The 56,878-nt window shown below is 50.5% G+C and carries 53 protein-coding genes (2 of these 53 cut by a window edge); 29 read left to right on the top strand and 24 right to left on the bottom strand.

The annotated features are described in order from the left end of the window. Positions 1-1,260: the 5' portion of a sugar MFS transporter gene (locus AGRI_RS10860; protein ID WP_008984987.1), read on the bottom strand. It extends 12 nt beyond the left edge of the window; 1,260 of the gene's 1,272 nt are visible here — the first part of the coding sequence; it begins with the start codon at positions 1,258-1,260; its stop codon lies off the left edge, out of view. A 160-nt stretch (positions 1,261-1,420) separates the two neighbouring features. Between AGRI_RS10860 and AGRI_RS10855 the strand changes: the two genes are divergently transcribed. From AGRI_RS10855 to AGRI_RS10845, 3 genes are read left to right on the top strand one after another with little or no spacing between them, the layout of a single operon-like run. Continuing rightward, positions 1,421-2,755, top strand: coding sequence for a GH1 family beta-glucosidase (locus tag AGRI_RS10855; protein WP_008984986.1), 1,335 nt, complete (start codon positions 1,421-1,423; stop codon positions 2,753-2,755). 32 nt (positions 2,756-2,787) lie between these two features. Further along, a complete protein-coding gene (locus AGRI_RS10850) occupies positions 2,788-4,110 on the top strand; it encodes a glycoside-pentoside-hexuronide (GPH):cation symporter (protein ID WP_008984985.1) in 1,323 nt (440 codons plus the stop codon). A 42-nt stretch (positions 4,111-4,152) separates the two neighbouring features. Further along, a complete protein-coding gene (locus AGRI_RS10845; RefSeq protein ID WP_008984984.1) occupies positions 4,153-5,151 on the top strand; it encodes a LacI family DNA-binding transcriptional regulator in 999 nt (332 codons plus the stop codon). 8 nt (positions 5,152-5,159) lie between these two features. On the opposite strand, the gene AGRI_RS10840 is transcribed toward AGRI_RS10845, so the two are convergent. After that, on the bottom strand, positions 5,160-5,690 hold the full coding sequence (locus AGRI_RS10840) for a DUF3617 family protein (protein WP_008984983.1): 531 nt from the start codon (positions 5,688-5,690) through the stop codon (positions 5,160-5,162). 158 nt (positions 5,691-5,848) lie between these two features. After that, positions 5,849-6,952, bottom strand: a complete 1,104-nt coding sequence (locus tag AGRI_RS10835) for an NADH:flavin oxidoreductase/NADH oxidase (RefSeq protein WP_008984982.1) — start codon at positions 6,950-6,952, stop codon at positions 5,849-5,851. 125 nt (positions 6,953-7,077) lie between these two features. On the opposite strand from AGRI_RS10835, the gene AGRI_RS10830 reads away from it, so the two are divergent. Next, a complete protein-coding gene (locus AGRI_RS10830) occupies positions 7,078-7,971 on the top strand; it encodes a LysR family transcriptional regulator (protein WP_008984981.1) in 894 nt (297 codons plus the stop codon). On the opposite strand, the gene hxpB is transcribed toward AGRI_RS10830, so the two are convergent. From hxpB to AGRI_RS10815, 3 genes are all read right to left on the bottom strand, one after another. Continuing rightward, on the bottom strand, positions 7,940-8,587 hold the full coding sequence (hxpB, locus tag AGRI_RS10825; protein ID WP_008984980.1) for a hexitol phosphatase HxpB: 648 nt from the start codon (positions 8,585-8,587) through the stop codon (positions 7,940-7,942). The genes AGRI_RS10830 and hxpB overlap by 32 nt on opposite strands. Positions 8,588-8,678: 91 nt before the next feature. Continuing rightward, positions 8,679-9,275, bottom strand: a complete 597-nt coding sequence (locus AGRI_RS10820) for a response regulator transcription factor (protein WP_008984979.1) — start codon at positions 9,273-9,275, stop codon at positions 8,679-8,681. Beyond that, positions 9,272-10,357 carry a sensor histidine kinase gene (locus AGRI_RS10815; protein ID WP_008984978.1) on the bottom strand — a complete coding sequence of 362 codons (1,086 nt, stop codon included), beginning with the start codon at positions 10,355-10,357 and terminating at the stop codon, positions 9,272-9,274. The genes AGRI_RS10820 and AGRI_RS10815 overlap by 4 nt, the downstream gene beginning before the upstream one ends. A 194-nt stretch (positions 10,358-10,551) precedes the next feature. Between AGRI_RS10815 and AGRI_RS10810 the strand changes: the two genes are divergently transcribed. Genes AGRI_RS10810 through AGRI_RS10800 form a run of 3 tightly spaced genes read left to right on the top strand, consistent with a single transcriptional unit; the run spans position 10,552 to position 13,150 of the window. Further along, positions 10,552-11,490: an alpha/beta fold hydrolase gene (locus tag AGRI_RS10810; protein ID WP_008984977.1), complete on the top strand. Its 939-nt coding sequence runs from the start codon at positions 10,552-10,554 to the stop codon at positions 11,488-11,490. Next, on the top strand, positions 11,490-12,410 hold the full coding sequence (locus AGRI_RS10805; RefSeq protein WP_237713069.1) for an ABC transporter ATP-binding protein: 921 nt from the start codon (positions 11,490-11,492) through the stop codon (positions 12,408-12,410). The genes AGRI_RS10810 and AGRI_RS10805 overlap by 1 nt, the downstream gene beginning before the upstream one ends. Continuing rightward, the gene (locus AGRI_RS10800) at positions 12,407-13,150 is read left to right on the top strand and encodes an ABC transporter permease (RefSeq protein ID WP_008984975.1); all 744 of its coding nucleotides are present in this window, start codon (positions 12,407-12,409) and stop codon (positions 13,148-13,150) included. The genes AGRI_RS10805 and AGRI_RS10800 overlap by 4 nt, the downstream gene beginning before the upstream one ends. A gap of 146 nt (positions 13,151-13,296) precedes the next feature. Here AGRI_RS10800 and AGRI_RS10795 read toward each other — a convergent pair whose 3' ends face one another. Genes AGRI_RS10795 through AGRI_RS10780 form a run of 4 tightly spaced genes read right to left on the bottom strand, consistent with a single transcriptional unit; the run spans position 13,297 to position 17,597 of the window. Next, the gene (locus AGRI_RS10795) at positions 13,297-13,860 is read right to left on the bottom strand and encodes a LemA family protein (RefSeq protein ID WP_008984974.1); all 564 of its coding nucleotides are present in this window, start codon (positions 13,858-13,860) and stop codon (positions 13,297-13,299) included. Positions 13,861-13,870: 10 nt separating this feature from the next. Then, positions 13,871-14,887 carry a DUF3137 domain-containing protein gene (locus AGRI_RS10790; RefSeq protein WP_040291817.1) on the bottom strand — a complete coding sequence of 339 codons (1,017 nt, stop codon included), beginning with the start codon at positions 14,885-14,887 and terminating at the stop codon, positions 13,871-13,873. A 48-nt stretch (positions 14,888-14,935) separates the two neighbouring features. Then, entirely contained in the window at positions 14,936-16,270 is a 1,335-nt protein-coding gene (locus AGRI_RS10785; RefSeq protein ID WP_008984973.1) for a sigma-54-dependent transcriptional regulator, read from the bottom strand. Next, positions 16,263-17,597, bottom strand: a complete 1,335-nt coding sequence (locus tag AGRI_RS10780; protein WP_008984972.1) for a sensor histidine kinase — start codon at positions 17,595-17,597, stop codon at positions 16,263-16,265. Before AGRI_RS10780 ends, AGRI_RS10785 begins: the two co-directional genes overlap by 8 nt. 263 nt (positions 17,598-17,860) lie before the next feature. Here AGRI_RS10780 and AGRI_RS10775 point away from each other — a divergent pair, with 263 nt between their 5' ends. After that, positions 17,861-18,343, top strand: coding sequence for a hypothetical protein (locus tag AGRI_RS10775; RefSeq protein ID WP_008984971.1), 483 nt, complete (start codon positions 17,861-17,863; stop codon positions 18,341-18,343). Positions 18,344-18,390: 47 nt separating this feature from the next. On the opposite strand, the gene AGRI_RS10770 is transcribed toward AGRI_RS10775, so the two are convergent. The 3 genes from AGRI_RS10770 to AGRI_RS10760 all read right to left on the bottom strand — a co-directional run bounded on the left by AGRI_RS10770 (position 18,391) and on the right by AGRI_RS10760 (position 22,253). Next, positions 18,391-18,861 (bottom strand): hypothetical protein, encoded by a 471-nt coding sequence (locus AGRI_RS10770; protein ID WP_008984970.1) that lies wholly within the window; start codon positions 18,859-18,861, stop codon positions 18,391-18,393. Continuing rightward, positions 18,848-19,999: a PepSY-associated TM helix domain-containing protein gene (locus tag AGRI_RS10765; RefSeq protein WP_008984969.1), complete on the bottom strand. Its 1,152-nt coding sequence runs from the start codon at positions 19,997-19,999 to the stop codon at positions 18,848-18,850. Before AGRI_RS10765 ends, AGRI_RS10770 begins: the two co-directional genes overlap by 14 nt. A gap of 106 nt (positions 20,000-20,105) precedes the next feature. Next, entirely contained in the window at positions 20,106-22,253 is a 2,148-nt protein-coding gene (locus tag AGRI_RS10760; RefSeq protein WP_008984968.1) for a TonB-dependent siderophore receptor, read from the bottom strand. Between the two features lie 211 nt (positions 22,254-22,464). Here AGRI_RS10760 and AGRI_RS10755 point away from each other — a divergent pair, with 211 nt between their 5' ends. From AGRI_RS10755 to AGRI_RS16390, 4 genes are all read left to right on the top strand, one after another. Beyond that, a complete protein-coding gene (locus AGRI_RS10755; protein ID WP_008984967.1) occupies positions 22,465-24,024 on the top strand; it encodes an FGGY-family carbohydrate kinase in 1,560 nt (519 codons plus the stop codon). A 29-nt stretch (positions 24,025-24,053) separates the two neighbouring features. After that, positions 24,054-25,541 (top strand): DNA-3-methyladenine glycosylase 2 family protein, encoded by a 1,488-nt coding sequence (locus tag AGRI_RS10750; RefSeq protein ID WP_008984966.1) that lies wholly within the window; start codon positions 24,054-24,056, stop codon positions 25,539-25,541. Between the two features lie 10 nt (positions 25,542-25,551). Beyond that, positions 25,552-26,016: a methylated-DNA--[protein]-cysteine S-methyltransferase gene (locus AGRI_RS10745; RefSeq protein WP_008984965.1), complete on the top strand. Its 465-nt coding sequence runs from the start codon at positions 25,552-25,554 to the stop codon at positions 26,014-26,016. Positions 26,017-26,127: 111 nt separating this feature from the next. Continuing rightward, positions 26,128-26,301 carry a DUF3012 domain-containing protein gene (locus tag AGRI_RS16390; protein WP_008984964.1) on the top strand — a complete coding sequence of 58 codons (174 nt, stop codon included), beginning with the start codon at positions 26,128-26,130 and terminating at the stop codon, positions 26,299-26,301. A 54-nt stretch (positions 26,302-26,355) separates the two neighbouring features. Here AGRI_RS16390 and msrA read toward each other — a convergent pair whose 3' ends face one another. Then, positions 26,356-27,636, bottom strand: a complete 1,281-nt coding sequence (msrA, locus tag AGRI_RS10740; RefSeq protein ID WP_008984963.1) for a peptide-methionine (S)-S-oxide reductase MsrA — start codon at positions 27,634-27,636, stop codon at positions 26,356-26,358. Positions 27,637-27,811: 175 nt separating this feature from the next. Here msrA and AGRI_RS10735 point away from each other — a divergent pair, with 175 nt between their 5' ends. Genes AGRI_RS10735 through AGRI_RS10725 form a run of 3 tightly spaced genes read left to right on the top strand, consistent with a single transcriptional unit; the run spans position 27,812 to position 30,442 of the window. Next, on the top strand, positions 27,812-28,558 hold the full coding sequence (locus tag AGRI_RS10735; RefSeq protein WP_008984962.1) for a hypothetical protein: 747 nt from the start codon (positions 27,812-27,814) through the stop codon (positions 28,556-28,558). Positions 28,559-28,617: 59 nt separating this feature from the next. Further along, on the top strand, positions 28,618-29,667 hold the full coding sequence (locus AGRI_RS16200; RefSeq protein WP_008984961.1) for a sensor histidine kinase: 1,050 nt from the start codon (positions 28,618-28,620) through the stop codon (positions 29,665-29,667). Then, complete coding sequence (locus AGRI_RS10725) at positions 29,654-30,442, top strand: LytR/AlgR family response regulator transcription factor (RefSeq protein ID WP_050979296.1); 789 nt, start codon at positions 29,654-29,656, stop codon at positions 30,440-30,442. The genes AGRI_RS16200 and AGRI_RS10725 overlap by 14 nt, the downstream gene beginning before the upstream one ends. A 4-nt stretch (positions 30,443-30,446) precedes the next feature. Here AGRI_RS10725 and AGRI_RS10720 read toward each other — a convergent pair whose 3' ends face one another. Then, the gene (locus tag AGRI_RS10720; RefSeq protein ID WP_008984959.1) at positions 30,447-31,754 is read right to left on the bottom strand and encodes a short-chain fatty acid transporter; all 1,308 of its coding nucleotides are present in this window, start codon (positions 31,752-31,754) and stop codon (positions 30,447-30,449) included. A 178-nt stretch (positions 31,755-31,932) separates the two neighbouring features. On the opposite strand from AGRI_RS10720, the gene AGRI_RS10715 reads away from it, so the two are divergent. From AGRI_RS10715 to AGRI_RS10700, 4 genes are all read left to right on the top strand, one after another. Then, on the top strand, positions 31,933-32,727 hold the full coding sequence (locus AGRI_RS10715) for a peptidylprolyl isomerase (protein WP_008984958.1): 795 nt from the start codon (positions 31,933-31,935) through the stop codon (positions 32,725-32,727). A 42-nt stretch (positions 32,728-32,769) separates the two neighbouring features. Then, positions 32,770-33,606 (top strand): kinase, encoded by an 837-nt coding sequence (locus tag AGRI_RS10710; protein WP_008984957.1) that lies wholly within the window; start codon positions 32,770-32,772, stop codon positions 33,604-33,606. A gap of 24 nt (positions 33,607-33,630) precedes the next feature. Next, a complete protein-coding gene (locus AGRI_RS10705; RefSeq protein ID WP_008984956.1) occupies positions 33,631-34,734 on the top strand; it encodes an SLC13 family permease in 1,104 nt (367 codons plus the stop codon). A 129-nt stretch (positions 34,735-34,863) separates the two neighbouring features. Next, positions 34,864-35,757, top strand: a complete 894-nt coding sequence (locus AGRI_RS10700; RefSeq protein WP_008984955.1) for a type 2 periplasmic-binding domain-containing protein — start codon at positions 34,864-34,866, stop codon at positions 35,755-35,757. Positions 35,758-35,769: 12 nt separating this feature from the next. Here the strand turns inward: AGRI_RS10700 and AGRI_RS10695 are convergent, their stop codons facing one another. Further along, complete coding sequence (locus AGRI_RS10695; RefSeq protein ID WP_008984954.1) at positions 35,770-37,515, bottom strand: coiled-coil domain-containing protein; 1,746 nt, start codon at positions 37,513-37,515, stop codon at positions 35,770-35,772. A 340-nt stretch (positions 37,516-37,855) separates the two neighbouring features. On the opposite strand from AGRI_RS10695, the gene AGRI_RS10690 reads away from it, so the two are divergent. The 3 genes from AGRI_RS10690 to AGRI_RS10680 all read left to right on the top strand — a co-directional run bounded on the left by AGRI_RS10690 (position 37,856) and on the right by AGRI_RS10680 (position 41,003). Further along, entirely contained in the window at positions 37,856-39,835 is a 1,980-nt protein-coding gene (locus AGRI_RS10690; RefSeq protein WP_008984953.1) for a DNA topoisomerase III, read from the top strand. Positions 39,836-40,000: 165 nt separating this feature from the next. Further along, on the top strand, positions 40,001-40,699 hold the full coding sequence (locus tag AGRI_RS10685; RefSeq protein WP_008984952.1) for a nucleotide-binding protein: 699 nt from the start codon (positions 40,001-40,003) through the stop codon (positions 40,697-40,699). Continuing rightward, on the top strand, positions 40,686-41,003 hold the full coding sequence (locus tag AGRI_RS10680; RefSeq protein ID WP_008984951.1) for a hypothetical protein: 318 nt from the start codon (positions 40,686-40,688) through the stop codon (positions 41,001-41,003). Before AGRI_RS10685 ends, AGRI_RS10680 begins: the two co-directional genes overlap by 14 nt. 12 nt (positions 41,004-41,015) lie before the next feature. On the opposite strand, the gene AGRI_RS10675 is transcribed toward AGRI_RS10680, so the two are convergent. Together AGRI_RS10675 and AGRI_RS10670 are read right to left on the bottom strand one after the other, a co-directional pair. Continuing rightward, positions 41,016-41,438 carry a DUF3010 family protein gene (locus tag AGRI_RS10675; RefSeq protein ID WP_008984950.1) on the bottom strand — a complete coding sequence of 141 codons (423 nt, stop codon included), beginning with the start codon at positions 41,436-41,438 and terminating at the stop codon, positions 41,016-41,018. 12 nt (positions 41,439-41,450) lie between these two features. Next, positions 41,451-41,813, bottom strand: a complete 363-nt coding sequence (locus AGRI_RS10670) for a hypothetical protein (RefSeq protein WP_008984949.1) — start codon at positions 41,811-41,813, stop codon at positions 41,451-41,453. Positions 41,814-41,982: 169 nt separating this feature from the next. On the opposite strand from AGRI_RS10670, the gene ccoG reads away from it, so the two are divergent. Genes ccoG through AGRI_RS10655 form a run of 3 tightly spaced genes read left to right on the top strand, consistent with a single transcriptional unit; the run spans position 41,983 to position 45,098 of the window. Continuing rightward, positions 41,983-43,416 carry a cytochrome c oxidase accessory protein CcoG gene (gene ccoG, locus AGRI_RS10665; protein ID WP_040291813.1) on the top strand — a complete coding sequence of 478 codons (1,434 nt, stop codon included), beginning with the start codon at positions 41,983-41,985 and terminating at the stop codon, positions 43,414-43,416. After that, positions 43,403-44,416: a serine/threonine protein kinase gene (locus AGRI_RS10660; RefSeq protein WP_008984947.1), complete on the top strand. Its 1,014-nt coding sequence runs from the start codon at positions 43,403-43,405 to the stop codon at positions 44,414-44,416. The genes ccoG and AGRI_RS10660 overlap by 14 nt, the downstream gene beginning before the upstream one ends. A gap of 46 nt (positions 44,417-44,462) precedes the next feature. Further along, positions 44,463-45,098, top strand: a complete 636-nt coding sequence (locus AGRI_RS10655) for a thiol:disulfide interchange protein DsbA/DsbL (RefSeq protein ID WP_008984946.1) — start codon at positions 44,463-44,465, stop codon at positions 45,096-45,098. A 41-nt stretch (positions 45,099-45,139) separates the two neighbouring features. On the opposite strand, the gene AGRI_RS10650 is transcribed toward AGRI_RS10655, so the two are convergent. The 3 genes from AGRI_RS10650 to AGRI_RS10640 all read right to left on the bottom strand — a co-directional run bounded on the left by AGRI_RS10650 (position 45,140) and on the right by AGRI_RS10640 (position 49,128). After that, on the bottom strand, positions 45,140-46,468 hold the full coding sequence (locus AGRI_RS10650; RefSeq protein WP_008983000.1) for an IS4 family transposase: 1,329 nt from the start codon (positions 46,466-46,468) through the stop codon (positions 45,140-45,142). A 119-nt stretch (positions 46,469-46,587) separates the two neighbouring features. Next, positions 46,588-46,986, bottom strand: coding sequence for a DUF4920 domain-containing protein (locus AGRI_RS10645; RefSeq protein ID WP_008984945.1), 399 nt, complete (start codon positions 46,984-46,986; stop codon positions 46,588-46,590). Between the two features lie 114 nt (positions 46,987-47,100). Then, positions 47,101-49,128, bottom strand: coding sequence for a S9 family peptidase (locus AGRI_RS10640; RefSeq protein WP_008984944.1), 2,028 nt, complete (start codon positions 49,126-49,128; stop codon positions 47,101-47,103). A gap of 250 nt (positions 49,129-49,378) precedes the next feature. On the opposite strand from AGRI_RS10640, the gene AGRI_RS10635 reads away from it, so the two are divergent. The 4 genes from AGRI_RS10635 to AGRI_RS10620 all read left to right on the top strand — a co-directional run bounded on the left by AGRI_RS10635 (position 49,379) and on the right by AGRI_RS10620 (position 52,426). Beyond that, the gene (locus AGRI_RS10635) at positions 49,379-49,936 is read left to right on the top strand and encodes a DUF6942 family protein (protein ID WP_040291835.1); all 558 of its coding nucleotides are present in this window, start codon (positions 49,379-49,381) and stop codon (positions 49,934-49,936) included. Next, positions 49,936-50,376, top strand: a complete 441-nt coding sequence (locus tag AGRI_RS10630; protein WP_008984942.1) for a hypothetical protein — start codon at positions 49,936-49,938, stop codon at positions 50,374-50,376. The genes AGRI_RS10635 and AGRI_RS10630 overlap by 1 nt, the downstream gene beginning before the upstream one ends. A 147-nt stretch (positions 50,377-50,523) precedes the next feature. Then, positions 50,524-50,751, top strand: a complete 228-nt coding sequence (locus AGRI_RS10625) for a hypothetical protein (RefSeq protein WP_008984941.1) — start codon at positions 50,524-50,526, stop codon at positions 50,749-50,751. A gap of 106 nt (positions 50,752-50,857) precedes the next feature. Next, positions 50,858-52,426, top strand: coding sequence for a DNA cytosine methyltransferase (locus AGRI_RS10620; protein ID WP_008984940.1), 1,569 nt, complete (start codon positions 50,858-50,860; stop codon positions 52,424-52,426). Here AGRI_RS10620 and AGRI_RS10615 read toward each other — a convergent pair. The 3 genes in view from AGRI_RS10615 to AGRI_RS10605 are tightly spaced (each overlapping or abutting the next) and all read right to left on the bottom strand, a layout consistent with a single transcriptional unit that may run on beyond the window. Continuing rightward, the gene (locus tag AGRI_RS10615; protein ID WP_008984939.1) at positions 52,423-54,489 is read right to left on the bottom strand and encodes an AIPR family protein; all 2,067 of its coding nucleotides are present in this window, start codon (positions 54,487-54,489) and stop codon (positions 52,423-52,425) included. The genes AGRI_RS10620 and AGRI_RS10615 overlap by 4 nt on opposite strands. After that, a complete protein-coding gene (locus AGRI_RS10610) occupies positions 54,482-55,447 on the bottom strand; it encodes a PD-(D/E)XK motif protein (RefSeq protein ID WP_008984938.1) in 966 nt (321 codons plus the stop codon). The genes AGRI_RS10615 and AGRI_RS10610 overlap by 8 nt, the downstream gene beginning before the upstream one ends. Next, a protein-coding gene (locus tag AGRI_RS10605) for a Z1 domain-containing protein (RefSeq protein WP_008984937.1) crosses the window boundary here: on the bottom strand, positions 55,434-56,878 show its 3' portion. It continues 1,297 nt past the right edge of the window; only the last 1,445 of its 2,742 coding nucleotides appear in the window; its start codon lies off the right edge, out of view — the gene reads right to left on this strand; the stop codon is at positions 55,434-55,436. Before AGRI_RS10605 ends, AGRI_RS10610 begins: the two co-directional genes overlap by 14 nt.

Below are 56,878 nucleotides of genomic sequence, written 5' to 3'. Positions count from 1 at the left end.
TGTAACCGGAGTTTGCGGGATACAGCCTTTCAGACCATAGAAAGCAATATACAGGTAACATACCAGCGGTAATACAAAAGCTAGTTGCACCCCGATCTGGTCAGCCAGCATCCCCTGCAGCACAGGTAAAATGGCGCCGCCAACAATCGCCAGGCACAGAATGCCCGATCCCTGGCTGGTATATTGTTTCAGACCTTGCAGCGCCAGGCTGAAAATGGTTGGAAACATAATTGAATTACACAGGCCGACCAGCAGTAAGGACCACATTGCCAGCTTGCCAGAGGATAAAATTGTTAAGGCCAGCAAGAGCACGGCCATTACTGCATTAAAAGCCAGAACCTTGCCCGGATTCAGCTTTTGCATTACCGCAGCGCCAATAAAACGCCCAACCATAGCACCGCCAAAGTACCAGGAAATATAGTGCGAGGCGGCTGCTGTGGTCATACCGCCGATTTCCGGTTGTGACAGATAAATGGCCAAAAAGCTGCCGATACCGACTTCGGCACCAACATAAACAAAGATACCAATAGCGCCCAGCACTAAATGCCGTTGCTGCCAGGCTTTACCGCCCAGTGGCAGGGCTGCTGCCGGATCTTTTTTACCCATAGCTGGCAGTTTTAACCAGGCGAAAATAATGGCTAGCAGTATCAGGCTGGCGGCCAGGATTAAATAAGGCACTTGCACCGTTGATTCGGTAACGGCACCCGGCACCGGCTCAGGCGCATTCATACCGCCGAAGATTAGCCAGGCACCGAAGAAGGGCGCGACTGTGGTACCCAAAGAGTTAAACGCCTGAGTCATCGTTAAGCGGCTGGAGGCGGTTTCTGGTTTGCCCATTACGCTGACATAAGGATTCGCCGCCACCTGCAAAATAGTAATACCCGAGGCCAGTACAAAGAGTGCAAACAGGAACATGGCATAGACATGCATTTCAGCTGCCGGTAAAAACAACAAACAACCGGCGCCGGCGATTAACAAACCGGTGACGATCCCCGATTTATAGCCAATGCGGCTGACCAACATACCAGCCGGGATCGAGACCACAAAATAAGCGCTAAAAAAGCAAAACTGGATCAGCATCGCCTGGGTGTAGTTCAGATCGAACAGCAGTTTTAAATAGGGGATCAAAATGTCATTTAAGCAGGTAATAAAACCCCACATAAAAAATAATGAGGTTAATGCCGTTAACGCAAAGCGGTAGCTGGTTGGCGCGCCTGGCTGCGCAGCAGCGTCTGGCGTAATAATGGGTGTGGCAGCCATAAGGGTTCCCTTGTCGTTTCTGTTTTAATTGACGTTCGGCAAAGCGGCGTCTAGTATTAATGTAAGCGCTTTCATTTATAGCACACCTGCCGCTGAGCGCAATATTTTTTGGTGCTATTGTGCAAAAAGCATGTGCAAAAACTAGACAGAAGAAGCCTCTATGCAGAAGATTGTATTAGCCGAAAATTCACCGCTGTTACGCTCAGATTTTATCTTTGGTGTCGCCACCGCCGCCTTTCAGATCGAAGGTGCCGCCGAGAGTCGCGAGCCCTGTATCTGGGATACCTTTTGCGCCGAGCCTGGCCGGATTCGTGACGGCTCTGATGGGCTGGTAGCCTGCGATCATCTGAACCGCTGGCGTGATGATATTGAATTGATTAGCGGTTTAGGGGTGGATGCCTATCGCTTTTCTGTGGCTTGGGGCCGGGTGATCCGCGCTGATGGCAGTGTTAACCAGGCCGGCCTGCAGTTTTATCTGGATTTACTTGCTGAGTTGGAAGCACGGCAAATTAAAGCTTTTGTGACCTTATACCATTGGGATTTGCCGCAATATCTGCAAGACAAGGGCGGCTGGCTAAATCGGGACACTGCCTATCGTTTTGCCGAATATGCCGAGGTGGTCAGTCAGGCCTTTGGTGATAAAGTTTACTCTTATGCCACCTTAAATGAGCCATTCTGCAGCGCCTATCTGGGTTATGAGGCCGGTATTCATGCGCCGGGTGAACAAAACCGCCAGCATGGCCGGCAGGCGGCGCATCACCTATTGCTGGCGCACGGTCTGGCGCTGCAGGTGTTGCGCCGTAACTGTCCAAAGGCATTAAATGGCATAGTACTGAATTTCAGCCCTTGCTTTGCTGCGACCGAAGTCAAAGCCGATCAACAGGCCGCCTGGTTGGCCGATCAGTATCATAATCAGTGGTATCTGCAACCTTTACTGGAAGGTAGCTATCCGGATTTGAGTGCCTACCTGGCGCCAGCTGAATTGCCGCAGATCGCTGAGGGCGATCTGCAGATTATTGCCCAGCCGCTGGATTTTCTCGGCATTAATTACTATACCCGTACCGTGTTTACTGCCGGTAAAGATGGCTGGTTTCATGATGTTAAACCGACACAACCGCCACTGACCGACATGGGTTGGGAAATTTACCCGCAAGGGTTAACGGAAATTCTGTTGCAGCTACATCAGCGTTATCCGCTACCGCCGGTCTACATTACCGAGAATGGCGCGGCCATGGTCGATCAATTGGTAGAGGGTGAAGTACAGGATACTGACCGACTGGCGTATTATCAAAGCCACTTAGTGGCAACCGAGCAGGCCATTGCTGCCGGCGTGAACGTGCGCGGCTACTTTGCATGGAGTTTGCTGGATAATTTTGAATGGGCCGAAGGTTATGCCAAGCGTTTTGGTATAGTCTATGTTGATTACGCCAGTCAGCAGCGCATTGTTAAAGCCAGCGGCCGGGCATTGCAGCAACTTTGGCAAAGCAGAAAATAATAATAAGCAGCGCACTGCAACAGGGTAGAATTATGCTGACCAAAAAAGAAAAAATCGCTTATGGCCTTGGCGATACAGCTAGCAACATCATCTTTCAGACGGTGATGTTGTTTTTAACTTTTTTTTATACCGATATTTTCGGCATTTCGCCGGCTGTGGTCGGCACCATGTTTTTAGTGGTGCGGATTATCGATGCCATCACCGATCCGCTGATGGGGGCGCTGGCAGATAAAACCCACAGCCGCTTTGGCCAATACCGGCCTTATCTGTTGTATCTGGCGCTACCCTTTGCTTTTATTAGCGTATTGGCCTTTACTACGCCGGATTTATCGCCCAGCGGCAAAATCTGGTATGCCTTTATTACCTATACCCTACTGATGCTGGCCTATACCGCTATCAATATTCCCTATTCGGCATTGGGCGGCGTACTGACCGTCGATCCGGATGAGCGGGTGTCGGTGCAATCCTACCGCTTTGTGTTTGGTATGCTGGGTGGCTTGCTGGTCACCGCCTGCACTCTGCCCCTGGTGAGTTTTTTTGGGCAGGGCGATCAGGCCAAGGGTTATCAGCTGACGATAGCGGCAATGAGCGTGCTGGGTGTGCTGCTGTTTTTACTCTGTTTTAAGGGTACGCGCGAACGGGTTAAGCCACCTGCCGATCAGCAACTGACGTTAAAAGCCGGGCTGAAGGCATTGTGGCAAAATCAGGCTTGGCGGGTGTTGAGTCTGGCTGCGCTGGTGTTATTAACCGGTATGGTACTGAAAAATACTTTGGTTATTTACTATGTGAAGTACTTTTTACTGCGCGAAGATCTGGTCACCACCTTTATGACACTCGGCATGCTGGGTAATATCGCTGGCTGTGCCTGTGCCCAGTTTGTGGCGGCGCGGGTAGATAAGGTGAAAGCCTATATTGCCCTGCAGCTGCTGGCCGCCTTACTTTGTGCCGCTGGCTTTTGGGTTGGCAGCAGTCAATGGCAGTTAGCGATTGTGCTGCATATTGCCTGGTGTTTCTTCTTACAAATGGCCACCCCGATGCTGTGGGCAAAAATGGCTGATGTGGTAGATTATGGCCAGTGGTTAACCGGTGTGCGCACCACCGGCCTGGTGTACTCCTCTGTGGTATTTTTTATTAAGCTGGGCCTGGCAGTGGGTGGGGCCTTGGCAGGTTGGTTACTGGCGTTTTATCAGTATCAACCGGCGGCAGAGCAAACGGCGGTAACGCAACAGGGTATTTTATTGAGCTTTACGTTGCTACCGGCGCTGGGTTCCGTATTGGTCGCCTGGATTATGCGCTATTATCCGCTGCATCGGCAGCAGGTAGCACAGGTATCGGCCGATCTGGCAGCGCGCTAAGCGGCAGTGAGAGTCTGATTGAGGAAAGGATAAGTTCGCACTATGGCGACGATTTACGAAGTATCCAAGTTGGCTGGAGTGTCACTGGCCACCGTATCAAGGGTGATGAACAATAATACGCCGGTTAAGGAGTCGACCCGGCGTAAGGTGCTGGATGCGATGGCACAGCTGGATTACCGGCCAAATAGTATCGCGCAGTCGCTGGCTTCGAATCGCTCAAACAGTATCGGGGTGCTGGTCTCGGAACTGCACGGTCCTTTCTATGGTGCCATGCTAACCGGTATTGAAGCCGAATTTCGTGCGGCTGGCAAACATGTGATCATTACCGCAGGTCACAGTGATCTGGCCACCGAGCAAGACGGCATTGAGTTTTTGAAAAGCCGTAACTGTGATGCGCTGATCCTGCATGTCGAAGCGGTATCAGACGACTATCTGCTGGCGCTGGCGGCGGAAGAGACGCCCTTTGTATTGCTTAACCGTCATATTCCGGCTATTGCTGACCGTTGTATTAGTCTTAATAACGAGCTGGGTGGTTATCTGGCCACCCGGCACTTGCTGCAGCAAGGGCACCGGAAAATTGCCTATATTGCCGGCCCGATGTGGAAAACCGACGCCCGCGATCGTTATCATGGCCATCAGCGCGCGCTGGCGGAATATCAGCTTACTGCCGATCCGGCATTATTTTTTGAAGGTGATTTCCGCGAAACCGGTGGCAGCAAGGGCTTAGAGAGCCTGCTGAAAACGGGTAAAACCTTTAGTGCGCTGGTCTGTGCCAACGATGAAATGGCATCGGGCGCCATTACTGCCGCGCGTGAGCTGGGGCTTAACATTCCGCAGCAGCTGTCGGTAATGGGCTATGACAATGTCAATTTTGCCTATTACACCTACCCGAAGCTGTCGACTATCGATTATCCAATTAGTGCCATGGGGCAGATGGCTGCCCGCTGGGTACTGCGTGAAGTTTACCAATATGATGGCAACGAGGTACAGCAGGTATTTGAGCCAGCACTGATTAGCCGTGACTCTGTGCTGGCTGTGTAAGCGAATGGCTAGGAGCAGTTGCTACGTAACCAGCGCCCTTGCTGACTCATTTGCATCTGTTCCTGTTGGCCCTCAAAGTCACTGCTAAAGCTGGCTGAACCCTGATAAGTTTTGCGATCGATAATCAGCATTTCACCGCTGCCACTGCTTGGTGGCTCCGAGCTGCACTGGAAGGTAAAGCTAAAGCGGTTTTTATCCTGCTGAGTCAGTTGTTGCTTGCAGCCCTCCTGCTCCGGCAGCTTGCCCTGTTTTAGATCTTCAGCGGTCATACAAACTTCGACACTGCCGCTCATACCATCAAAGCTCATCCCTTGCGCCTTGAGCATGTCCAGCATCATCTGCCGCTGCGCTTCTGGCAACGCCGCCAATTGCTGCTGCACTTCCTGCAACATCTGCTCTAACCGGCCGCTTTGGCTGCTGACTTTAAAGCTGTGTTGCCACAGGCCCGGCTCTAAATCGAGCTCGATGTTTTGCGCTAAAGTTGTTGCTGAGTACCACCCTGTAACCACAAAAAAGGGGATTAAAACTGACTTTTTCATGACGACCTCCATTTAGGTTAGCCTTCAGCCTAGCTCAGTGAGGCAGATCCCTCCACTTTTGGCATAGAATTCGATATTAGCGGTCCGTCATGTAGAGCCTGAATACGCAGCAGGTTTTGCAACAGGCTGCGAGTTCAGGCACTTTGTCGGCTTAACAATTAGTCGCTGTTCGGCCGGTAACGCGCCAGCCAGTGGGCATAAGGTGCCGGTAATACCCAGGCCGGGTTGTCGATTTGTAACTGCTGCGCTGCAACATAGCTCCAGTGCGGATTAGCTAAATGCGCCCGGCCAATCATTACCAAGTCCATTTGACCGCTGGCCACGGCGTTTTCCGCTAATTGCGGTGTGTCGATACCCCAGGATGAGGCTACCGGTAATGCGGCTTGTTGCTTCACTTGCTGGGCGATCGGGCCTAAGAATGCCGGCCCCCAAGGAATATTGGTTTCGGCAATGGTAAAGCCGACGCTAACATTTAGCAGATCCAGCCCCAGAGCTTTCATTTGCCGCGTCAGCTCAATCGATTCTTGCAGCGTTTCTTCGTCGTTGCCGTCAAACTCAATCACACCAAAGCGGGCCGTCAGTGGCAAATGCTCAGGCCAAACCGCCCGCACTGCTGCCACCGTTTCTAATAAAAAGCGACTGCGGCCGGCAAAGTCACCGCCGTACTCGTCAGTACGCTGGTTGCTGTGTTTGGAGAAAAAGCTTTGCGCCAGATAGCCATGGGCAAAGTGCAGCTCTAACCACTCAAAGCCGGCTGCCAGCGCCCGTTTTGCTGCCGCCACATAATCGGCTTGCACCCGCTTGATATCGTCGATAGTCATAGCATGCGGTACTTTGGGTAAATGATGGCCAAAAGCAACGGCCGATGGCGCTATAGTTTGCCAGCCTCGGCTATCGTCAGCGGCAATATGATCATCACCTTCCCAAGGCTTATTGGCACTGGCTTTACGGCCGGCATGCGCCAGCTGAATGCCCGGTACACTGCCTGCCTCTTTAATGGCTTTTGCAATGGCCGCCATGCCCGCTTGCTGCTCATCTCGCCATAACCCGGTACAGCCTGGGGTAATACGTCCTTCCGGTGCAACACCGGTAGCCTCTACAATCACCAGGCCTGCGCCACCGCGGGCCAGTGAGGTGTAATGGGCCAAATGCCAATCGGTAGTAAAGCCATCTACGGCGCTATACTGGCACATCGGCGGAATGGCGATGCGGTTACGTAAGGTGACACTTTTTAAATTAAAGGGGCTAAACAACGCGCTCATACGATTTCCTGTTAAAACGGCAAATAAGGCAGGGTTACCTGCGGCTAAAAAGTATGCGGCGATTTTAGAGTAATGAGAGTATAATAAGAATACATATAAACTTATGTTATGCATAAATTATCATTATGACAAATCTCAACTGGCTGCAAAGTTTACAAGCCATCGCGCGTACCGGCAGCTTTACCCGGGCGGCAGAACAATTAGGCTTAACCCAGGCGGCGGTCAGCCAGCATATCCGGCAGTTAGAAGATCAGTATGGCTGTGTGGTATTACGTAGCCTAAGGCCTTTGGCGTTAACGCCAACCGGCCAGCTATTGCTTAGTTATGCTGATGAGATAACGGTGGCAAATGAATGTTTGCAGCAACGCTTGCAAGCTAACGACAGTTTGCAGGGTGATGTTGGCTTAGTAACACCGGGCAGCAGTGGTTTATTGTTATATGCCGATTTACTGGCGTTACAACTAAGCCAACCCGGATTAATTATCCGGCACCGTTTTGCGCCGGGCGCTGAAGTACAACAGGCGGTACTGGATAATAGCTACCATTTGGGGGTGTTAACCTTTAAACCGGATGATCCCCGGTTATATGCTGAAGAAATTGCCGAAGAGCCGCTGGAGCTGGTATACCCTGCGGGTTACCAAGTGCGGGAATGGCAGGATTTACAGCGCTTAGGCTTTATTAACCACCCCGATGGCAAAGCGATGGCGACCCGTTTGCTTAGCCGGCATTTTCCGGGTAATCCGGGGGTAACAACCCTGCCCTGCAAGGGCTACAGCAATCAGGTAAGCTTGTTACTGCAGCCGGTGGCTCTGGGCTTAGGCTTTACCGTGGTCCCCCGTTATGCACGGCAGGCGTTTGCTGCCCAAGATAAGATTGCTGTATTGCAATGTGGCCAGCCGGTAATCGATACACTATGGGCAATTTATCGCGCCGAGTGGCCGTTAAATGCCCGTTGCCGGCTGGTACTGGAGCGAATCCGCAGTACTCTCAACCAAGCTGCTGCCAGTCAAATTCAGTAAAACAGCGAATTTTATAATCGGCAATGGCAAATTTGCTGTGCTGCCATTCATGTGCAGCGGGTATTGCGACCACTGTCATCCCCGCGGCTTTGGCAGCCGTTACGCCGGCAAAGGAATCTTCAAATACCAGGCACTGTTCTGGTGCGACGCCAAGCTGGCTGGCCGCCAGCAGATAAATATCTGGCGCCGGCTTACCGCGACTGACCAGCTCTAAATGGCAGTGCGCCTGAAAATACTGCCGGATTTGTAGCCGCTGTAAGGTGGTATCCAGCAGCAGCTTCGGCGAGTTGGTAGCAACGGCCATCTTGAGCTGACGCCGTGCATTTTCAGCCAGCAGCGCCAGTAAGCCTGTTTTCGGTTCGCCGCTGCTGGCGATGCCAGAGGCTACAAAGTCGATAATCTGTTGATGTACCTGCTCCGGGCTAAGTAAGAGCCAGGGTTGATGCTGATACCAGTGCGCGATGACCGCAGCCGTGGTAAGGCCGGTACTTTGTAGTAGTGGTGGCCGGCTAAAATCGACACCCAGCCCACCGAGAATTTGCTGTTCGGCCTGATGCCAGAGTGGCTCAGAGTCGATCAGCACACCGTCCATATCAAAGATAACTGCCTGAAACATTATTGCTCCGTTGTGATAATTGACCGGATCAAAAGCAAGCAGGCAGATTACATCGTCACCGCTTGCTATTCCAGAGTTCTATCACGGCGAGTTACAGCCAACCTTTTTGCCGCGCAATGCGCGCGGCATCAATGCGGTTAGCCGCGTTAAGTTTGCTGATGGCTTCCGACAAGTAATTACGGGCGGTGCCTTCGGCAATGTAGAGCGCACTGGCAATTTCGCCGGTGTTTTTGCCCTCAGCCGCTAACCGAAGTGCCTGGCGCTCTTTCTCGGTTAACGGGTCCTGCTCGCCTAGTGAATTTAGTAACAGCTCACTGTCGACGACCTTTTTGCCTGCCATTACCTGTTGCATCGCCTGCACCAGCTGTTCGACCGGCGCATCTTTTAATAAAAAGCCGCCGACACCGGCATCCATCGCCCGTTTTACATAACCAGCGCGACCGAAGGTGGTAATAATCACTACCTTGGTCGCCAGCTTTTGCTGTTGTACATACTGCGCCAGTTCAATACCGCTGGCGCCCGGCATTTCAATATCGGTGAGCAGCATATCAAAGCTGTGTTGCTTTAACTGTTGTAAGGCTGCATGACCATCCACCGCTTCCGTAACCTGTATATTGGCCTCTAAGCGCAGTAAAGTGGCTAAGGCAGTACGTACCATTGCCTGATCTTCAGCCAGTAAAATATTCATAGCGGCTCCTGTAGCGGTAACTCAATGATAGCCCTAAAGCCAGAGCCGTGTTCTAACGTTAACTGTGCGCCAATCGCAGCAAGGCGCTGCCGTAGGCCGGTTAAACCGTTGCCTTCTTTGAATGCCGCAGCTTTGCCGTTGTCGGTTAGTTGCAGCTGTAAGCGATGATTGTTTTGCATAAAACCTAATTGACAGCTATCGCCCTGGCTGTGACGCATAACATTAGTAACGAGCTCGGTCAGCGCCAGAATCACTGTGGTTTCACGGCGGCTATCCAGCTGTGGGATCTCACCGCTCAGTTCGACTTGAAAGCCGGCATCACGTAAGCGCGACAGCAGTTTCGCCACTTCGGCAGTTAACCCCTGATGTTTAAAACCAGAGACACTTTGTCGCACCTGACTTAACGCATCACGGGCGATAGCGCTAAGTTCGGTCAGTTGCTGCTGTGCTGCCTCTGCTTGCTGGCGTGCCAGCAGTTTTTCCGCCAAATCAGCTTTTAAAATAATGCTCGACAGGGTGTGCCCTAAGATATCGTGCAGATCACGGCCAATACGCTCACGCTCCACCATGGCGGCCAGTTGCTTGATTTCATCGGCACTTCGCTGCTCTTGCAAGCGTTTGCGCATCGTTTGTTGCTCAATCCAACCTAAAAAACTGACCCCAAGTACAATCGGCACACCAATATGCAAAAAATGTGGCCAGTGAATGGTTAGGGTTAAATCGAGGATAACCAGCAAGGCGATCAGGGCAGCGATGGCCGCCAGGTAACGATTTGATGGATTGGCATAACCGATAAAAAAGCCAGCATAGGAAAACATCGCGATAGAGCCGGGGTTAATGGGGGTGATAAGGCTGGCTATAGCAATAATACCAAGGGTGGGTTTCAGCATTTCCCGGCGAGTGCAGCTGTACGCCCAAAAGTAGCAATACAGAAAACCCATTAGCGCCACGGCCATCAACAGATACTGCCACCACAGAAAACGGACAGTAAACAGCGGAATAAAGAAAAAGATCAAATTAAACAGATAAACCCAACTGAGCTTTTTTTGCAGCAGTTCCTGGTTCGATATAGTGTTCGCCATGATGCGTCCTGAGCCTGACATATGCCGCTACAGTCTAACGAATATTTTGCTGCGGCAGTAAGTGACAAAGATCATCTTTTCTAATGGCAGTTGTCAGCCGAAAGTGCTGACAAAAGTGAGCGGTGCCAGTCACTGCTGCAGACTAGACTGCACTCATCAGCACTAAGGTGTGCATTAACGATGAGGAAGCGGCCATGAACATAACAAGCAAACTTAAGACATTTTTTTCGGTAACTACAGTAACACTGGCACTGGGGCTAACGACAGTGAGTCCAGTGGCGGCAACTCAAACCGCAGCAGATCATAAGGTCGCAGCTCTGGACACTCAATCAGCCTGTGCCTGTTTTGAGGTAAGGGTGGTGGGTGAAGGTCCGGCAATTCTGCTTATTCCGGGCTTGGCCTCTTCCGCTGATGTTTGGGAAAGTACCATCAGTGCGTTAAAGGACCACTACCAGCTGCATATTTTTACGCTGGCCGGTTTCGCAGGGGTGAAACCCCTCTCCGCTGAGGCGTGGGGACAAAGTTATTTAGTCACGCAACAGCAGGCAATCCTGGATTACATCCAACGCCAACAATTAACCAAACCGGTTGTGGTAGGCCATTCTTTAGGCGGCTATCTGGCGTTAGCCCTGGCTACCAGTGCTCCAGAGCAAATCGGTGGTGCCATTAATGTCGATGGCTTACCCGCTTTAGGCGTGCTGTTTGCGGAAAGTGCCGCGCGTAACACCGACACACCGCAAACGGCACCTGCCAGTTTTGATCCGATGCTGATGGCTAAAGGTATGGCAAACAATGAAAGCTGGCATCAGCGTATCGTCAACGATATGTTCCGCTCTGACGGCATGACCTCTGGCCGGGTAATGGGTGAATTAATGCAGGCAGATTTAAGGCCACAGCTGGCTAATCTCCGCGTACCGGTGTTGACGTTAGGCGCCTTACAACATGGCGCACCTTACAGCACACCGCAAGAAGTGCAGGCTAATTATGAAAAGCAGTTAGCTAGTGCTCCGGCACAGTTCCATCGCTTTGCGTTTGCGGCAGACTCCAAGCACTTTATTATGGCAGACGCCCCAGACTGGCTGAACCAGCAGATCAGCCAGTTCCTGCAAACGCACCTTATCAGCGGGGAGTAATGACGATGTTGCCACTGGATGTTCAACGCTTAACTAAAGCTTATGGCAGTAACACCGTGCTGGCTGGCGTAGATATCTCACTGGCTGCCGGTGAGGTGCTGTGTGTGCTTGGCCCGAATGGTGCCGGTAAAACCACCTTAATCTTAACCCTGCTAGGGTTGGTAAAAGCCGATAGTGGAGAGATCCGGCTTTTTGGCAACCAGCAGCAGGGTATAACGCGCAGCCAGGCGTTACGCCAGCAGCTTGGGGTGATGATGCAAATCGGCAGCTTAAGCGCCAATCTTAGCGTGTATGAACAGTGCGATTTATTTAGCAGTTACTATGCACACGGCTACAGCGCTGCCGAGCTGGTGCAGTTGGCAGGGCTGGAAAGCCATGCCATACAACGATTTGGTAACTTATCTGGCGGACAAAAGCAGCGTTTGTTGTTTGCTTTAGCATTAGCAGGTAAGCCTAAGCTACTGTTTCTCGATGAGCCGACCTTGGGTATGGATGTCGAGGCGCGACAGGCATTATGGCAACAGGTGAAACAGCTCAGGCAGCAAGGCGTCGCTGTAGTGTTAACCACGCACTATCTTGAAGAAGCCGAGCAATTAGCCGATAGCATTGCGGTGTTGCATCAGGGACGGATTGTGGCCAAAGGCAGTCCGGAAGAATTAAAAGCCCTAATGCAATACAAAGTGGTGCGTTGTCGCAGCCGCTTAACGGATGCGGAGCTGGCCTTATTGCCAGCGGTATTGCAAGTTAGCCGTAAACAACAGCAGATCACCTTACATAGTCGCCATGCTGAACAAACGGTGCGTGCTTTATTAGATGCAGATCAGCAGGTTACTGATTTAGAAGTCCGGCCCGTCGCCTTAGAGCAAGCCTTTTTACACCTTACCCAAACCCCTGCAACGCAACAGGAGCAAGCCGCATGAACACCGTAGCTATCTATCGAAAAGAAGCCTGGTACGATCTGCTGAGCATTTTGCGTACCCCGGCTTTTGTCATTCCTTCCTTAGCCTTTCCGGTGGTGTTCTATGTATTTTTTGGTGTGCTGTTTAACAGCGGCGGCGCGAGCGCCTATATGTTGGTGACCTATGGTTGCTTTGGTATTATGGGTCCGGCCATGTTTAACTTTGCCATCAATATTGCCAGCGACCGGGCTCATGGCTGGTTAACCTTAAAGCGCTTGTCACCTATGCCAGTGCCAGCCTATTTGCTGGCAAAATTTGCGACCGCTCTGGTGTTTTCACTGGCGATTATTGTGCTTATGTTTAGCATTGCCGCGCTGTTTGGCGGCGTAAGGTTGGCCGTTGGACAATGGTTATTACTGGCGGTGGTGTTATTACTGGGCACCTTGCCTTTTGCCTTAATTGGCCTGATTTTAGGGTTAACCCTCAGTGATAAAGCTGCCCCTGCGGTGGTTAATCTAGTGTATCTGCCGATGGCTTTGTTATCGGGTCTGTGGTTACCGATTCAGATGTTGCCGATGTTGCTGCAGCAAGCCGGCTGGATTTGGCCAAGTTATCATCTGTCACAAATAGGGTTGAAAGTGATCGGTATGGATCAGGGGCATGCGCTGTCGATTCATCTGTTACTACTTACCAGCAGTAGCATTCTATTGGCGATAGTCGCAGTTTGGTCATTTAAACGCCTTACTGGAGAAAATACGTAATTTTCATCGTACATGGGCACCGAAAGTAATCTGGCGTTTCAGTTAGAAATTCCGAAAAACAAAATTAATAAAACAACAACAGTCATCCAGGGCAAAGGTGACAACCACCAGCTTACACCCTCGATACTGGCTTTTCATGGGTAACATTATTTCAATTTATATTCAAAACCCGCTTCAGCTTCACTATCGTGAAACGGCGTTACCCGGGTTTTTTTGTTGAGCAGGGTATTTACCAGTGAATTGGGGAAGACTTCGATGCCATTATTAAAGTCTTCCACATTCTGGTTAAAAATACGGATCGCGGCACCGATATTTTCTTGCTGTTCGGCGATTTCACGCATCAGGTTGTTAAAGATTTCAGAAGCCTTGAGTTCCGGATAGGCTTCTACCGCTACAGTTAAACCCTGCAATAGTTTTTGGGTGCTACCTTCAACCTGTTGCAAGGTGGCGGTATCGATAGTGCCGGGTTGTAAACGCGCTAAGCCGGAACGTAGTTCGGCAATACTGCTTTGTAACCCCATTTCATGCTGTTTAAATTGTTCAGTCACCTGCTCCAGATGCGGGATCATCTTATTCTTCTGCCGCTCCTGAGTAATCACATTCGCCCAGCCGCGCTCGACGGCATTCATCCGGGTGATAATGCCGTTATAAATGACCACCACCATAATCAAAACGATGCTGACGATGCCGATTAGAATACCCAGTCCCATGGTGCTGCTCCTAAAAGTTACTGTCTGAATGCCGCAGTAGCTGATGCACTGTCGCTAACAGCTGGCTGAGCTTGGGCAGTGCAGTTGGTTGTTCGATACTGTGCCTGAATTGCGCCAGTTGATCCAGACCACAAGGGGCTTTACTCTGCAACATATCGTTGTCAGCAAAGCTGATACAAAGCTGTCCGTCATGACTAAAGGCCAGATTAAGTTGTTTCAACTGCCGGGCTTGTTGCTCCAGCGCCACTATCACCGCTGGTTTTAAAAACCGTGCTGCTTGCATCGGTTCGGCGGCCCGCACCTGAAAGATCTTATTAAAGCGACCAGAGTCGCTGGTATAACGTTCGCCAGTAATGCCGTCAGCGGCAAAGGACGTCACAAAGAGATCGCGGCAATAGGCAAAAGGGATAATTAGGCCATAGCGGTCAAAGTGGTCGTATACGGTACGGGTTTGCACCTGACCTTTACTGTTAGTCGTTACCTGAGTGCGTTTATTTACATAATGAAAATGCCAGTAGTGGTAACTAAATTGATGTTCGGCGCCGCTGAAGTGGCCGCGGATAAGCTGGCGGAATTCCCGCTGATGATTACCTCGCCGGAACTCGGCAAACTGCTGCTGCCAACTGCGGGTGACGTTTGGCCAGTCCGTGTTGGCCAGCTCCGATAAGTTGTTATCCAGTAGCGCATTTTTCCAGTACAAATGCTCAGTAAAGCGTTTTAACTGCTGTAAATGGTAAAGCGCAGCCAGTAGCGGTACGACACTGCACAGTGCCAGGATAGCTGCGGCATAATACAGCACGACACTGCTTTGTAACTGATAGGTCAGTACAGCCAGTAGCAGGCTTAGTAACAGCCCCGCGCTGCAAAGATAAGCGCGCTGCTTAAAAGAATAGCGGATCGGTTGTGGTAGTAGGGCCAGTTGCTCCAGTACTGCCATCAGGGCTGTTTTATCCGCAACCTGATTCAGTTGCTTCTGTAACCTGCTGATGGCCTGTGCCAGCTGACGATTGGGGTTAATGGCTGCCATAAGCCTCCGCGACAAGCAAAGACTTTACCTTAGCAGGACGGTCTGATTTTAGCCAAGCTGATATTTCTCCAGCCGGTACAAAAATGCTTTATAGGGTAGCTGCAGTAGTTTGGCTGCCTGGGCGCGGTTGCCGTTGCTACGCGATAACGCCTGTAGCAGGCAGTCGCGCTCATGTTGTTGCCAGTTCAGGCCCTCCGCCGGTAATACAAAGCCGCTGCTGACGGTAGCTGCAGTGTTAAGATCGGCTAATAGCTCGCGCTCATCTGCCAGTAATACAAAACGCTCAATGCGGTTTGCCAGTTCACGCACATTGCCGGGCCAGGGGTAGTCCATTAGTTGGCGCAGCGCGGCTTTACTCAGCTCTGCTGCCGGCAGCTGATAGCGTTGCTGGCTTTTTTGTAAAAAATGCTGGATCAGTCGCGGGATATCTTCCCGTCGTTCGCGCAATGCTGGCATATGCAGTGGCACCACATTTAAGCGGTAAAACAAATCCTCCCGAAAGCGACCTTCCTGCACCGCCAGGGCCAGATCCTGATGGCTGGCTGCAATAAGCCGCACATCCAGGCTAATTTCCTGATGACTACCCAGCCGCGTGACCTTACCTTCCTGCAACAGTCGCAACAGTTTGGCCTGCAGCGCAGCCGGTAACTCGGCCACTTCATCCAGAAACAGGGTGCCGCCATTAGCGGCTTCAAATTTCCCGGCTTTACTCTGATGAGCACCGGTATAGGCGCCTTTTTCGGCACCGAACAGCTCAGCCTCGGCCAGTTGTTCCGGAATCGCACCGCAGTTAATAGCGATAAAGGGACCCTTGCGCCCGGACAACTGATGCAGCGCACGGGCAGCCAGCTCTTTGCCGGTACCGCTTTCGCCGCTGATCAGCACAGTGGCGTGGCTGGCGCTGATACGATTAATGCGCTGAAACAACTGCTGCATACAGGGCGCATGGCCAATTAGCTCGACAAGTTGCTGCTGCTCGCTTAACTGTTCGGTGAGTTGTTGATTTTGCTGGCGTAACCGCCAGGCACTGAGGCCCTTGCTGATTGCCAGCAACAGCTCCTGCCGTTTAAATGGCTTGGTCAGGTAGTCGTCGGCGCCGGCCTGAATGGCTTCTACCGCATGGCTGACCGAGCCATAGGCCGTAGCAACCACAAAGCCCAGCTGCGGATAATGCTGGCGCAGGTACTGCAGTACCTGCAGGCCACTGCCCTGACCCAGTTTCCAGTCACATAACACCAAATCCAGCGGCTGTTGCTTGAGGGCCAGAATCGCAGTTTCGACACTGTCAGCGCTCTGTACCTGATAGTCCTCAGCACGTAGTAACTCACATAGCAATTGACGCTGCTGCGCATCATCTTCCACTACCAGTAGCCGCTCAGTCATGCTGTTGTGTCCTGTGAAAGGTGAGTGTTGCTACGCAGCCGCCTTGCGGATGATTGTGTAACTGCACTTTGCCCTGATAATAGAGTTTAAGTAAACGGCTGCACAAATACAGCCCCATGCCAGCCCCTTCGGCTTTGCCGGAACAATGTGGCTGAAATAAGCGGCTGGCAATAACCGGATCCAGCCCCGGGCCCTGATCCCGGATCTGAATTTGCAGTGCGGTTGGCTGCTCCCTGACCTCAATCGTAATCTCGCCGCCAGGCGGGCTGGCCTCAACGGCGTTGGCCAGTAACGAATGTAAAATGGTTCTAAGCTCAGTTTCTGCGCCCGGCAACCGCGCCTCCAGATCACCGGCTAAGCGGATCCAGCTCTGGTCTGAGCTAAATTCCAGTAGTAAGTCCTGTAGTACCGGCTTTAGCGCCACCAGCTTACTGCGCTCAATATCGGCACAGCTTAGCGTCAGCATTGCGGTCAGGCTGCGGTTGATATGCTGCATCTTGCGCTCGGCCTGTTCAGTTAAGCGTTGACGTAACGCAGGGTCATCACTGCTGGCAACCTGCTCCAATAACAGGTTCAGGGTGTGCAGCGGGTTGCGTAGCGCATGCACCATGCCGCGGCTGATTTCGCCCAGCTCCGCCAGATGTTGTTGCTGTTGCAGCCGTTGGCTTTGCTCGGCCAGTTCGGCCAGCCGGACACTCATCTGGTTAAACTGGTCGCTAACATAACGGTACTCGCTTAAGCCGCTGACCGGCACCTGCTGTCCAAGCTGGCCTTGCTGTAAAGCCCGAAACCCCTGTACCAGATGCTGTAACGGCTTAATCAGACGATGCCCCAGTAGTAGTGCGATCAGTATCGCCAGCAAGGTGGTACTGACGATCAGCAGCATCGCGTAGCGGCTAAATTCGGCTAACAGCGGTGTACTTCTCGCCTGCTGGCGGCGCAGTTGCAACTGTTCCAGTTGTTGTTTTAATTGTTCAGGTTGAATCTGGGTGCGAATACGCTGCGCTGCCTCGCGGGCCAGCTCGGCCTGGCGCATCTGATCATTGATCAGCCGGACATCCAGCTGTTTACCCTGATGCTCAATTTCAATAATCTCGACCCGCGGTCGGGCCGCAGGAGCCGGTGGTACGGGTGGTAATGGTGCCCATGCCAGTTGTTCCAGATTGGCTGCGGTTTGCGACAATACTACCCGGGTAATTTCGGTACTTTGTTCTGTAACCTGCTGTGCCAACTGATTTTCCAGCCGTTGTAACAGCCAGATTTGGCCAAGCGCCATTAACGCCAGTAAACAAATAATACCCAGGCTCAGCGCCCAGCGGATTGACATAACGAGGTCCTGCGTACTTTGATAATAGTTTTAGCTTACAAAGCTTATACCACTTTGCCCAGTAAGAACTTTATATGTTTAATCAGCTGCTTAGCGAAAGTGTGATTAAGGTGACGCTCTCAGATCTGCCGAAATGGGGAAACTGATGTGCCGATATCAGGATAACAGATAACGGCAATACTGTAACACTATGAATTACAATGATAAAAATTATGGCATTAAACTTTCATTAGCAGTTGGCCCAATCAACAGGAGATTAAGTTATGCGTGTAACCTTATTAGCGACCCTGATCGCCCTATTAACCGGCTGTGCTATGCCAAAAGCCCAGGCAGAGCCGGCACCGGAAGTGAGCAAAGAGCAGGAAACCCGTATTGTGGTGTTGCAGGATGGCGAGAAGCGCGAGCTGCGTTTTAGCGGCAGCAACTGGCGGGAAAGCGCTGAGTGGCAAGCCTTACTGCAAGAGTTAGCACCGGAGCAGGCGGCACGGCTGGAAGCGCTGCTGGCCAAGGCTCCGTTACCACCGCTGCCGCCGTTGCCAAAAAATGTCGAAATCATTGAGGAGAACGGCGTCCGGCGGGTGATGGTGCTGGATGCGGATGGTCAACCGCTGGAGCAAAAAATCATCAAAATTCGCGCTGACGCTGCCGGCCACCGCTTTGAAGCAATCAAACGGCTGTTGGAGAGCGCCGAGCTCACTAAAGAGCAGTTGTTAGAGCTACAAAAAATCCTGGATGCGAAGCACTAAGCTGCGTCAGGCTCAACCTGTCGTCCCAACCCGGCAGGTTGAGCCGCCTAAAGTGTGGTCAGTAGCGCCACCGGTAACTCCCAGCTGGCAATGAGTATCTCGCCTTCCCAAGTTTCAATGGTTAACCACAATTTATCACCCTCATCCAGAGTCGCGGGCGCTATCGCATGAACATGCTGACCATGCCGGCTGCCATGTAATATACCGTCGGCGGCTTGTTGCAGTTGCCCTAGCGGCAGCGCCTCGGGGCCAAGATTGACATAGCCCTGACGGATCTGTGCCACATCGCCCTGCTGGAATGCCAGATAAAAATCTTTCAGATATTGGTCATGATGAATATAAGGTGGCTTAAGATTAAGCGGCATCGGCGCAATGGTAAAGGGCCCCAGTTGCTGGCTTGGCCAGGGTGCCGGAAACTGCGGATGTAACGCCTGATAAAAATACCAAAGGGGAAACAGTAATACGATACCGCTAAGATAGTAGCGATAACGTTGCCAGAACGAATCAGGATGCTTCATAGTCGGCCTCGCTCAAATCAGTGGTGTGACGACTGCGGCGAATTGCGTATTGGGTACGGCCATGCCACAACAAAAAGCCGGTGATCGACATGCCGGTTAACAACAGGCCAAAGATAAACCACAGTGTTTTGGTCCACAGTCCTGCCAGGGTGCCGTAATGAAGCGGATCTGCCAGATGCATAATGGTTTGCCAGGTGTTCATATTGGCCGGGGATTTTTCGCTGGCGATTTCACCGGTCCAGGGGTTAATACTCAGGGTGTAAGCGAGTCTGTCATAAAAAATGTGGTCGCCACCACCCATCAGGGTATACATACCACGCTGGTGTTCCGGTAACAGTAAATAACTGGGCTGGAAGTCCGGGAAACGCTGTTGCGCGATGTCTAAGGCTGCTGCCAAATCCAGCCGGCGGGCATCTGCCGAGTTTGGCAGTGTGGCAGCGGACACCACGGGGGTATGCGGTTCAATATCAATATCGGCGTGCCAGAGCACCGCTTGTGTTAAATACCACAAACCTGTTGCACTCATCAGCAGTAAAAACCAGATAGACCAGACACCCGCCAGTCGGTGTAAATCAGTGAGTAAGGTCTTTTTACCTTGCCGCCAGCGCAGCTGGGGTCTTACAAAACTGCGCCAGAAATTTTTGTAAACTATCAGCCCGGTGATCAGTGCGCCCAGCATCACAATTGCCATGGCCGATACCAGATAGTAGCCAACACTGTAGCCGTTTTGCCAGGGAAAAAGTAACCAGCCATGCAAACTACGCATAAACCCGATAAAGGTTTGTCCCTGATTTACCTGCTGAATTTCTCCGCTGTACGGATTAATGTAAGCCAGCGCGTAAGGTTTATCGTGATCGGTAAAGGCCACCACATGCACTAAATAGGGTTCGAACACCATTACGGTACTGATATCTGCAGTCGGGAATTGTTGCTGCACCCGGGCAACCAGCTCTGGTATCGGCCGGGCGGGTAAGTTATCCGGATTACCGGCCCGTGCTGCCGGGTTGGTCAGCCAGGTTAGTTCATGGCTGAAGACGGCGACGGTGCCGGTCAGGCACACAAAGCAAAAGATCAACCACACGGGTAAGGAAAACCAGCCGTGTAACTGAAACCAGAATCGATTAGTCAGTTTTGCCATAACAGGAACACCTAGGAAATTTACATAATCGTAGCGCTAATGGAAATCATTATCAATTAATGTTTGATGTAAGGTCGCCACTGCTGAGCCAGTGGCGATCCTCTTATCAGAAGTTGTAACGTAAGTTAGCGGTCAGGGTTCGCTGTTGGCCATAGAAGCAGTCGCCACGGGCCAGGCAGGAAGTGATAACGGTTTTATCAGTTAAATTATGTGCTTGCAGGCTGACACTATAACGACCGAAATCGTAACCCAGCATGGCATCAAATAGGGTGTAGGACGCTGTCGTCAGGGGTTGATTTAACACCACGCCATTTTGTTGCACAAAAGCGGTGCCGTCCGACGTTTCACCAACATAACGTACGCCAGCGCCAAATTGCCAACCATCAAGTGCTGCCGGACGCCAGGTTGCCCAAATTGAGGCCAGTTGCTCCGGTTGCGCGGCCAGGGTTGCGCCTTGCTCGCCAATCCGGTTACTGCGACTGACATAGGCGTCAATAAAGGCATAGCTGGCATAAATATCCAGATCACGCCAGGCCAGTTGAGCTTCCAGCTCCACACCCTTTGCTGTTGCCTCGCCGCTTTGTATCTGACCATTTGGATTAATCAGTGCCGGATCATTTAACTGTCCGGCAGCCAGACTGGTAGTGCGGTTTTGTTCAGTGATCTCAAACACAGCTGCCGTAAGCAAATGTTCAGTACCTTTTGGCTGATACTTGATCCCTGCTTCAATTTGTTCCGCGGTTCTGGGCACAAAGGCTTTACCGAAGGCATCCGTTCCCAGTAAAGGTTCGAACGACTCACTGTAACTGATGTAGGGCGAAATACCCTGTTCGAACAAGTACATTAACCCGAGCCGGCCGGTTGTAGCATATTGACTGGCGGCAGCGGTTAGCTCGGGATTGGTGGTGGCTTTGTCGCGGCGCAGCGCTGCAGAAAGTAGCCACTTTTCGGCAATTTTCATATTATTTTGCAGATAAAGCCCGCTTTGATAGGTTTTACTGGACGGATAATCGACAAGATCTGCGGTTGTCGGCAAATTAGCAACCAGACCATACTGTGGGTTATATAAATCCAGCAAGCCACCGGTTGCGGCGTAGTAGGAGTCATTGTCGGTGTAAGCGTTTTGATAATCAAAACCGACCACCAGATTGTGTTCGATCAGGCCGGTTTCTAATTTGCCATGTAATTGCAGATCGCTGGTCAGGGCGCGGGCCGTGGCGTCACTTAAATACACCACCCGATTGACGCTGCGATTATCGGCTTGCAGTACCGGTGGCCAACCATACATAGTGCGATAGTCAGCATGGCTGTCGCTGTAGCGGCTGGCAAAACGCAGTTGCCAGTCGGCCGATAGGTCATGTTCCAGGATAGTGGTTAGTGCCACCTGCTCAGTATCATATTTGTCGAAGCCAGGCTCAGACACAAAGCGGTTACTTGGGATCTGGCCAAACTCATTGGCCAGTATTGTTCCTTTGTGCGGGAAGAACTGGGTGCTGGAGCCAGATTCATTTTGCTGCCAGTTTAGCAGTACCGTCAGTTTCGTCGCGTCACTGAGCTGCCAGCTGACCGAAGGCGCCAGCACTTTGCTGTTATCCGGTACAAAGTCGGTTTGAGTGTCACTGTCACGCCAAAGTGCAACCAGGCGCCCCTGAACTGCTGCATCGCTGTTGAGTGGGCCTGTCCAATCAGCGGCCAGTTGCTGCCGGGAATAGTTACCCAGTTGCAGCCACACCTGACCACTGGGTACCGGTTCCGGTTTTTTACTGACCAGATTCACAATACCACCTATCGATCCCTGACCATAAAGCACTGAGCTTGGACCTTTTAGGATCTCAATTTGTGACAGAGCGTACGGAGCAATCCGGACGTTATTGTAAAAACCGAATAGCGACTTTAAGCCATCCAAATACTGCACCGGTGATACGCCGCGGATCTGCGCCCAATCACCGCGGGTATCTAAACCATAAGGGCCGTTATACAAGCCCGCGACATACCCCAGGGCATCCTGCACAGTCAAGGCACCGAGATCCGTAATCCGTTCTTCCGTTAACACTGATACTGACAGCGGAGTTTCGATAATAGGTGTATCCGATTTCGCGCCCGAGGCACTGACATACGAAATCAGGCCGCGTTGGCTTTTCACCGTGATCACCTCAATTTCTTGCTCTTCCGGGCTTACCGGAGCCGGGGCGGCGGCTGCCGCTTGACCAATCAGCGCAGCCGACAGGCTGGCGGCAAGTAACGAATACTTCATTGATGCAGTCTCCTTGATAAAAGTTTGGCCGCAGTGTTTGCTACAACCGGGCCCTGACTAAGATGGCTGCAAATAATACAGTATTGATAATCATTATCAATAGCATTAGTGATAATTTATCTGCTTGGCTGCTAACACCACACTCTTGGTTACCGGCTGGCTTTAGGCTACAGTACCGGATACCTGACGGGTCATTTTGATAACAATAACAATGCAGCAGACTCCGTGTTATGTGCTGGCGCTGGATTTTGGTACCCAAAGCGTCCGCGCCATTATTGTCGACGACAGCGGCAATATTATCGCCAAAGGTCAGCAGGCGATGCCGCCGTATCACTCACCTGAGCCCGGTATGGCGGAGTTGCCGGTCAGTGCGTATTGGCAAACCTTAAGTGCAGCCTGTGCCGATTTGTGGCAGCACAGTCCGGTCGCAGCCAGCGACATTGCGGCCGTTACTCTTACCACCCAACGTGGCACCATGATTTGTCTGGATAAAGACCAGCAGCCGCTGCGCCCTGCTATTTTGTGGTTAGATCAGCGCTCGGCCACAGTGTTGCCCCGGCTTGGTAGCTGGCGCAGTCTGTTCTGGCTAATGGGTATTACGGCAATCGTCGAGCGTTTTCAGCGCCGGGCGCCGTCAAACTGGCTCGCTGAGCAGCAGCCACAACTGTGGCAACAGACCGCCCATTATGTCTTGCTCTCCGGTTACCTGACCTTACAACTGACCGGGGAGCTGGTGGATTGCAGTGCGGCCCAGGTTGGTTACCTGCCCTTTGACTTTCAACAACAGGGCTGGGCCAGCCGTTTTAGCTGGAAGTGGCAGGCGTTATCGTTAAAACCAGCGCAGTTGGCGCCATTAAAACCCCCAGCCACGGAATTGGGCAAGCTGACCGGCAGCGCTGCGCAAGCGTTGGGACTGCCTGCCGGGATCCCGCTGTTTGCTGCTGCGGCAGATAAGGCTTGCGAAGTCTTGGGCTCTGGCGGCCTAACGCCCGATACCGGCTGTATCAGCTATGGCACTACAGCCACCATCAGCACAGCCAATCGGCGCTATATAGAACCCGGCCCCTGGTTACCCGCTTACCCTGCGGCTCAACCCGGATATTACAATACTGAAGTGATGATTTACCGCGGCTTTTGGCTGGTAAGTTGGTTTAAAACCCAGTTTGGTTTGCAGGAGCAGCAGGAAGCGGCGGTGCTGGGCATCGCGCCCGAGCAGTTGTTTGATGAACTGCTCAAAGCTGTACCGCCCGGCAGTATGGGCTTAATGTTGCAGCCTTACTGGTCACCCGGCATTCGCGAGCCGGGGCCGGAAGCCAAGGGCGCCTTAATTGGCTTTGGTGATGTGCATCAGCGGGCGCATGTCTACCGGGCGCTGATTGAAGGTTTGGCCTATGCCTTGCTCGAAGGCCGCGAGCGTTTAGAGCGTCGCAATGGCGTAAAGATGCAGCGGCTGCGGGTATCGGGAGGCGGCGCGCAAAGCGAGCAAATTCTGCAACTGACTGCCAATGTATTTAATTTACCGGTGGAAAGGCCGCATACCAGTGAAACCTCAGCACTGGGCGCTGCCATCACTGCCATGGTTGGGTTACAGCGCTATGCGGATTTCAGGCAGGCGCAGCAGGCGATGTGTCAAAGCCCGCAGCGTTTTTTACCAGAGCCGGCCGTGGCGGCGCAATATCAACGCCTGTATCGCGAGGTGTATTTAAAAATGTACCGCCAGTTAAAGCCCCTGTATCAGAAAATCCGCGTGATCACCGGTTATCCGCAGTGAGGTGCTTGCAGCGGTGCGATAGCTAATCAGTGCCGAAAACTGCCAGTGATTTCGCCGCTTCTGGTTATACTGAGGCCAATTCGTTACCGGAGCCGGTTATGGTTTTTTCTGAGACAGAGTTGCAAATTTTCCAGCAGGCCCGCTTAGCACGCGATGCGCGCTTTGATGGCCGCTTCTTTGTTGCGGTAACCAGTACCGGGATTTTTTGCCGCAATATTTGTCCGGCGCCGGCACCCAAAGAGCAGCATGTCCGGTATTACCCCTCAGCCGTCGCAGCGCTTGCTGCCGGTTTTCGTCCCTGCTTGCGTTGCCGGCCAGACAGCGCTCCCGGATCCGCAGCCTGGCGTGGCACAAACAGCACCCTGACTCGGGCACTGCGCTTGATTGACGAAGGTGCCTTGCAGCAGGGCGCGATGCCGGCACTGGCCGCTCGGCTGGGTGTCTCCGAGCGTTACTTACGGCAACTGTTTAACCGCCAGTTGGGACTGTCACCCAAACGCTATGCGTTATTGCAGCAACTGCTGCTGGCGAAACAATTGCTGCAAAGTACCGCCCTGCCGGTGACTGACGTGGCGCTGGCCAGTGGTTTTCAGAGTATCCGCAGTTTTAATGCGCAGTGTAAACAGATCCTGAAACTCAGCCCCGGTGAAATTCGCAAGCGTGAGCTGCCAGCTACAAGCGGTATTAGCTTGTTTTTAGCCTATCGCCCGCCTTTTGCCTGGCAGCAGTTACGACAATTTCTGCAGGCGCGGTTATTAGCGGGGGTGGAATGGGCTGGCAATGATTATTACGGCAGAACCTTTACTTTGCGGCAGGCTCAGGGCCATTTTACGTTGTATCATCAGCCCGATTTACACCGTTTTCGGCTGCAGCTGGAGCTGGATCACTGGCCGGTATTGCCGGCCGTATTGCAACAGATCCGACGCCTGTTCGATCTGGACGTAGATATTAATCAGGTCGAGCAGCATCTGGCCCCGCAGTTGGCCAGGTTACCCGGCTATTGTCAGGGTCTGCGCTTACCCGGTTTATGGAGCCCTTTTGAAGCTGGAGTGCGGGCAATTCTCGGGCAGCAAGTTAGCGTGCAGGCCGCCCGGCAGCTATTAAATACGCTGGTACAGCAGCTGGGTGAACCCTGTAGCACGGCGGCTACTCTGGTGGAGGCGCCGCGTTTCTTTCCTACTGCGCAAGCAATAGCCGGTAGTGAATTAGGTTTTTTGAAAATGCCACAGGCGCGGCGGGATACCTTGCGTCGCTTTAGTGAACATATACTGCATGATACCGAGCCGGATAATATCGACCGCTGGCAACAGCTAAAAGGTATTGGCCCCTGGACCTGCCAGTACGCCCGGATGCGCGGTTTGGGCGATCCGGATATCTGGCTGGCCGGTGATGCCGGTATTAAGAACGCCCTGCAGCAAACTGAGCTGGCGTTCACTGCAGAAAGTGGCCGGCCCTGGCGTAGTTATTTAACCCTGCAGTTGTGGCAGTCGCTGGCAAAACCGCCGCTGGCTGAATAGGAGAGTGAAGATGTATTACAACTATCTGCCCAGTCCGTTGGGACTGATTGAAATTGCGGCTAACGAGCAAGGTCTGACGGCTGTCAGCTTTTGTACTGCGGCGACACAGCCTTGCAGTGAGCAACCGCTGCTGCTGGCGGCCAAAACGCAACTGGCTGCCTATTTTGGCAAAGAACTGACCGAATTTGATTTACCGCTGGCCGCAAGCGGCACCGCCTTTCAGCAGCAGGTCTGGCGCGCCCTGACCGGAGTACCCTATGGTCGCACCGCCAGCTATCGTGATATCGCTATCGCTATTGCGAATCCAAAAGGTGTGCGGGCGGTAGGACTGGCCAACAGTAAAAACCCGTTGGCGATTATTGTACCCTGTCATCGGGTGATTGGTGCTAACGGTACTTTGACCGGCTATGCCGGCGGGCTGGATAAAAAAGCCTGGTTGTTGCAACATGAGGAGGTGACCGGGCTGAAATGGTAATCGATAAGATTCAGCCGCAATTCAGTGGCGGTCACTATACAATAGCCATGTGAGTAGCAACGGGCAGCCCGCAACAGGCTGCAGCATCAGAGGTCAGCAAGGGAGTCAACGATGAAAAAACTGTTAGCGCTAGTGGTAGTCAGTAGTCTGTTTTTGGTGGGATGTGCGCCGGAAGTCGGCTCAAAAAAATGGTGTGAAGCAATGGAGAAGAAGCCCAAAGGCGATTGGACCGCGAATGAAGCGGCCGACTTTGCCAAACACTGTCTGTTTAAAGTCGAAGAATAACCGCGTTAAGCCTGCCGCTATCCGGCGGCAGGCTCCTTTTGTGGACTCTGGTGGTCAGCGCGCCACAAACTCCAGCACTGTCGCATTAATACAATAACGGGGGCTGCCATTCGGTCCATCGTTAAACACATGGCCCAGATGAATGCCGGATATGGCGGCCAGCACTTCGGTACGAACCATGCCATGGCTGTAATCCGGCCGCGTTGTGACGGCACCCGTCACCGGTTTACGAAACGATAACCAGCCGGTACCCGAGTTAAAGCGGTCACGGGTATCAAATAACGGTGCGCCACTTAACGCATCGATAAAGACCCCATCCGGCGTATTACGAAATTGCTCATATTGCTGGCAAAACGGCCTGTCGGTGCCACTGTTAAAGGCCACTTTATAGGCTTCGCTTTGCTCTCCCAGCTGAAAATGTCCCAGCACCCGGTAAAAGTCTGCCGGCGCCAGATAGCCCTGAATACCCAGCACTTCAACCCCATCCTGCAAAAAGTACAGTGTAGGTGTGGCAAAGGTCGGGGTTTTCAGCTGCAGTTGTTGTAGCTGGCTGGCGCGGCGCAAATGCAGCGGAATGGCGCCCTGATAGTGCTTAACCACATCAGCTTTAAACTTTTCACAGTACGGACAGTCCGGCGCATCTAACAGCACAATATGTTTATCGGTCAGCAGCGCGCTGTTATCTACCGCAGCGATCACAGGCTCAGGACTATCGGCAAAGCGTACGCCGGTGGCGTGGTCCGGGCAGTAGCCATTCGGGTTTTTCGCCAGATAATCCTGATGATAGTCCTCGGCTGGATAAAACTGCGGTAGCGGGATAATTTGTGTTTGAATGGCGCCGTAGCCGGCCGCAGTGAGTAAGGCCTGATATTCTGCGGTGATCTCACGGGCCAGCGCGGCTTGTGTCTCATTCTGATAAAAAATAACCGAGCGGTACTGGGTGCCAACATCGTTACCCTGGCGGTTTTGCTGGGTTGGGTCGTGCATTTCATAGAATTGTTGCAGCAATTGCCTGGCACTAATCAGCTCTGGCTGAAACTCAATTTTTACCACTTCGGCGTGATTATTCGGGTTAAATTGATGCCGGCGTTGGGTAATTTCACGGTAAACCGGCCTGACTCCTTTACCACCGGCGTAACCGGCCTGCACATCCAACACCCCTGGCATCGCCTCAAAGCGCTTTTCCACCCCCCAAAAACAACCGGCACCTAGCACCAGGGTTTCGGTGTGCAGCGTCAGCTGGGTTTGCTCAGTGGTTGCTTTGGCAACTGCTGCACTGCAGTTAGCGATAGCGGCTAACCAAAGAAGATGGAACAAAAATCGCCGTAACATCATTAGTACCCTCTCGCACCTGGCGTTGTAACACTGTGCTTTGTACGAACAGCGTGTTGCTTAAGACCAGTTATCCTTAGTTTAGACGATAATTTCCTTAGCTTATCCAAACTGGCTGGCCGCGTAAAAGCGGGCCAGCAATACTGATTCCCGTACTCAAACATAAGGAATCAGCAACATGAAAATCGAAAAAGAATTAAAGTTACTGCGCGTTGCCGTATTAGCCAGCCTCAGTTTGTCAGCAGTGATCCTGACTACAGGCATGAAAGCCAATAATGACGCCCGGTTTGAAACCCTGTCGGTCGAGCGGTTAAATATTATTGAAGCAGACGGCACCGTGAAAATGCTTCTGACTAACACAGCCCGTTTTCCGACTACTGAAGAGGTAAATGGCCGGGTATTAAATGAAGATCGGAAAAAGCGTGCCGGTATGCTGTTTTTCAATGAAGAGGGGATCGAAGCGGGTGGCTTTATTTATGATGGCAGCAAAAATGAGCAGGGCCATAGCGCCGGTATGTCATTAACCTTTGATAAGTACGACGGTGATCAGGTGATGCAGCTGCTGACCGTGGATGAGAAGCGCGGTGATAAACGTGTTATCCGCTCCGGACTGGCGTTTAATGACCGGCCACAATTCGAAACCCAGCAAGGTACCCGCGACATTATGCGCGAGCTGGCGCAAATTACCGATCGGGCGGAGCGACGGAAAAAAATTAACGAATATCAAGAGCAGGGTTTAATTGGTGGCGCGCCACGGATCCTGATCGGCAAAACTGCGGAACAGAATAATGGTTTGTTTTTGTTCGCAAAAGACGGTTCACCCCGGGCCATGTTTTATGTAGACGAGCATGACCAGGTGCAGTTACAGTTCTTAAATAGCAAAGGCGAGGTGACGCACACCTGGTCGGGTAGCGAGAGCAACTAAAGCTGAAACTGTGCCGGCGCCAGACGCCGGCACCTTACTCTTAACAAGGACGACCTTTTATGTGGCAAGCTTTCCTCAGATATTTACAGGTTGACCGCACTTTTCTGCTACTGGTATTCGTATTCAGTTATCTGCTGGTAATCAGCAACCGGGTGCGGGCCGGTATGATGTCCTGGTATGTGCTGACACCCGAGGGGCCGCTGGCCAGCTTTGCCGCCGCACTGCTGATTTTTGTGCTGTTAAGGTTTTGGTTAAATCGGCAAGCGGAAGTGGCGCCATCCGGTAACCGTCATTCAATATATCTGCGTAGCTTTGCGCTGGGGCTTGGTGCCTACCTGTTGTTTACTAATGCTCTGGGTCTGCTGATTGCAGCGCTGTTTGGTAATCTGGCCCGAAATTTTAATCCAGAAACGCTGCTGCATAGCAATCTCAGTCAGGTCGTGGATTTTGTGTTGTATGCGGGGCTCTATCTCGCCTATCACCATAGTCAGCAGGCCGCAGCGTACCGCCAGCAGCTGGCCGACTATCAGCAGCAGCTGGCCGCTTTACAATTACAGCAATTAAAGGCGCAAATGAACCCGCATTTTGTGTTTAATGCGCTGAATACTCTCGATGAGTTGATTGCGGTGGCGCCGGAGCAGGCCAGCAGTTATTTGCAACACTTTGCCAGTTTATACCGGATGTCATTGCGTTATGCTGAGCAGCAACTGGTGCCACTGAGCGATGAGCTGAATTTCGCCCGTCACTATTTCCAGTTAATGCAGCTGCGGCTGGGCGACGGCTATCAGCTCGAGATTAAGGCTGATGACCAGGGCGCAACCTATTGGTTGCCCCCCTTTAGTTTGCAACTGTTGTTAGAGAATGCGCTGTTGCATAATCAGGGTTCAGCTGCGCAGCCATTACGGGTCGCGGTAGTGGTGCGGGATGGCCGGTTGGAGATCAGTAATCCGCTGCAACCCAAGCCGGTACCGGTAACAGGCAATGGTGTTGGTCTGGCGAATCTGGCGAAGCAGTGGTTATTTTTATCGGGTGAAAATATCCGCATCAGCCGTGATACGCAGCAGTTCAGCGTCAGTCTGCCCTTATTGGAAGAACATGCTCATGTTTAATGTCGTCATTATTGAAGATGAACCGCTGGCGCGCAGTAAGCTAAAGCGTTTACTGCAGCAAATCGCGGAACCTATACAGGTTATCGCAGAGCTTAGCAGCGTCAGCGAAACGCAGGCCTGGCTGAGCAGCGGCGAGTGCGCCGATCTGATTTTTTCAGATATTGAATTGCTCGATGGCAATGTTTTTCAATGTTATCAACAGCAGACGCCGCCCTGCCCGGTTATTTTTATCACCGCTTATGATGACTTTATGTTGGCGGCGTTTGACTCACTGGGGATTGCTTATCTGCTAAAGCCATACGATCTGACTAAGCTGCAACAAGCCTGGCAGAAATTCCGGCTGTTAACCGCGAAACCAGAACACGGCAACAACGCCCTGGCGCAGCAGTTACAAACGCTGCTACAACATTTGCCCATTCCCCAGCCGTCCTATGTCACACGGATCCCAATCCGGCAGCAGCAACAGATCTACTTTCTGGAGGTGGCACAGATTCTGTATCTGCAGGCCGATGGCAACCTGGTGATGGCCTTTGATCAGGCAGGGAAACGACATTTTCTGCCCTATGCTTCGTTACAGGCAGCAGAGGCGGCACTGGATCCGGCGCGCTTTTTCCGGATTAACCGCAGTGAGCTGGTGCAGGGGCTACATATTCAGCGCTTAGAGCGTTATTGTAAAAACACTCTGACGCTCTATATGCCGGCTGGTATCCAGCTGAAAACCAGCCAGAGCCGTACCAGCGAATTTAATCGCTGGTTAGGGCTAAGCACCGGTTAAAGCCTTAGGCAAAGGTCAGCACCAGACTGATAATGACACCACTGATCAGTAGTTGCATCAGACAAAAGCCCATAATGTCCTTCGCTTTTAACCCGGCAATTGCCAGTACCGGTAGCGCCCAGAACGGCTGAATCATATTGGTCCAGGCATCGCCCCAGGCCACCGCCATCGCGACCCGATTAACATCGGCGCCCAGCTCTAGTGCTGCAGGCAACATTACCGGTGCCTGCACCGCCCATTGACCACCACCCGAGGGCACAAAGATATTGACGATACCAGCACTGATAAAACTCCAGAACGGTAAGCTGTGGGCACTGGCGAAACTAACAAACCACTCTGACATACTCTGCGCCAGCCCGGATTGAATCATGACTGCCATAATGCCGGCATAAAACGGGAACTGAATTACAATACCGGCACCGCCCTGAATTGCTTGTTGCAAGCTGTGCAGTAAACGGCGCGGCGTGCCGTGTAGCACTATGGCAAGAAAGATAAACAAATAGTTGACGATATTCAGATTTAAACTGCCGCCTTTGACAAAATACTGCACCAGATAGGCGATACCGGCAAAGCCTACTAACAGCGCCAGCAACATACTGTTTTCCAGTTTATCGGCCGGCCGCTCATTACTGCCAACTCGCGCGGGTTGGTCCTGCAATTTAGCCGGGTCGACATAGATGCTGTCAGCGGCTTTGGGCAGCATCAAGCGGTTAACCAGCGGCACCGCGATAAACAGAATGGCGACCAACAGCAGATTAAAGTTGGCAAAGATGGTGTCAGTCGTTGGAATCAAACCAATCAGGTTTTCACTAAAGTGTCCGGGTGTGGCAATAGTCAGTGGCACTGAACCGGCTAAGCCGCCATGCCAGACAATAAAGCCAGAATAGGCACTGGCTACCAGCAAGCGGTAATCGACCTGAATTTGCCGTGCCAGCGCTTTCGCAAATAAGGCGCCAACCACCAACCCAAAGCCCCAGTTCAGCCAGCTGGCCAATAGTGAAATCAGTGTCACCAGTATAATGGCCTGGCCCGGACTTTTCGCCAGCGCGGCCAGACGATTCAGTAAGCCGGTCACCAGTGGCGTACTGGCCAGCATATAACCTGCTACCAGCACCAGTAACATCTGCATCGAAAAGCTGAGCAGACCCCAGAAACCATCGCCCCACTGTGTGACCACCGCCAGCGGGCTTTGTTGTTCAAACAGCATGGCGGCAGCAAACACCACCAACGTCAGTAACAACACAAAGATATAAGGATCTGGCAGATAACGCTCCACCAGCCTCACAAAGGGTTTAGCAGCGGTATTTAGCATAACAGGCTCTTTTTATTACTTATTGTGATTAGGGATACCTTAAAGCATTCACAGCGTTAGCACTAGCTAACAGCTAGGTGCTTGGACCACTTCTGGTTAGCTTTCCACCTTTTATGGCTGGCCTCGGGGCTTGGATCTGCAGTATGCTAGGCGCTTCGGGACAGAAACGGATACCAAGATGCAATTTACAAAAAAACTTATCGCCGGTGCGGCATTATTAGTCGGCAGTGCGCTGTCATTCTCTTCTCAGGCGACGATTGTTGAGTTCAGAACCTCACTCGGTAATTTTGAGGTCAATTTATTTGATGAGACTACACCGGAAACGGTGGCTAACTTTCTGAAATATGTTGAAGCAGAACGTTACAACAATTCAGTTATTCACCGTATGGTGCCAGATTTCGTGGTGCAGGGCGGCGGTTTGTACTACCCCGGTGAATTACCGTTAAAATCGATCCGTACTTTTCCTGCGGTAAAGAATGAGAAAAAATGGTCGAACCGCCGTGGCACTATCGCTATGGCTAAATTAGACGGGCAACCTGACAGTGCAACCAGCCAATGGTTTTTTAATTTAAAAGACAACCATGCTGGTGACGCGCGTCTGGATTCTCAAAACGGTGGTTTTACCGTTTTTGGTCAAATTTCTGCACAAGGCTTAGAAATTCTGGACCAAATTGCCGAATTAAAGCGCTTTAATATGGGCGGAGCGGCAACCAGTATTCCATTACGCGACTACACCGCAGCCGATGCTGCTGCCGGTAAGACTGTTACACCGGATAATCTGGTGATGATAGAGAGTATCGTAGTGGTAGATGATCGGCCAGATACCGCAGCCGGCTTGTCACCTGTTGCCAATGAAGCCCAGGTTGATGCACCAGTACAGGAAGAAGACAACTCCAGCTCTGGTGGTGCCGTTAATTTCCTGTTGTTACTGCTACTACCGCTGGCATGGTTACGCCGTCGCGTTAAAAATTAACTCGCGCAGCCCTGCCAATGGTGCTTGGCAGGGCGTCTGTAAATGCCGCTTTCTACTGATACACTGCAACAATTATCCAAACTGGCGCTGGCTGAGCCGGCCAGTGCAGCCTATAAACAGGTACTCCTTAGTTTAGCCTTGCCCCTGACTGCAATGTCCAAGCCCACTGTAATTGGGATTAGTGGTGCCCAGGGTACGGGTAAAAGTACCTTGGCAGCGCTGTTAGCAACGGAGCTGCAATATCGGGGGATCCGCTGCACCAGTGTCTCACTGGACGATTATTACTTGCCAAAGACAGGGCGCGCAGCGCTGGCTGAGCAAGTGCATCCGCTACTGGCACAACGAGGTGTGCCCGGCACACATGACATTCATAAGGCGCTTGCCGATGCGCAGCAAGTTATGGCCGGGCAGCCAGTCGCGCTGCCGGTATTCGATAAAGCACTGGATGAGCGGCGACCAGACCGACCTGCTGTAACGCTGGATCTATTGCTTGTTGAAGGTTGGTGTCTGGGATTACAAGCGCAATCTGCAGCCGAGTTGGTGCGGCCAGTGAATACACTGGAAGTCGCGGAGGATCCGCAGGCTCACTGGCGCAAATATGTTAATCAGCAGCTGGCAGGTGCCTATCATGACTACTTCTGTTTACTCAAACCGCTGATTTGGTTAAAAGCGCCGGATTGGCAAAGTATTTGTCGCTGGCGCCAGCGGCAAGAACAACAACTGTGGCAGCAACGTGGCGCCGGCATGAGTGATGCACAGTTACAACGTTTTATGTTGTTTTTTCAGCGTCTGACCGAACTGAGTTATCAGCAGTTACCGGCACGGGCAAACTATACTGTGGTGCTGGACGTGCTACAGCAGCCAACTCTGAGCTGTTAACCGGAACAGGAGCCCTGCCAAACAATGCTGATGCTGCGCCTGGTCTTATCCCGCCTGACAGAAGACTACCTGTTGCTAACCTTAGTGTTACTGCTACCGCTTCTGCTCTGGCTGCAGCCTGTTACACCCGGCGACATGCTGGCGCTGGTAGACTGGCAGACGGTTTCTGCTCTTGCCGGTTTAATGTTGCTCAGCCGCGCTTTAGAGGACAGCGGCTATCTGGCACGTTTTGCCGCCTGGCTGGTGGCGCGCTGTCATGTGGAGTGGCTGTTGGCGGCCCTGTTGTTATTATTTGCTGCCCTGTTGGCTGCCGTGGTAACCAATGATGTGGCCTTGTTTATTTTGGTGCCGATTGCGTTAAGTCTGGGCCGTTTAACCGGCCTGGCCAGTGGCCGGCTAATTATCTTTCTGGCACTGGCGGTCAACGCTGGTTCAGCCTTAACACCGATCGGTAATCCGCAAAATTTATTGTTATGGCAAGCTTCTGGTTACAGTTTCTGGCAGTTTACGCTAATGATGGCACCGCTGGCGTTTAGCCTGCTGCTTTTGATCATACTGCTTAGTTACCCGGCATTTAGTGCTCGCCGCTTAAGTATTAAGGTACCTCACAACACCAGCCTGGATAACCGGCGTTTGCTGTATTGGGCCTTGCCGGGGTATCCGTTGTTTATTCTGGCAATGGAATATCAATTAGCGCCTTATGCTGCCGCTGCGGTGCTGGCTGCATTTCTAATCACTAAACGCAGTGTCGTCTTCGGGATTGATTGGTTATTACTACTGGTATTCGGCCTGATGTTTATCGATCTCGGTTTATTGGCACAACTACCTTTAATGCAACAGCTGGCAACGGCACTGCTGGCATTACCACAAGGCAGCTACACCGGAGCTGCCATGTTATCGCAACTGATTTCCAATGTACCTGCAGCGATTTTTTTACAGCATTTTACTGATGATTGGCAGGCCTTAAGCTGGGGAGTCAGTGTTGGTGGCTTCGGGCTCGCTATAGGTTCGCTGGCCAACCTGATTGCCCTGCGGCTGAGTAAGCAGCAGGGTTTATGGCGTGAGTTTCATTATTGGTCGCTGCCGGTATTTATACTGAGTCTGGCGTTGGGTTGGGCGCTGATATAGATCGTCGTTATCATTCGTCAGCTTTTATATTCTGCAGCAGCAGTCTAAGATGGTGATAAGAACAGCAGGAGCTGCCCCGAGAGCAGGTGTTAAGCAGGTTCGGCATTAGGTTCGGACAGAGGGATCCGTATGCGTTTATTTTGCTCATGGTTATTAACCTTAAGTTGTCTGGCATTGCAGCATCCAGCGGTAGGCGCCGCTACGCCGATAATTGCCGCCGATTATCTGGAAACCTCACCTCACCGCGAACTAATTGAATATGCGTTAAAAGTGACCGAAGCAGAGTATGGTCCAGCAACGCTGACCTTTAGTGGTGAAATGGTACAGGGGCGGGCCGAGCAACTATTGAAGGATGGCAAGCTGCTGCATTTGGTGGTGTTTGCGCCATCGCCGGAGCGCGAGCGCGACCTGTTACCGGTCTATTTTCCATTGAGTCAGGGCTTATTGGGTTATCGCTTATGTATCATTAATAGCGGACAACAATATAAGTTTGATGCGATTCACAATCTGCAAGACTGGCAGAAAGCCGACCTGAGTATTGGCCAGGGTACACACTGGCCAGATGTGGCGGTATTGCGCCATAATAATCTGACCGTCGTCACCAATCCTTTGTATAGTTTGTTGTTTGAGATGGTACGGCAACAGCGCTTTGATTGTTTCGCCCGCAGCGCCGACGAACTAGCGCGTGATTTGCAAAACGAGCATGCCAGCGGTTTAGTTGCCGAACAGCAGTTATTGCTACATTACCCGCAGTTATCGATGATTTTTGTCTCGAAGAGCTTTCCACAGCTGGCTGAGCGGTTACAAAAGGGCCTGGAGCGCGCTCATGCCGAGGGCGTGGTGCAACGGCATTTTCGTCGTCACTATGGCGATATCGTTAACCGGCTACGTTGCGAACGGCGCCGGGTGCTGCAGCTGGAAAATCCAAATTTAAGCGAAGCCAGCCGTAAGGCGTTACAGCGTTTTGCTTATACACCGGAGCAGTTGTTGGCTGCTCCGGCTAAAGCTTGCCCGCCGCAATAAACATTACCTGGTTTAACAACATTCCTGCAACTTGCGCTCCAGTTGCTCAATCCGCTCCTGAGCCTGTTCACGATAACGGGTTAAGCGTTCAATAGTGGCAGCGGAGTTAGATTTAACAAAGTTAACCTGCTCTTCTAACTGCAACTTTTGTTTTGACCACTGATAACGTTCTACCTGAATTTGTGCAGCCTGATCACGCTGTTGCTGCAGTTCTTCCCGCAATTGTTTAATGGTTTCGCGCTGTTCCGCCTGGTGATTAGCTGTCAGAGCACTCTGGTGCTTCAATAAGGCGATCGCGGCTCTTAACTGCTCAACATTATCCGTGTTCTCATTCGCCGGTGCGCTTAACATAGCTTTTAGTTGTTGCAGCTCGTGTTGTAATTCCGCTACCTGATCAGCCTGGCGTGCCGCCGCCGCAATAGCTTCGTCGCGTTCAGCTTCAAGTGCTTCCCGTGTTACTGAATCCTGTTCTACCGCCTGAGCCGCTGCCAGCTGAGCTTGCAGTTGCTGAATTTGCTGTTGCGCCGCCTGCAGGGCTTCTGTGGCTGCGCTTTGCTCTGCCTGCTGGGTGTGCAGCAGCGTACTGTTGTGTTGTTGTAACGATGCAATTTGTTGCTGCAGCTCGGTAACGATAGCCGGATCGGGCTGCGCAGGCTGTTCAGACAAGACAGCTAACTGTTGCTGCAGTTGCTGGTTTTGTTGTTGCAGATTATCTATTTGCTGACTCAGTGCCGTATCGGCGGCGTTAGCACTACCGGTTTTTAAGCTTGCCAGGATCTGATCGCGCTCAGCGGTGAGCTCGGCGCACTGTTCGGCATAATCTGCCAATTGCTGATGGATTTGTTTTTTAGACTCGAAATACTGGCGCTGTTGCTCGGCATTTTTTCTGCGCAGGCTCTCGTGTTCTTCAGTCAGCGTCAGTGCTTTTTGTTGCTCCAGTTGCAGCTGTTGCTGCAGCTGCAGCAACTGATCTTGCTGTGCGGTAGCAGCTTCATTCGCCACAGTTAATTGCTGCTGCAACGCGACCAGCTGCTGTTCAGTGTGCAGCAGTTGATGTTGCGCCTGCTCAGCTGCATTAACCGCGTGCTGCAATTCGCTAATTTGTTGCTGTGCACTTTGATACTGCTGCTGCAGTTGGTTTAACTGCTGCTCCTGTTCGGCCAAATTTTGTTGAGCGGCCAACAGTTGTTGCTGTAACTGTTGCGCTTGTTCAGCATGCTCGCCGCTGGCGGCAACTGCTGCTGTCAGTTCAAGCTGCAGCTGCTGAAAATGCTGTTGTTGGGTGTTCAGCTGTTGTTGCAGCTGTTGCATCTCTTGCGCTAACTGGTCACGCTCGGCACTGACAATAGCAAAATTGTCGGCCTGGGTTGCCAATTGTTGCTGTTGTGCCGTTAGCGCCTGTTCCAGTTCCGTTCTGCGTTGCTCGGTTTGCCGCATTTGCTGTTGCAGTGCCTGCACTTGTTCCACGGCTTTCACTTCGGCTTGTAACGCCTCTGCCAGCTGTTTCGTCAGCTGATCAGTTTGCCACTGCGTTTGTTTTTGTGCTTCGCGCTGAAACGCAGCAATAAAATCTTCACTAAAGCCGGACAGGTTGTCCTGCTGCCGCTGCTGCCCTTGCTCGGTGCGCCACTTTTTATAATGTGACACAACACTGGCTTGAGCATCTGATACTTTAGACAGCAAGTAATCCAGAGATACCGCTTTGCCGGAACTCTCTAAATCATCACAAATCCTTTTCACATCAGTATATTGCGACATGATTATGTACCTTTAACGCTAATAATTGGAGGCGCGGCGATTAACGACTGGCCCGGAACGAAAGCTTACGTAATAGCAGGTAGGACAGCAAACGCTGATTGCACAAAATTTACACAACGCAAGGGCTGTTTGATTGAAATTTACTAAAGCTTTGATAGATATAATTATTAATTTTTTGTTGGTAAATTCTTCAACAGAAAACACCGGCTCTACGCCGATCAAAATAACCCGAAGGTATTAGCACTCAAGGTACACCGTCAGATTGTTTTGCTATCACGGCATTTTCTGGCTAAAGTAACTGATTATTTATACAGTTATCTTAAGGCCTGTTGATCTGGTTATGATTCTCTATATCGCCGAAAAGCCCAGCCTGGCGCGTGCAATAGCCGCCGTTTTACCTAAACCACAGCAGAAGCAAGCGGGGTGCATCAGGCTGGCTAATGGTGATGTAGTCAGCTGGTGTGTCGGCCACTTGCTGGAGCAGGCTGAGCCGGAAGACTATGATCCCCGCTACAAAAAGTGGCAGACAGCGGATTTGCCAATAGTGCCTCAGCAATGGCAACTTAAAGCGCGTCAGGGTTGCGCTACACAATTACGTTTATTGAAACAACTGATCAAAGCAGCGGATACGCTGGTGCATGCCGGCGATCCGGACCGTGAGGGTCAGCTGTTGGTGGATGAAGTGCTGAATTGGGCCGGCACGGCGAAAAGTAAATTGGCCGCGACCCGGCGCTTACTGATTAATGATTTAAACCCGGCTGCCGTGACCAAAGCGTTACAGCAACTCAGAGCTAATAGCGATTTCGCTGCCCTATCGGCTTCTGCCCTGGCTCGCAGCAGAGCCGATTGGTTGTACGGTATTAACCTGACCCGGGCTTACACCCTGCAAGGCCAAAAAAGTGGTTATCGCGGTGTACTCTCGGTGGGGCGGGTACAAACGCCGGTGTTGGGTTTGGTGGTGCGGCGTGATGCCGAGATCGCTAATTTTGTCAGTACCACGCATTATCAGGTGCAGGCTCAACTGCAAACCGCCGCCGGGGAAAGTTTTAGTGCACTGTGGCAACCCAGTGCTGCCTGTGAACCCTATCAGGATAGTGAGGGTAGAGTGTTATCGCGGCAGTTAGCGGAGCTGGTACAGCGCAAAGTCTCTCAGCAGCCGGCAAAGGTGGAACAGCTAACGCGGCGGCAGAAGACATTAGCACCGCCGTTACCTCTGAATTTATCGACCCTACAGATTGAAGCGGCTAAACGTTATGGTTTGAGTGCGCAGCAAGTGTTGGATATCTGCCAGCAACTTTACGAGCAACAGCAGCTGATCACCTATCCACGCTCGGATAACCGCTATTTGCCGCAGACTCACCATCAGGATGCGCCGGCAGTGACGGCGACTATTTTGCAGCAACTTCCAACGTTGGCAACGGCCGTCCGGCACGCGGATTTAAACTTACGCTCTAAAGCCTGGGACGATACTAAGGTTGAAGCGCATCATGCGATTATTCCTACCGCAAATAAGGTTGCACCAGGCCGCCTGACGGGCAGTGCGCAAAAAGTCTATCAGCTGATTGCCCACTATTATCTGGCGCAGTTTTATCCGGCTGCGCTACAGGATGAACAAAAGGTCAGCATCAGTATCAATGGCGGTCATTTTCTCGCCACGGCGACAACCGAGCGGCAAGCAGGTTGGAAACAGTTGTTCCGGGCCGATCCCGACAAAGGTAGAGAAAATCCGCAGGCCGTCGCTGCGGAACCCGTTACGGCAACGGCTTTACCCGCGCTCACTGAGGGCCAGCTATTACACAGTGCCGATGCCCTGGTGTTGGAGAAACAGACGCAGCCACCGGCAGCCTTTACCGATGCCACCTTATTGGCGGCGATGACCGGGATTAGCCGCTATGTAAAAGATCCGGCGGTACGGCAGATCCTGAAAGACACCGATGGTCTTGGCACCGAAGCGACCCGTGCCGGCATTATCGAATTATTATTTAAACGGGGCTATCTGCTGCGGCAGGGTAAAACGATTCTGGCCACCGACACCGGCAAAGCGTTAATCGCGGCGCTACCGGAGCGCCTGACCTTACCGGATTTGACAGCACAATGGGAAGCTGCACTGGCCGGGATAAGTCAGCGCCAGCAGAGCTATCAACAATTTATGCTGCCGCTGCAGCAACAGTTGCAGCAATTGGTACAGGATGCAGCAACAACGGCGCACTTGCAATTAACGGCCAGTGCACCGGTTCGTTCCCGTAAACTAACCCAAAAGAATTATAAAAGGCGTGCAGCAACCCGCGCTAAGGGGCGCCGGACAAGGCCTGCCACTTGAAAATACAAAGCTTCCTTTTTTCTACCCCACTTTGCTTTATGCTGAATATAGGATGGTGAATTTTCGGTCAAAAGCTGGAGATAGCCATAACTTCGCCTACACTTAACGGTGTGTAACATCAGAGCAGACAGCCAGCGCTGTTTTTATCCAGAGAAGGTGCACAAAATGATATTGCTTGTTGGTGGTGAAAAAGGTGGTAGCGGCAAAAGCTGTCTGGCGCAAAATATTGCCGTCTACTTTTCGCGGGAAAAGAATGCCAATGTCATGCTGGTAGACTGCGATCCGCAACGCACAACGTCGGACTGGGTGCAGGAGCGGCATATGAATCCGGAACTGCCCTGGATTAACTGTGTGCAGATGTACGGTAAGATCCGCTACGAACTAAAAAGTCTGGAAATGCATTATGATGTGGTGGTGGTTGACTGCGGTGGTCAGGATAGCGTTGCGTTGCGCTCTGCCATGGTGGTTGCCAGTCATGTGTTATTTCCACTGCGGCCTAAGCGGCGCGACCTGAAAACACTGGAACACTTAGAAGACTTGGTCAGTGCCTGTAATGTGGTTAACCCGGAAATGATAGTGGGTTGTGTATTAACCCAGTGCCCGGCCTTACCCAATCAGGCTAACCGTATTCTGGACGCCAAAGAAGTATGCAAAAGTTTTAATTTGCGGGTATTAGACAATATCACTTATAGTCGTAATATCTATGATGACAGTGAAGAAAAAGGTCTGTCGGTAATGGATGTGGATAACGAGGGCAAAGCCGCCAGCGAAATCCGGGCGATTATTGAAGAACTGCTGTCGATGAAGGCGATACAAGAAGATGGCGCTAAGCGACCTGAAGAAAAAGTCTTTGCAGTCAAATAAACCCAGCTTTACCGTAGATGAGTTTATTGATGATGCACACAATTATGCGCTAGGGCTGCCACAAATTGTCAGCCTTAGACAGTTATTGCCCGACGAAGATGACCAGCCGCGTTTGCCGATGCGTCATGCTACCTTTACGTTGAGTGAAGAAGCCATTAGTGCGCTGAACGAATTAAGTGCGTTAACTGGCGAGCCAAAATCAAAGTTAATTCGCAAATTGATTTTACGTGCCACGCAATCAGTACAATTTGATTTATCAGAGTTGAAAACGGCCAAAGCTAAACTGCCGCCTGGCGGCAGCTAGCATACTGCGGCTTTAGCGGGCTAAAAACGCATAAGCGGTGAGAAAAGCGGTTTCCTGAAATGCTTTTAAACCTGTGGCTTTAAAGTCTACCGGAATGGGGAAACGTTTGATTTTCTCTTTTAGCTCGGTAGCAGACATTAGGGTGGTGTCGCAATTATCCAGTAGCTGCAAAGCGGCTTCGATTTTAAAGCCGACAGCACCACCGGCGAATTTACCTTTCTGCGGTCTTTCTTTAATGATTAATTGTTGAATTTTGTAATCTTCTACCAGTTTACGCATCGCAAACTGAAACTTACGTACGTTCTCTGCCTGCTGATCCTGGCTTAACGCCAGACGGATCTGCCGGCAGTCGGGTAAGTTATACAAACCATTCTGATATTCCATTAAACATAAAATGGCTTCACTGCCTTTAATTTCTACGCCACATACTCGCATGGTTGATCCTGTTTAGTTGCCGGTTAGGCGATCATAGTACTTATCAATAATGCTGCAGCTGCGCTGCAAGGGCTCACCGAACAGTACCGGATTAAAATCTTTATTTACACAGTAATTTTGCCGAAAACTCAGGATACTGTCTTTGTTGGCGGCGGCGGTGGCCAGAAACTCCTGCTGCCGTAAGCCCAGAGTCTGCGCATAAGCATTGAGATCGCGCTGAATGGAGGCAACTGCCTGGCTATCGCTCTGCCACTCAGCTGGCACCAGACTCAAGGCATACTCGATGATTTTATCGCGATACGGTTTCAGAGGCGGCTCCCCGGAAAATGTCAGTAGCAACAAAAATAGCACGACAAACCAAAAGATTTTTTTCATTACTGCACTCCGCCAGTTCAATGCGACCTAGTTTAACGGAAATCCATGGCTATCGCATTAGCTGTCTTTGCTGCCGGCTCAGCGTTTTTCCTGATGTACAGTTATTTTATATCAATTATTTGCCGCCGGTTACTGATATACTTAACCCGCTGTAAGTCATAGCTGGGGAATGATGGTGGACAAGCAAAAGATTGATGTAAAAAATATTCCGACCGAGGTGAAAATTCACCGCCCTCCGGAAAGTAACAACGCTAAATATGCCTCCCGGGATCGGATTTATGTGCGGGCGGTAAAGGGGTTACACCAAAGTCTGCGCCGCAATATTGGCTTTGTGTTTATGGCGCTGTTTTTCGTGTTGCCCTGGATCCAGTTCAACGGTCATCAAGCCATTTTACTGGATATTTTCGAGCAAAAATTCAACATCTTCGGTTTAACGCTCTGGCCACAGGATTTTACCTTACTGGCCTGGATCTTTATGATCGCCGCCTATGCGCTGTTTTTTGTCACCACCTTTTATGGCCGGGTTTGGTGTGGTTATCTGTGTCCGCAGACGGTCTGGACCTTTATCTTTATGTGGTTTGAAGAAAAGATCCAAGGCACCCGCAACCAACGGATGAAGCTTGATCAGGAGCCGATGAGCTTTAATAAGTTTTGGCGTAAAGCCCTGACCCATTTTTGCTGGCTGGCCTTTGCGCTGCTTACCGCCCTGATTTTTGTCGGGTACTTCACCCCTATAGGCCCGCTGTTTATTGATTTCTTTACCTGGCAAGCCGGGTTTTGGTCAACGCTGTCGGTATTGTTCTTTGCGGCTTGTACCTATGGTAATGCTGGTTGGATGCGCGAAATTATGTGTACCCACATCTGCCCCTACGCCCGCTTCCAATCCGCGATGTTTGATAAAGATACCTACACCGTGACTTACGATGCTGCCCGTGGCGAAAGCCGAGGCCCGCGCAGTAAGAAAGATCTGCAGTACAAAGAAAAAGGACTGGGTGATTGTATCGACTGTAACCTGTGTGTGCATGTTTGTCCGACCGGGATCGATATCCGTAATGGCTTGCAGTATGAGTGTATCAACTGCGGTGCCTGTATTGATGCCTGTGACGATACCATGGAAAAAATGGGTTATCCGAAAGGTCTGATTAGCTATACCACTGAACATACGCTGCAAGGTCGGCCAGCAAAAGTATTCCGGCCCAAGCTGCTCGGTTACTTTCTGGTATTACTGGTGGTATGTGGTGCCTTTATGGTGAACCTGGCGATCCGTAAACCGCTGGAGCTGGATATTATCCGTGACCGCGGTGCCCTGTATCGGGAAACGCCGGAAGGCCTGATTGAAAACACCTATACCCTGGGGATTATCAATAAATCGCAGCAGGAAAAAACCTTTGTGCTGGAAGTCAGTGGCATTGAAAACCTGAACTGGATTGGCCCAACTGAAGTGACGCTGGCGGGCGGAGAAAGCCGGAATGTCGTCGTCAGTTTGTCTCTCGACCCGTACGAGGCGCGGCGGCCGGTGCTGGATTTGACCTTTAGCATCAGCCATAAAGATGCGCCGGACGTGCGGGTATCACAGGAGAATAAATTCTTTGCCGGCCGTTGATATCGGGCAACGTTTTGATTTCTCGACGCTGCAGCCGGATCTGATTCTGGATGCGCTGCAGCATTATGGCCTGGATGTCAGTTCAGGCCTGCTCGCTTTAAACAGTTATGAAAACCGGGTCTATCAGTTTAATGCTTACCGCAATGCAGCGGTACGCCCGGAAAAAATGGTGGTGAAGTTTTACCGACCACAGCGCTGGACGTCGGCGCAAATTCAGGAAGAACATCAATTTGCGTTTGAACTGGCGGCGGCGGAGATCCCGGTAGTGGCACCTTTGCTATTTGCCGGTGAGAGCTTACTTGGTTATCAGGGGTTTTATTTTGCGGTCTTTCCCAGTCGTGGTGGCCGCACGCTGGAGATCGATAACGACGATCAACTCGCGATGCTGGGCCGGTTTTTGGGGCGGATGCATCAGGTCGGCCGCAAGCACGTCTTTACGGAACGCCCTGAGCTCAGTGTGCAAAGCCATTTACAGCATAGCCAGCAAGTACTGGCAGAGCTGGAATTGATTCCGGGCTATCTGCGACCGGCTTTTGATAGTGCGCTGCAGCAAGTTATCGCGGAAGCGACCCGGCAGTATCAACCGAAAAAGCTGATCCGGCTGCATGGCGATTGTCATGCCGGCAACTTGTTTTACACCGGCGAGAGCCCGTTTTTTGTCGATCTGGATGATTGTCGCAGCGGCCCTGCGATGCAGGATATCTGGATGATGTTATCCGGCGATCGGCGACAACAGCGCGAAACGCTGGAGCTGATGTTGGAAGAGTATGAGCAGTACTGCGATTTTGACCCGGCCGAATTAAAACTGATCGAACCATTACGCGCGATGCGTATGATTCATTATATGGCCTGGTTGGCCAGGCGCTGGCAGGATCAAGCCTTTGTAATGAACTTTCCCTGGTTTGCCACAGACAAATACTGGGAACAGCAATGCCTGGCATTAAAAGAGCAGCTGGCTTTATTGCAACAACCCCCACTCAGTCTGGTGCCAGACTACTGAGAATTTGATAAGCTTGGACAAACTCCGACTAACCAGAGGTTAAAGAATGAAAAAGTGGTTTGTAGCTGCTGCTGCAGCTGTGTTGTTACCCTTATCTGCCATGGCCAGTAATTTTCAGGCCGGCAAACATTATGAAGTGATTGCAGAACAGAAAACTGCTAAACCAGAAGTGAAAGAATATTTTTCATTTTACTGTGGTGGCTGTTATTCGTTTGAGCCTATAGTGCAGAGCTTAGCGAAATCATTACCCGAGGGAACAGAGCTTAAGAAATCCCATGTCGATTTTATACGTGCAGCATCGCCGGAAATCCAAAATGCGCTGGCACGAGCTTATGTTGTTGCCAAAAACCTGGGTAAAGGCGACCAGGTGTCTACGGCGATCTTTAATCAAATTCATCAGAGCCGGGTGCCGTTTCGCTCTGAGAACGACATCCGCAGCTTGGTGCTGATTCATGATATCGACGGTGAAACCTATGACAAAGCGATGCGTAGCTTTGGTGTGCGTGGTGCCGTTAACCAAATGATGAAAGAGCAGCAGGAGCTGAGCGAGCGTCGGGTACTTACCGGCGTGCCGATGCTGGTGGTAAACGGAAAATATAAGATTCTGAACGAAAGCCTTAACCAGCGTAATCTGCAGCAGGATTTACAACAGCTGGTAGAATATTTGCTGAGTAAAGAATAAGTTGTTCTTTGGTTATTGGGCCGGCAATAGCCTAATGCCGGTCAGTTAAGCTGACCGGCATTTTTCTTTCTAACAGGGTATTTCTGCTTACTCGACTTTATACACCGTGGGTAACATCGCTCTCGTCGTCCAGGTAGTAAGAAGTAAGACGCCATTTCGGTAATATTCATCACTACCCGTGGGACTCTTCCTGGCGCAACATAGGGTAATGTCGCTAACTGGAATACGATGTAACTTGCTGATTCTTTGAAGCTCAGCTGACTTGGCGTGATATCTTTTCCTAACGAGGCAGCCATAAGTACCATCTGATACCGGATCAAGTTATAGGCCAGCAATACTCCCCACAGCTCTTGTTTCACCATATCTGGTTTTCTTGAGCGCAGTGTGTAGGTATTCTGCAACATTGACTGCTTTATTTCCCTGAAGCCCAGTTCGATTTCCCAGCGGGTCGAGTATAAATCAACAATGTCAGCGGCAGGAAAACGCATCGGGTCTACCAAAGAGCAGAGTATTTTGACTTCTTTGTCTTTAATGGTTTTAGTCAGCAATCTCGCTTCAATCGTATGCGGTAAGTCTGCGAATTTCTTGCGTGATTGGGGCGTCGTTGTCAGTCGTACCAGTTGATCCTGTTTGCCCAATGACCGAATGACTTCATACTGTGTATGCTTCTTCAATGGCAGTAACCAATGGCGTTGTTCACCTGTGCTTTGCCACTTATAAAGCAAACCCAGTGAGTAAAACCCCTTATCGAATATTGTCAGAGAGTTATCACTGGTATGAGGGATTAGGTCCTCAGCTAAAATCATCTCATTAGTATCAACACTGTCAAACCGGCTGGCGGTGAGCAAATGGCTCGTTAACTCCATCTGACATACCATTCGAATTTGTGGGTAGCAGGCTTCTCCCGTGTGCGACTTCGTTCTGGCGAATGCGGCACTATTCTCGGGTGTATCTTCGGTGCGAAACACGACACCATCCACACCTAATAGCGTTAATCCGCACCAATTGGGATGGTCAGCTTGCTGATTCCAATGTCCAGCGGTGAGATTAAATATATGCTCTATCGCTTCGTAGCCTAAACGCTGCCTGGCCTGTACGACGGCACTTGGCGCAACATAAGGTACTTTGCCTGGCAACAAGATATCCATCTGAGATACAAGCTGTTTTATAGACATATTACGAAACAGGGCCATACCCAGTACTGCCCATACCATTTGCTCCATGGGAAGACGGCGAGTTCTGATCGTGGATACACCGGCAATGCTAAGCCCTGTTTCAATAAGTCCAGGGTCTAAAACATCTGACAAACTATCAAAGTCAACGGTATGACTATTTACTAAAACGGTTTCCAGCGCTTGGCTAATATGCATAAAAAAAGCCTACAGAGTTCATTCTGTAGGCCTTTATATACCAACTACTGGATCGGTCAACCGATCTGAAAAGCTATTAACTGATCGGCATTACGGCAATAGCCGGCCTTTTTACTTTATTATTCGGCAATCTCGACAGCGCTGGGCACTAACTGATAGGCATCCGGTTGCCCTTCGCCCTGTGGCCAAACCTTAACCACGCCAGTAGCGTAGGCGGTTTTACCCTTAGCACTTAACGGAAATACCATCTCGCCATCGCGAACCTTGATCCGAAAACGCGGCTCGTTCTCGGCGGTGGCCAGCGTCATCCAGCAATGTTGTTTGCTGCAAACCCCAGTGACTTCTCCTACTACTGTAACCTGTTGTTCCAGATAAGTTGCTGGCTTGGCCAGGATAGCAGCGACGGCGGTCACCTGCTGTTTATTTACTGCGTCACCAAAGGTGACAGCGGTATCGGCCTGCACCACGGCTGAGCTGGCAAAGGCCAGGCTGAGGGCACAAATTAATGGTTTTAACATCGTGATCTCCTATTCAGTTGTCTGATTGTTATGCAGCGGCGGCTGAAAAACAAGCCGTCTGGCAGCATAAAAAACGCAGCCGAAGCTGCGTTTCTGACAAAAGTTACGCTGGGCTTAACGGGCGCCCGGCTCGGCAAAGCGGGTCATCCAGTCTTTCACCTGGTTATACCAATAAATTGAATTATTAGGCTTTAAGATCCAGTGGTTCTCATCCGGGAAATAGATCATGCGTGACTCGACACCACGACTTTGCAGAGTACGGAACAACTCAAAGCCCTGGCCAACCGGTACCCGGTAATCTAACTGACCATGGATCACCAGCGTTGGCGTATTAAAGTTGCCGGCAGCATAGTGTGGTGAAATCGATTTATAAATTTCCGGGTTATCCCAGAAATTGCCAAAACGGGTAGAGTGCACCGCAAAGTCAGCTGCCATCTGTGAGTACATATTGTACACGGCAGCATGGATCAGCAAGGCTTTAAACGGATGCTCGGTACCCAGCAAAATGGAAGTCAGATAACCGCCATAGCTGGCGCCACCTGCTACCATACGTTCGGTATCAATCCAGGGCTGATTCTGGAACCAGGCTGTCGCGGCCTGAATATCAGCCAATGGCTTGGTGCGCCAATCCGGGTTAATCGCATCGGCAAAATCCTGGCCAAAGCCACTGGAGCCATGGAAGTTAGGCCAGGCGGTAACATAACCCCAGGAAGAGAAGGTTTGCGCATTCCAGCGGTAGCTAAAACTGTCGGTGATCGCATTATGCGGGCCGCCATGGATTAGCAGGAACAGCGGATACTTTTTCGACTTATCAAAGCCGGCCGGGTAATGTACCCACATCTGAATATCATTACCATCAGCACCTTTATAGGTTACGGATTCGTAACTACCGAACTCAGTTTTTGCCAGCAGCTCATCATTAAAGCTGTCCAGACGGGTAGTGCGACCGTTACGGATATCTACCTTCACCAGCCGTGCCGGGTATAGGAAGCTTTCGTTAGTCGCCACCAGCATATTGCCGGCCAAAGCCGGGCTGTTAAAGCTGGTATCTTTGGTAATGGCGCGCTCTTTGCCACTGCGGGCATCAATTTGATACAAACGGCTGGTACCGGCGTCGTCAATACTGGCGAAGAAGCTGCGGCTATCGTTGCTCCAGACAAAATTGCTGACTGAGCGATCCCAGTTGCTGGTCAGTTCGCGGCTGGTTTTTGCTGCCAAATCGTAAACCATCAACCGCGCCGTATCGGCATAAAAACCGTGAATTTTTTGCCGGCTAAAGGCCAGACTCTTGCCATCCGGGCTAAAAGTCGGGCTGCTGTCCGGCGCCTGGTTATCCGGGGTAATATTTTCCGCGTTATCGCTGCCAATTGTGGCCAGGAAAATATCAATTTTCGGATCAACGCTGTTCTCAGAGCCATTGGCATTAAAGGCAATAAAACGCTCTTGCGGGTGCACGTCGTAGCTGCTGGCACTCTGGCTGGAACGCGGCAGCTCGCGGCCAAATTTCTGGGTTACCGGCTCAACATCACCACCCTTGGCCGGGATACGGAACACATGAGCCTGACGGTTTTCATCAATCCAGTGGTCAAATTGCGAATAAGGTAAGGCATTCCACTGCCAGGCCGAGACTTTTTTGTCTTTGTTGGCTTTTAACTCTGCCGCCATTTCTTCCCAGTTTTTACCCGGCCAAACGCGGCTGATAAAATACAGATGCTCACCTACCCATTTAATGCCATAAACCCCGGTTGGCACTTCGGTTAAGCGCTGGGCTTCACCTGGTGTGGTTAGTGGCAGCAGATAAATCTGGCCGGCTTCATCTTTATTACGCTGGCTGATAAAGGCCAGGGTTTTGCCATCCGGTGAAAAAGTCGCTTCGCTGGCACGCATGCCGTCGGCAGTGAGTGGCCGTTGTTGGCCCTTATCATCAAATAACCATAAACGGGTATGGCCCTGATCGGCTTTCACATCAAAGCGGGTAACAGGGGCAACGATAAACTTACCATCAGCAGACGCTACCGGGCTGCCTATGCGCTCCAGTTGCCACATCCGCTCGACACTTAAGCTGTTATCCTGTTCGCTGCTGGCCAATGCCGCCAGCGGTAGCCACAGAAGTAACAGCCAGAGTTGCTGTAGTTTTTTCATTTTGGACTCCGGTTGTTTTTTTATTGTCGCAACGATGTTAGCACAAGTGCAGGCCGGCCCAAGCTGTTTTGCCGCAGTGGGTGGCGTGTTAGTCGGAAATGCCGCCTGGCCCTGTTGCTGCTGGCTTTATATTCCGGCTGCGTTGTATAAACACCAACTAAACGGCTGCAATAACAAGCAGCAAACGTCAACACGCCCCGGGGATTTTGCTATACTGCCGGCCGTTGTAACGCCGGATATCAGACAGCCCATAGTGAGTCAGCCCAATCAACTACAGACCAGCCAGTATGGCTTGGGTGATCCCGATGCCCGTTTTCGGGTTTATGTCGCGAACCGACCACCCATGCAGGAATATCACGCGCTGGCTCAGGTTCAGCCGTTATGCCGCGGCGAAATCGCACTGATCAATCAGGCCTGCGGCAATGGCTGGCGCAAAGTATTTAATGTTTACGCCAAGCTGCTGTTTGCGCTGCCACAAACGCCGTTGTTTACATTCCACCAGCATGCCGCCAGCTGGCAAGATTATCGCGATAGCCGGCTGTTACAAAACGGTAGTGATACCGCGCTATTATTTTCCGCACCCCAGCTTGAGCCGGTGACAGATCGCATCCATATTATTGCCGGCCGCACCTTTGCCAAAGTGCTACTGGAACAGGGGTTAGCGGCACAGTTGCAGTGGCTAAATGCCGAGTTTGCCATTGATAAGCGGCAACGGCTGTTGATTTGCCCGTATTTTGACTACCGGCAGCTTAATAATGAGAAAATTGCTTATCTGGTTAGCCTGATTCGGCAGTTGGAGACGTTTTAATGAACCTGTCTGCGCAGTTACAGCAGCTTTCGACTTTACTACAACCTTACCCCTTTGGGATTGGAGGCAGTTGTTTGCTCTGGCAATTGGGGCTGGAAGCGAACCCGGGCGATATCGACGTGGTTTGCCGCGAGCAGGATTTCGACGCCATTTGCCAGCTGTTAGCTCAGCATTATCAACCAGAAGCCGTGACTTTTAACCCCGACTTTGTTACCCGCCACTTTGCCCGTTTTAGCCAGCCGGGTCAGCGTGATATTGAACTGATGGCCGGCATTGCCGTACTACAACAAGGCAAGCTAATCGAATGGACATTCCACCCGGAACGCTGCTACTGGCAAAACCAGATCTGCTTTATGCCCGCCAGCGACTGGCTGGAGCTATACGGCCTGTTCAACCGCCCCAAGCGGGTGGAGACGTTAAAGCGGTATTTGGCGGAGTAGTTTATCTGTTTCGTACACCGCGATCAAAAATGCCTTAATCAAACTGCATCTTACCTGTAAATTTTCCATTGATGTGACTTATCGTCCGAGGCCTGAGCTTGCTGGTTGTTCAATAATCAACGAACTGAAATAACCGGGAGCAGTGACATGCATAAGTTTATTGAGAATGAGGAAATCCGGCTACCTTATGAAGAAGAGGTAAACGGCTACACCATTTTTATTGACGTTAATCCGGACCGTTGGCGTGGCGGATCTGTCTGGTCGGTATGTAAAGGTGGTGTTGAGTTGGATTCAGGGCTGGCATTCGATGTGACTGATGCAATTGGCAGCGCGAATAATACTATTGATGCGTTAGTGAGCTTTTTACGAAGTTGACGATGTCAGCGTAGAGCTTAAAGGGAATTTTAAAGCTGTTAACTCGTTGGCTATCCGAATATAATCTTGCACTTAGTTGTATGTCTGATGTTATTTTTTGAGGCTTATGAAACGGAATTCAATTCCTGTTGTTGATCTATTCGCCGGACCGGGGGGGTTAGGCGAGGGTTTCTCTGCGTTTAATGACGGCAAGTCGTTTCATATTGTCGTATCCGCTGAAAAAGATCCTATTGCTCATAAAACCTTAAGACTTCGGGCGTTTTATCGTTTATTGCGGTCGGAACGACCTGAGCTGCTTTCAGACTATTACTCCTACTGCCACGGCGAAACAACCGAGCCTTACAGCGAAGCTTCCGAAGATTTATGGAAAAGAGCTGGCGAAGAAGCATTGTGCATTGAACTCGGCACTGAAGAAGGTAATGCCGAGTTAGACAAAGCTATAACATCTGCGCTTGGCAGCACACCTAATATTCCCTGGGTATTAATCGGTGGTCCACCTTGTCAGGCTTATTCGCTGGTTGGCAGAGCACGTAACAGGGGTAAAGCAAACTACAAACCAGAAGGAGACGACCGTCACTTTTTATACAAAGAGTACCTGCGCATCATTCAAAGATACAAGCCGGCCTTGTTTGTCATGGAAAATGTTAAGGGGTTACTGTCTGCCAAAGTAAATGACGGTCTTATTTTTCATGAGATTTTACGTGACCTCGCTTGTCCGGAGCGAGCAATTACAGATGTCTCTAATGGAGTGAGGTATAAAATCTTTTCGATGGTGTCGGACCAATCTTTCTCCATCGATGATGATCCAGCCAAACTGGATGCCAATTCTTTTATCATTAAAGCCGAAGATTATGGTATTCCGCAGGCTCGTCATCGTGTGATTTTGGTCGGTGTAAGAGAAGATCATGTGGATAGACCTATCCCGAACCTTTTGAAACAGGCTGAAGTAAGTGTTGAGGATGCTATTCATGAACTCCCCAAACTTCGCAGTCGTTTAAGCAAACAACCTGATTCTCCACAATTATGGGCAGAAAATGTAGGTATGTTATTAGATGAGCTTGCCGACAGCGCTGTTGACTACGCCATGCAAGATATTGCTGCTGGTTTGCGGCAAACAGCTACTGAGTTACATGAGCTATCTGATTACGGTGCAAATGTTTACCCCAAAAAATATGATGCTGAGACAGGTTTTGCACCACTGGATACCTGGTTAATGGATAAAAACCTGGATGTCTGGTTAAATCATGAAAGCCGCTCGCACCGTATCGACGATTTAGGTCGCTATGCTTATGCGGCAGTGTTTGCCGAACAACGTAATAAGTCACCAAAAGGACATGCAGAATTCTTGTTACCGGGCTTGGCGCCGGCTCATAAGAATTGGGAAAGTGGCAAGTTTTCAGATCGCTTCCGGGTGCAAACACGTAACGGCCCCTCAACCACCATAACTAGCCATATTTCAAAAGACGGTCATTACTTTATTCACTATGACCCGGCGCAATGTCGTAGCTTGACTGTGCGTGAAGCTGCACGCCTACAAACATTTCCGGATAACTATTTTTTCCAAGGGCCGAGGACTGAACAGTTTCATCAAGTCGGGAATGCGGTGCCTCCATTTCTTGCAAATCAAATCGCCGCTATTGTATGGGATTACATTAACGGCGATTGCGCAGGTTAAACTTCAAACCCCATTTCTTTTAACTTATTCAGAGTTGCCAGTGCTACGGTGCATTGTTTGTCAGACGGTATCTTTCTGGGTATTGCAGTGCAGGTCTCAAGTATGCCTCGCTCTTTTGGGCTAAGAAGATCTTTACTGATTCCCCATGCCAAAGCTGAGCGCCATAGTTCTGAGCCTAATTTAAAAACTTCAATCTCTGTGTTAACGCTCTGGTCAAGTTCCGCTGAGCGCTTTGCGTCTTTTACTCTACTTATGGCCAGATCTTTAGAAATACTAATTTTGTCTGGTTTCGTCATGTAATCTGCAGTTTTCTCTGCGACCCATTTCCAACATATTTCTTTTTTCGCCCATTCTCTTGGATTTTGAAGCCCTTTAGGAGGATTTATAATAACTTCTTGTGAAATTCTACCTGCCTCTAGCAAAGCAATATTTAATTGAGGTGATAATGATTGATTTTTCCAGATCCAGTCCAAATCAATAACTTTGTTTATTTCGTTAAGATCAAAAACCAGTTTACTAATGCCATAGGTAACAATATTGGCCCGACAATCTCCTTCGTACCAATCCGCTTTTGAAACCAAATTTTCCATAGCACGGAATAAAATAACTTTAGCGATAAGCCTTTTAAACCATAACTCATCAAAAGACTCGCCGTTATTCCCCCATGCTTTACCAATATTTTTTGCAAACTCGGTAAAATTTTTCTGTGCGCCCAAGCTCACAATATGCGGTAAGCAGCTAAAGGTATTTTCAATTTTTGCCAGCTCTGTTTTGGTAAAGAACTGGTTCCTCGGAAACTCAGTGTCAAATTTTTTCCGTTCAGCAATGGTTCGACGGGCGCGTTCGTCAGCATATTGGCCTCTTGCCCGTTCATAAAACCACTTGGTCTCGCGGTATCTGGACTCGCCAGCTGGCGCCAGTAATTTACGTGATAGTTCTTCCACTCTGACGTGGTAAGGGTGGTTAGCGAAGAAATCAGCCGCGTTAACCTTATTTTGGCTATTGGCGTACTCAGAAATTCTTGGAACTACTTGCTCAGAAAGCAAATTCGGCACTATGGTAAGTTTCATTTGTACATGCACGTTTTTTAGTTGCTGTTCAAACAGCTTTCTTGCCGCATGTAAAGATGCTGTGGTTTGGCCTCCATTTACAATCTGAAGGTTGGTGGCGTTTGAAAGTACAAAGCCATCTTCAGTTTTTTCCAGTTCAATGCTGTCTGCTGTCGCACTTAAACCGTTGTTATAGGCAAAGAACATATGGGGCTCGTCTCTGATAGTATCTCTGATACCCTTGTTAACCTTACCGCGCGCCTGCAGGAAGCTTCTGACATTTGCTTCAAGTAGTCTTGGCCCCCATTTTTCATAAATGTTTGCCAGCTGCCAGCCTGGTATAACGGCCAGATAACTCTCTAGGGTATCACCGCCAGTCGAGGCTTTAAGGACCGGTACGCTGCCGCCAAAATCGTCGGCGAAGTTTATTACAAGGTCTGCTCTTGCCTGCCCTTGTTCAACAAACTGCTTGAGTCGCTTAAGGTCCCAAACGCTCAGGCTAATTGGTTTATTATCCAATGGCGCCAGGGGCTCGGCATCAGAGCGGGCATTGAAACTTGCATTTGTGGCAATGATAAATTTAATTTTTTCAATATTTTGCCATCTTACATTGATCAGTTGAGCAAGGCTGAAGCCGTTACTGCTTTCTTCCAGTGAGTTTCTGAAGTTTGCATCTAAACTAGCTTCCAGGAAGCGATATAACCTTTTCTGAAAGTTCTCTACATCAGCTTTATTTATCGCTCTGACTTCACTAGTAATGGCAAAATCGCAGAGAATTAAAGTGAGTATGTTGGCGTTTTCTGCCGGGTCGCCACCATATCCATCCACCTTAATAACTGACTTGCCAATTGCCCCCTCGTAGTAGGCTCTGTTCGCCTCATCTATTTCGCCGGTTTCGGTAAGTAAGTCAGTTACTTTCTCAAAAAAAGCTTCTGCGGTGATCAACCCCTGAACGTCTGCATCACCCTGGATATCCGCAATCAGCTCCCGGTGAAATTCTATCAATTCACTCATTAGCATCACTCTCAAGAATCAGGCTTGTAGGATCCTGGTCTGTTATAAAGTCACTGCAGGCATCCAGTGCTATTGAGTACCTCACCATTTCTACGCCCGGCAACAGAGGGGGCATAATACGTGGGAAACCGTCCTTTACTTCATAGGTTTCATCTGCAAATAAATGCCAGCGGCGCTCTTCGTAATCATTTGCGGGGTCATAGCCGGTCGAATAAAGCAAATCTTCCCACTTATCAAAAGCATTCGTTGAGTTTTGAAACAACTTGGCAGTCAATACCACGTGGTCATGCAAAGTTAGCCCATCAGGGCTGACAGCTGATGCCACGTTTTGCACATTAAGAAAAAGGCGACAATCTTTGATATCTGCTAACTGTTCTGCCGATGAAATAGAGACATAGGGCTTGGCAGCGGCTCTTTTAGTTTTAACTTCGATGCAGGTATTTATGAACTCGAAATCCCGAGTTGCTCCGCCAGGTCCTGTCCATCCTTCAATGGCCATATCGGGGCCAAGCTTTTCAACTAATTTACGTAAGTACGCAAGCTCACCAACGAGGCCTCGCTGTTCTTCAAGGGTTAAGCCGTTCGGTTTACCGCCTCGAAGCAAGTGATGCCAGCGATATGTTCTTTGTATGGTTCGTGACAATGCTTCATTGATATTGTCTGCTGACTCGCCTGCATCTACTACATCGCGGCAAAGTGTTTCGAATACATCAATTTGACTCTGATCTTTAAGGGTTAGAACAAAAGCATAGCCTGAACTAACGCTTCTGAAATTTGCAGTTAAGTTTTTAAGTTTGGGCAAGCGAGGTAAAGGATCGGGTTTCTCCAATAAACGAAGCATCAAGCCGGGTACACCGGTTTCTGGTCTTACCCAGAAAAAATCAAATTTACCGTCGGCTTTTACCCTTAATGCCTCATCCTCACTTAGCTTATTCCAAGGACTCTCAGATATGATCATCAGCTAATAAATCCTCGTCTTCTTGATACTCTCCAAACATCTCTTGATACCGTATCGTATTAACTAAATATTCAACTTTATCAGATGGTTTATTTGATACAGGTAAGCTCATACCCCAAGCCACCACTGGTGACGATGGAATCCGTTCAGCCTTTGGATCACTTTCTCGACCTTTAGGTGGGGTTGCTTGAACATAATAAATAATTAGAAGTGGGCGGTCTCTAACCTTTCGATATATACCATCGGGGTAGTTTAATTTTTCAGTTGGGGTTTTCTGGTTGTTTCTGCGGTACTCTTCTTCCGCCTTTTCGGCCTTTATTGGATCGACACCAGCTTTCTCTACTCCTCGGCTGGCAACTCGCATTTTTTTGCCACTGAAGGACATGAAGTTATGCTTCAAGTCATCTAGGCACACATAACGTTGAATGGGTATTATCTCAACTCCAAGAGAATCGTCAAAAGTCCCTTTGTTCAAGCTTACGATCAGGACATCCCATTTAGAAACCTCATCATCTTTTCTTGGACGTAGGTAGGCTCTTACCGGTTCGGTTTTTGTTAGGATGCTTTGTTCGGCGTTGTCCCAACCCGATAAAAAATAATCAACAACATCAAAGTCAATCCCAACAAATAGTTGGCCCCATTTACAAGATTCTTTATGGAATTCGCCGTCAAAGCATTTTGCTATTAGCTCTCTAGCTAAACGTATATTATTTTCAATACTTTTCGGAGCAATTGATACTTTTGAAGTTTCAATAAATTCGTTTGATAGGCCTACAGAAGAAATTATTTTTCTTCCTGAGCCCATTTTGTTTCTTGCCGTAACCAATAAGGAAGCAGGGTGACTCCTCACGGCTAGACCAAATTGTTCTGGAGTAGCTTTTGCCTTTTCCATATCTTTGAGTTCATCATGTAACTCATTTGTAGCATTAGCTATAAAGCTGTACCAGCCAATTGCTTCGTCAGGCATCCATATACGACAGAGATCTTCATACCCTGTACGATAGCCAAACCAACGTCCCATCTGCATCAACGTGTCGTACATCATAGTGTTACGTAAAAACCACGTTATTGTGAGACCTTCCAGTGTTAAGCCGCGTGATAGAGCATATCCCCCAACTGCGATATATGACTTCCCTTTTGAACCGCTTTTCTCTTTTGGGTATTCGAGGAATCCGGAGTCTTTGTTAACCACAACAACAGAAGTTGCAGCTATAGCATCATGTAACTGTGCTTGGATTTTTGACCAATCAGCAAAATTATCTGCAAATTCTTCTTCCCATACTTGCTTTAAAGCGAATATTTCTGGGTCGCTCAGAGCCGCCTCACCTAACGATGCATTTAGCCTTACAGAGTTCTTAATTGTCTCAACGACATCATGGACTCTGTTTCTTATCTGTTTCTGTATAGGGTTTCTCCAACTTGCGTTTATTA

Source organism: Alishewanella agri BL06 (genome assembly GCF_000272005.1).
Classification (GTDB): domain Bacteria; phylum Pseudomonadota; class Gammaproteobacteria; order Enterobacterales; family Alteromonadaceae; genus Alishewanella; species Alishewanella agri.
Note: the sequence above shows the minus strand (reverse complement) of the source record. Positions and strands in the feature narration are given on the sequence as shown.

Excerpts from the sequence above, each read along its gene's own strand:
- AGRI_RS10855 (WP_008984986.1), top strand. The coding sequence starts at position 1,421 with ATGCAGAAGATTGTATTAGCCGAAAATTCACCGCTGTTACGCTCAGAT.
- AGRI_RS10850 (WP_008984985.1), top strand. The coding sequence starts at position 2,788 with ATGCTGACCAAAAAAGAAAAAATCGCTTATGGCCTTGGCGATACAGCT.
- AGRI_RS10845 (WP_008984984.1), top strand. The coding sequence starts at position 4,153 with ATGGCGACGATTTACGAAGTATCCAAGTTGGCTGGAGTGTCACTGGCC.
- AGRI_RS10840 (WP_008984983.1), bottom strand. The coding sequence starts at position 5,690 with ATGAAAAAGTCAGTTTTAATCCCCTTTTTTGTGGTTACAGGGTGGTAC.
- AGRI_RS10835 (WP_008984982.1), bottom strand. The coding sequence starts at position 6,952 with ATGAGCGCGTTGTTTAGCCCCTTTAATTTAAAAAGTGTCACCTTACGT.
- AGRI_RS10830 (WP_008984981.1), top strand. The coding sequence starts at position 7,078 with ATGACAAATCTCAACTGGCTGCAAAGTTTACAAGCCATCGCGCGTACC.
- hxpB (WP_008984980.1), bottom strand. The coding sequence starts at position 8,587 with ATGTTTCAGGCAGTTATCTTTGATATGGACGGTGTGCTGATCGACTCT.
- AGRI_RS10820 (WP_008984979.1), bottom strand. The coding sequence starts at position 9,275 with ATGAATATTTTACTGGCTGAAGATCAGGCAATGGTACGTACTGCCTTA.
- AGRI_RS10815 (WP_008984978.1), bottom strand. The coding sequence starts at position 10,357 with ATGGCGAACACTATATCGAACCAGGAACTGCTGCAAAAAAAGCTCAGT.
- AGRI_RS10810 (WP_008984977.1), top strand. The coding sequence starts at position 10,552 with ATGAACATAACAAGCAAACTTAAGACATTTTTTTCGGTAACTACAGTA.
- AGRI_RS10805 (WP_237713069.1), top strand. The coding sequence starts at position 11,490 with ATGACGATGTTGCCACTGGATGTTCAACGCTTAACTAAAGCTTATGGC.
- AGRI_RS10800 (WP_008984975.1), top strand. The coding sequence starts at position 12,407 with ATGAACACCGTAGCTATCTATCGAAAAGAAGCCTGGTACGATCTGCTG.
- AGRI_RS10795 (WP_008984974.1), bottom strand. The coding sequence starts at position 13,860 with ATGGGACTGGGTATTCTAATCGGCATCGTCAGCATCGTTTTGATTATG.
- AGRI_RS10790 (WP_040291817.1), bottom strand. The coding sequence starts at position 14,887 with ATGGCAGCCATTAACCCCAATCGTCAGCTGGCACAGGCCATCAGCAGG.
- AGRI_RS10785 (WP_008984973.1), bottom strand. The coding sequence starts at position 16,270 with ATGACTGAGCGGCTACTGGTAGTGGAAGATGATGCGCAGCAGCGTCAA.
- AGRI_RS10780 (WP_008984972.1), bottom strand. The coding sequence starts at position 17,597 with ATGTCAATCCGCTGGGCGCTGAGCCTGGGTATTATTTGTTTACTGGCG.
- AGRI_RS10775 (WP_008984971.1), top strand. The coding sequence starts at position 17,861 with ATGCGTGTAACCTTATTAGCGACCCTGATCGCCCTATTAACCGGCTGT.
- AGRI_RS10770 (WP_008984970.1), bottom strand. The coding sequence starts at position 18,861 with ATGAAGCATCCTGATTCGTTCTGGCAACGTTATCGCTACTATCTTAGC.
- AGRI_RS10765 (WP_008984969.1), bottom strand. The coding sequence starts at position 19,999 with ATGGCAAAACTGACTAATCGATTCTGGTTTCAGTTACACGGCTGGTTT.
- AGRI_RS10760 (WP_008984968.1), bottom strand. The coding sequence starts at position 22,253 with ATGAAGTATTCGTTACTTGCCGCCAGCCTGTCGGCTGCGCTGATTGGT.
- AGRI_RS10755 (WP_008984967.1), top strand. The coding sequence starts at position 22,465 with ATGCAGCAGACTCCGTGTTATGTGCTGGCGCTGGATTTTGGTACCCAA.
- AGRI_RS10745 (WP_008984965.1), top strand. The coding sequence starts at position 25,552 with ATGTATTACAACTATCTGCCCAGTCCGTTGGGACTGATTGAAATTGCG.
- AGRI_RS16390 (WP_008984964.1), top strand. The coding sequence starts at position 26,128 with ATGAAAAAACTGTTAGCGCTAGTGGTAGTCAGTAGTCTGTTTTTGGTG.
- msrA (WP_008984963.1), bottom strand. The coding sequence starts at position 27,636 with ATGATGTTACGGCGATTTTTGTTCCATCTTCTTTGGTTAGCCGCTATC.
- AGRI_RS10735 (WP_008984962.1), top strand. The coding sequence starts at position 27,812 with ATGAAAATCGAAAAAGAATTAAAGTTACTGCGCGTTGCCGTATTAGCC.
- AGRI_RS16200 (WP_008984961.1), top strand. The coding sequence starts at position 28,618 with ATGTGGCAAGCTTTCCTCAGATATTTACAGGTTGACCGCACTTTTCTG.
- AGRI_RS10725 (WP_050979296.1), top strand. The coding sequence starts at position 29,654 with ATGCTCATGTTTAATGTCGTCATTATTGAAGATGAACCGCTGGCGCGC.
- AGRI_RS10720 (WP_008984959.1), bottom strand. The coding sequence starts at position 31,754 with ATGCTAAATACCGCTGCTAAACCCTTTGTGAGGCTGGTGGAGCGTTAT.
- AGRI_RS10715 (WP_008984958.1), top strand. The coding sequence starts at position 31,933 with ATGCAATTTACAAAAAAACTTATCGCCGGTGCGGCATTATTAGTCGGC.
- AGRI_RS10710 (WP_008984957.1), top strand. The coding sequence starts at position 32,770 with ATGCCGCTTTCTACTGATACACTGCAACAATTATCCAAACTGGCGCTG.
- AGRI_RS10705 (WP_008984956.1), top strand. The coding sequence starts at position 33,631 with ATGCTGATGCTGCGCCTGGTCTTATCCCGCCTGACAGAAGACTACCTG.
- AGRI_RS10700 (WP_008984955.1), top strand. The coding sequence starts at position 34,864 with ATGCGTTTATTTTGCTCATGGTTATTAACCTTAAGTTGTCTGGCATTG.
- AGRI_RS10695 (WP_008984954.1), bottom strand. The coding sequence starts at position 37,515 with ATGTCGCAATATACTGATGTGAAAAGGATTTGTGATGATTTAGAGAGT.
- AGRI_RS10690 (WP_008984953.1), top strand. The coding sequence starts at position 37,856 with ATGATTCTCTATATCGCCGAAAAGCCCAGCCTGGCGCGTGCAATAGCC.
- AGRI_RS10685 (WP_008984952.1), top strand. The coding sequence starts at position 40,001 with ATGATATTGCTTGTTGGTGGTGAAAAAGGTGGTAGCGGCAAAAGCTGT.
- AGRI_RS10675 (WP_008984950.1), bottom strand. The coding sequence starts at position 41,438 with ATGCGAGTATGTGGCGTAGAAATTAAAGGCAGTGAAGCCATTTTATGT.
- AGRI_RS10670 (WP_008984949.1), bottom strand. The coding sequence starts at position 41,813 with ATGAAAAAAATCTTTTGGTTTGTCGTGCTATTTTTGTTGCTACTGACA.
- ccoG (WP_040291813.1), top strand. The coding sequence starts at position 41,983 with ATGATGGTGGACAAGCAAAAGATTGATGTAAAAAATATTCCGACCGAG.
- AGRI_RS10655 (WP_008984946.1), top strand. The coding sequence starts at position 44,463 with ATGAAAAAGTGGTTTGTAGCTGCTGCTGCAGCTGTGTTGTTACCCTTA.
- AGRI_RS10650 (WP_008983000.1), bottom strand. The coding sequence starts at position 46,468 with ATGCATATTAGCCAAGCGCTGGAAACCGTTTTAGTAAATAGTCATACC.
- AGRI_RS10645 (WP_008984945.1), bottom strand. The coding sequence starts at position 46,986 with ATGTTAAAACCATTAATTTGTGCCCTCAGCCTGGCCTTTGCCAGCTCA.
- AGRI_RS10640 (WP_008984944.1), bottom strand. The coding sequence starts at position 49,128 with ATGAAAAAACTACAGCAACTCTGGCTGTTACTTCTGTGGCTACCGCTG.
- AGRI_RS10630 (WP_008984942.1), top strand. The coding sequence starts at position 49,936 with ATGAACCTGTCTGCGCAGTTACAGCAGCTTTCGACTTTACTACAACCT.
- AGRI_RS10625 (WP_008984941.1), top strand. The coding sequence starts at position 50,524 with ATGCATAAGTTTATTGAGAATGAGGAAATCCGGCTACCTTATGAAGAA.
- AGRI_RS10620 (WP_008984940.1), top strand. The coding sequence starts at position 50,858 with ATGAAACGGAATTCAATTCCTGTTGTTGATCTATTCGCCGGACCGGGG.
- AGRI_RS10615 (WP_008984939.1), bottom strand. The coding sequence starts at position 54,489 with ATGAGTGAATTGATAGAATTTCACCGGGAGCTGATTGCGGATATCCAG.
- AGRI_RS10610 (WP_008984938.1), bottom strand. The coding sequence starts at position 55,447 with ATGATCATATCTGAGAGTCCTTGGAATAAGCTAAGTGAGGATGAGGCA.